We start from the raw sequence: 57,671 nt of genomic DNA on the forward strand, positions 1-57,671 counted from the left end.
TGGGTCGCCGAGAAGCTCGCCGAGGTCGGGCTGGAGCCGAAGATCTACGAGTCGCACCCCGGCCGCGCCTCCACGGTGGCCCGCATCGAGGGCGAGGACCCGTCCCGGCCCGCGCTGCTCATCCACGGCCACCTGGACGTCGTACCGGCCAACGCGGTCGACTGGACCCACGACCCCTTCTCCGGGGAGATCGCCGACGGCTGCGTGTGGGGACGCGGGGCCGTCGACATGAAGGACATGGACGCCATGACGCTGGCGGTCGTCCGGGACCGGCTGCGCAGCGGACGCCGGCCCCCGCGGGACATCGTGCTCGCCTTCCTCGCCGACGAGGAGGCCGGCGGCACCTACGGCGCCCGCTACCTGGTCGACCACCACCCCGAGCTGTTCGAGGGCGTCACCGAGGCGATCAGCGAGGTCGGCGGCTTCTCCTTCACCGTGAACGACCAGCGGCGGCTCTACCTGATCCAGACGGCCGAGAAGGGCATGCACTGGATGAAGCTGACCGTGGCCGGCACCGCCGGGCACGGCTCGATGATCCACCGCGACAACGCCATCACCGAGCTGTCCGAGGCCGTCGCCCGGGTCGGCCGCCACAGGTTCCCGGTACGGGTCACCAAGACCACCCGCGCCTTCCTCGACGAGCTGGGCGACGCGCTCGGCACCGAGCTGGACCCGGAGGACATGGAGGCCACCATCGCCAAGCTCGGCGGTATCGCCAAGCTGATCGGCGCGACCCTGAGCAACACCGCCAACCCCACCCAGCTCACCGCCGGCTACAAGGTCAACGTCATCCCGGGCGAGGCCACCGCCCACATCGACGGCCGCTTCCTGCCCGGTCACGAGGAGGAGTTCCTCGCCGACCTCGACCGGCTGCTCGGTCCGAACGTCCGCCGCGAGGACGTGCACACCGACAAGGCGCTGGAGACCGGCTTCGACGGCGCCCTGGTCGAGGCCATGCAGTCCGCGCTGCTCGCCGAGGACCCGACCGCCAAGGCGATCCCCTACATGCTCTCCGGGGGCACCGACGCCAAGTCCTTCGACGACCTCGGCATCCGCGGCTTCGGCTTCGCCCCGCTGAAGCTGCCGCCGGAGCTGGACTTCGCCGGCATGTTCCACGGCGTGGACGAGCGGGTCCCGGTGGACGGGCTGCAGTTCGGCGTGCGGGTGCTCGACCGGTTCATCGACGCGTCGTGACGCTCTGCCCTCAGGCATTCGGGCAGTCGTACGACACCGACTGAGAAGGGTGAATGCGACGATCGGTTCGTAGCTTCATCAGTCCCTCCTCGTTACAGCTGATGTGATCCCGCGCCTTGGGGTCGCATTGCCAACAAGGAGGAAGAATGATCAAGAAGGTCGTCGCTGCTGCGGCTGCCACCGGTGGGCTGGTTCTCGCGGGTGCGGGCCTCGCCGTCGCCGACTCCGGTGCCCAGGGTGCCGCCGTGGGCTCCCCGGGCGTGGTGTCCGGCAACGTCATCCAGGCGCCCGTACACGTCCCGGTGAACGTGTGCGGCAACACGATCAACGTGATCGGGCTCCTGAACCCCGCCTTCGGCAACGCCTGCGTCAACAGGTGACGCCGGCTCCCTGAGGGGCGTCTTCTTACGACCCGTCGGCCTCGGAGCGCGCGCCATGCGCTCCGAGGCCGACCGGTCTTTCACGAGCGAAGAGATGGAAGGCAGGGGGGAATTCAGCATGCGACAGGGCACGCGCAAGGGCCTGATGACCATGGCGGCGGCGACCGGTGTGATCGCCGCCGCGAGCGGCTACGCCCACGCCGACGCGGGCGCTGCGGGCAGCGCCGGGGGTTCGCCCGGCGTACTGTCCGGCAACACGGTGCAGGCGCCGGTGCACGCACCGGTGAACATCTGCGGCAACACCGTGAACGTGGTCGGGCTGCTCAACCCGTCGGTGGGCACCACATGCGCCAACCACGGCGGCACTTCGGGAGCCTCCACGGGGGGCGGGCACAGCGGCTCCGGCGGCGCCCACGCGGGCGGCCACACCGGCGGCTCGCCGGGCGTCGGCTCCGGCAACACCGTCCAGGCGCCGATCGACGTCCCGGTGAACGTGTGCGGCAACAGCGTCGACGTCGTCGGCGCGGGCAACGCCACGACGGGGAACGGCTGCGCCAATGAGGGCGACGAGGGCGGGTACGGCAACCCGCCCGGAAATCCGGGACATCCGGGACACCCCGGGCAGCCGGGTCAGCCGGGCGAGCCCGGGCACCCGGGTCAGCCGGGCGAGCCCGGGCACCCGGGTCAGCCGGGCCACCCCGGTCAGCCGGGCACCCCTGGCACTCCGGGCCACCCCGGCAAGCCGGGCCACCCCGGTCACCCGGGCGACTCCGGCAAGCCCGGCCACCCCGGCACCGGCACCCAGCCCGGCACGGGCGGCGGCTCCGCCGGCCACGCCACGTCCCACGTCACGGCGCAGGCGGGCCGCTCCGCCCAGCCCCTGGCCAACGCGCAGCTCGCCCACACGGGCAGTGAGCTGCCGCTCGGCCTCGCGCTGCCGGCCGGCGCGGGCGCGCTGCTCGCGGGCGCGGTGATCTACCGCAAGGCCCGGGCCGCGGCCTGACCGGAAAACGGAGCGGGCCCTGCCATGCCGGCGGGGCCCGCTCCGTCACGTCCGGTCACAGGACCGGACTCACCACGTGGCACGCACCTGGCGGATGATCCGCCGGCGCAACCGCACCTTGCGGCTGCCGTCGCGCAAGAGGCTCAGTCGGTCCAACTCCCAGTGTCCGTACTCGGCATGGTCCGTCAGCAGACGTGTGGCGTCCTTGCGGGAGACCCCGCGAGGTACGTACACGTCGACAAATTCGTATTCCGGCATCGCATCTATTGTGCGGGCTGGTGCCCGGTACGGATAGCGTCTGCACTATGTCTGATGCTGCGCAGCCCACCGCTGCCGAGGTACGCGCCGCCGCCGAGGCCGTCAAGACCGCGCTCGACCGTCATCTGGCCGCGGTCGAACGCAGGTCGGGGGAGGACGACCCGGCCGTCTCCGAGGCGTTCAACCAGCTGGCCGCTGCGGCCGAGGCGTACGACGAGCTGCTCTACGACCGCTACGACGAGGTCACCCCCTTCGAGATCCCCGGTGCGGAGGACGCACTGCCGCCGTACGCGGGACCGGAGGAACCCCACGCGATCAGTGTGCTGATCCGCCGCGACTACACCGTCACCGAACCCCAGCGGCTGCTGGCGCAGGCCCAGCGCGTCGAGGCGGCGGAGTACGACGACGGCCCGGACGAGGACGCCGCCGCCGGGACCGTCCCCGGGGCGCTGGGCGTCCTCTTCGGCGAGTTCGAACCGGACGAGATCGCCTCCCGGCACAAGGAGTTCGGCCTGGAGGAGGGCGACTCCACGCTCTGGGTCACCGCGGCGGAGGAACCGCCCGAGGCCGGGGAGTGGCTGGAGGCACCGTTCGAGCACGTCGATCCGCAGCAGGTGGTGTGCCGGTTCGACGTCAGTGCGGTCTTCGACGACGACGTCTCCGACGGTGAGGACGGGGACGACGACCTCGAGTTCGTCGAGGACGAGGACGAGGACGGCGAGGACGGGGAAGCGGAGCCCGAAGAGGACGGGGACGGCGAGCTGGAGCCGCTCGACGCCGAGAAGTGAGGGTGCCGGCGGTGCCGTAGGGGCCCTGGGGCCGGTACGGCACCGCCGACGCCGACGCCGACGCGGAGGCGGGCGCGGGAAGGGTCAGGCGCCCTGCGTGCGCAGAAGCGTCTGCAGGCGGGTCGTGCGGGGCTTGGCCGGGATCTCCGCGACCGCCTTCGGCAGGGCCTGTTCCACGCCGTGCACCACGGACAGGTGCCGCTCCGCCCGGCCGAACGCCGTGTACACCCAGGGGCGGCTGAGCGCCTGCACCGCGTCGCCGGGCAGGACCACGACCGCCGCGGGCCAGCGGGCGCCCACCGCCTGGTGCGCGGTCAGTGCCCAGCCGTGCCGGACGCTGGCCTCCACCCGTTCCCGGGGCACGACGACGGGGGCGCCGGCGCACGACAGGTGCAGCCCGTCGGCGTCGGCCTTCACCACCACACCCGGGACCGTGCGCCCCGGCGCGGGGGAGTAGGCGATCCGGTCGCCGGGGTCGAAGCCGCCGAACCGGCCGGGGCCGGGGTTGAGGCGCTCCTTCAGGGCGGAGTTGAGGGCGCGGGTGCCCGCGGCTCCGCCGTGGCCCGGGGTGATCACCACGGTCTGGTCGGCCGGGACGCCGAGCGCCCGCGGCACCGAGTCCGCGACCAGCTGCACCGTGCGGTGCACGGCCTCGGCCGCGTCCCGCACCGGCACGATGACGACCTCCTTGCCGGGTGCCTCGACCTGGTTCAGCTCGCCGACGCCGATGCCGGAGACCAACTCGCCGAGCGGACCGGGGTCCGGGACGCGGGAGGCGGCCTGCGGGCAGACCCGGGCCGCGAGCAGGTCGGCGAAGACCCGGCCCGGACCGGCCGACCACAGCACCCCGGGGTCGCCGCTGAGCACCAGCCGGGCCCCGTCGGGCAGCGACTCCACCAGCATCGCGGCGCCCTCCACGTCCAGCTGGGGCGCGTCCAGCACGATCAGCAGGTCGAGTTCCAGGGCGCCGTCCGCGTCCCGGCCCGGGCCCTCCGCGCCGGACAGCAGCCCGGTGACCGTGCCCACGCCCTGCTCCGCCGGCTCCCCGCCCAGCCGCTCGGCCAGGCGCCGGCACCCGTCCGGCGTGTGGCAGGCGACGAAGGCCCGCAGGCCCGCCGCGCGGGCGGCACCGAGCAGCGCGGCCGGTTCGGCGCGGGCCGCCTCCCCGCCGGTGTGCAGCACCAGACCGTGTCCGGCGACCGCGCGCGCCAGCTCGGCCGCACCGCCGGACAGCCCGGCGGCGAGCGTCTCCCAGGCCTGTCCGGCCTCCTTGGCCAGGGAGTTGACCAGGCGGGCCAGACCGTCGGCGAGGCTCTCCTCGGCCAGCGCGTACCGCTCCAGACCGACGAGGACCCGGACCGGCCGCTCCTGCTCCTCCTCGTCCGCGTCCGGTGCCGCGGGGGCGCCGGGCTCCTCCAGGGCGTCCTGGAAGACCAGCGCCTCGCCCTCGGCGAGTGCGCCCTGCACGGCCGCGTCCGGGTCCGGCACGCCCTGCCGGCCCAGCGCCGCGGTGAGGGCGGGCAGGTCCAGGGCGGTGTGCCCGGCCACGGCCGCCTGCTCCAGCAGCCAGACGGTCATCGCGCGGCCCCGCCGCTCGTCGTCCGGGCCACAGGCCGCGCCGAGCAGCGCCCGGGCGAAGCCGTCGGCCTGTTCCGGCCGTACGCCGCCGACCCGGAGCAGCTGCCAGGGGTCCTCCCGCAGCGCGCTGTCGGCGCCCTCACCGAGGGCCGCGGCGACCTGGGAGGCCAGGGCCTCGGGCGCGCCGCCCTCGGCCAGCACACGGCGTACGGCGTCGAGGGTCTGCGGTGCGGGGCCGCTGGGCACGGCGGGCGCGGGGGTGGGCCGGGGCTTGCGCACCGGTTCCGGGGCGGGGCGGCGCGGGGGCGGCGCGGGCTCCGCGAACACCGTGGCCACCGGCTTCTCACCGCTCTCCACGGCCCGGACGGCCGCGAGCAGGTCGGCGGCCGTGCCGCTCAGCTTGCCGCCGCTGTCGATCGGGCCCCTCTTCTCGGCCTTGCGCCGCTCGATCCGCTCCCGCTCGAGCCGCTGCGCGGCCAGCTCGGCCTCCGCCTCGGACAACTCCCCGGACCCGGCCCCGGCGTCGGAGCCACCACCCCCGGCCCCATCAGCGCCCCCCTCGACGCCCGCCACGTCTTCGGCGGCGTCCGGAGCGCCGGGGTTCTCCGTGCTTCCGGAAGCCTCCGCACCGTCCGGGCCCTCCGCCCCCTCGGCCGTGCCCGGACCGCCGTCGGCCCGTGAGCCCCCAGCGGCCCCCGCACCCTCGGCGGCTCCCTCGCCCTCAGGGATCTCGGTGCCTCCGGCGCTCCCCGTGGCCTCGGTATTCTCGGCGCCTCCGGCGCCCCCACTGCCCTCGACGGTCTCCGCGCCCTCGGCAGTCTCCATGCCCTCGACGGTCTCCGCGCCCTCGGCCGCGGCGCCCCCCTCGGACCCCCCGCTCGGGGTCCCGTGGGGCTCACGGGTGTCCGGTGTCCCCGGCCCGGCTTTCTCCGTGGTCTCCGGCTCCGTGCTCACAGCGTGCTCCAGTCGTGATCGGGATAGCGGTGCACGGGCGCCGACACATCGTCCAGCGCCCTGCAGATCTCGTCAGGAAGACTAAGGGCCTCCACTGACAACGCCGCCGTGAGCTGCTGCGCGTTGCGCGCGCCGACGATCGGCGCGGCCACTCCGGGCCGGTCCCGGACCCAGGCGAGGGCCACCTGGAGCGGGGTCACGGCGAGCCCGTCGGCGGCCGTCGTCACCGCGTCCACGATCCGGGTCGCCGTGTCGTCCAGGTACGGCTCCACGAACGGCGCCAGGTGCTCGGAGGCGCCGCGCGAGTCCGGGGGAGTGGTGTGCCGGTACTTTCCGGTCAGCACCCCCCGGCCGAGCGGGGAGGAGGGCAGCAGGCCCACGCCGAGGTCGAGCGCGGCCGGCAGCACCTCCCGCTCCACGCCCCGCTGCAGCAGCGAGTACTCCATCTGCGTGCTGGCCAGCCGGGTGCGGACGCCCGGCGCGGCGAGCTGCCAGGTGGCCGCCTTGGCCAGCTGCCAGCCGCAGAAGTTGGAGACGCCCGCGTACCGGGCCCGGCCGCTGCTCACCGCGAGGTCGAGGGCGTGGAGCGTCTCCTCCAGCGGGGTGCCGGGGTCGTAGGCGTGGATGTGCCACACGTCGACGTAGTCCGTGCCCAGGCGGGCCAGGGAGGCGTCGAGCGCGGCGAGCAGATGGCCGCGGGAGCCGTCGAAGCGGCGGTCCGGGTCGGGGATGCTGCCCGCCTTGGTGGAGACGACCAGGTCGCGGCGCGGCACCAGGCCGTCCATGAGCCGTCCGAGCAGATACTCCGCCTCCCCGTGGCCGTACACGTCCGCGGTGTCGACCAGGGTGCCGCCGGCTTCCCAGAACGCCTTCAGCATGTCCGCGGCGTCGTGCTCGTCGGTGTCCCGCCCCCAGGTGAGGGTGCCGAGTCCGATCCGGGACACGCGCAGGCCGGTCCGGCCGAGATGCCTCTGCTCCATGCCCGCGAGATTACTGGCCAGAACCGGTGCGGTGGGTGGCCTGTGGACAACCGGACCGGCCGGTGCGGGGGCGGGGTGACGCGGCCGTGCGGGGTGGGTGCCCCCGCGCCCGCCCTCGCGCTAAGGTCTGCCCCACAAGCACGTTACTCACGGGTAAGGGGATGCGGCCATGCAGCTCGGGATCAACCTCGGCTACTGGGGTGCCGGAATGGACGGCGACAACCTGGCCGTGGCGCAGGAGGCCGACCGGCTGGGCTACGCGGTGTGCTGGGCCGCCGAGGCCTACGGCTCCGACGCGGCCACGGTGCTCAGCTGGGTCGCCGCCCAGACCGAGCGCATCGACGTCGGCTCGGCCATCTTCCAGATCCCGGCCCGGCAGCCCGCGATGACCGCGATGACCGCGGCCACGCTCGACTCGCTCTCCGGAGGTCGCTTCCGGCTCGGCCTCGGCGTCTCCGGCCCGCAGGTCTCCGAGGGCTGGTACGGCGTCACGTTCGACAAGCCGCTGGCCCGCACCCGCGAGTACGTGGAGATCGTCCGCCGGGCGATGACCCGGGAGCGGCTGACGTACGAGGGCGAGCACTGGACGCTGCCGCTGCCCGGCGGCCCGGGCAAGCCGATCAAGCTGACCGTGCACCCGCAGCGCGAGCACATCCCGCTCTACATCGCCGCGATCGGCCCGAAGAACCTGGAGCAGACCGGCGAGATCGCCGACGGCGCCCTGCTCATCTTCCCCTCCGCCGAGCACCTGGAGGAGACCACCATGAAGTACCTGCGCGCGGGCCGGGAGAAGGCGGGTCTGACGCTCGACGGCTTCGACGTGTGCCCGACCCTGCCGCTCGCCCTCGGCGACGACAAGGACGTCTCCCGGCTCGCCGACACCTTCCGCCCGTACACCGCGCTGTACGTCGGCGGCATGGGCAGCGCCAAGCAGAACTTCTACAACCAGCTGGCGCAGCGCATGGGCTACGAGAAGGAGGCCGCCGAGATCCAGCAGAAGTACCTGTCCGGGGACAAGCAGGGAGCCGCCGCCGCGATCCCGCAGGACCTCATCGACCGGACCACCCTGCTGGGCTCCGTCGACCGGATCGCCGACCGGATGAAGGCCTACGCCGCCGCCGGCGTCACCACCCTCAGCCTGGCCCCGGCCGGCTTCACGCTGGAGGAGCGGCTCGCCTCCCTGCGCGCCGGCAGCGAGGCACTGGAGCGCGCCGGGCTCGCGTGAGGGGGAGTTCCCGCGGCCGTGGTGGGGGCTCGGGGGTCTTCCCCGCCACGGCCGTCACCGGGAACAACGCGCCCGGAGCCGCCCGGTTACGACCCCCGCCGTCCTTCCTTCGGCCGAGTGGCTCCACACCCCTGTTGCAGCTCCGGTCTGTCCGCATTTGACTCGTTCTTTGCGGAAACCCGCGGAACTGCTGCGGAGAGGTGGCGCCCATGCTGTCGGCCAAGAGCCTGTTCCAGGAGATCCTCACCCACGACGAGTCCTTCCGGCTCTTCTGCTCCATCGCCGCCGGCGGAGAGGCCCAGGGCGGCTGGGAGAACGGACGGATCGCCGCCCTGGTCCCGCCGAGCCAGCGCGCCCTGGCCCCGAAGATCGCCCGCCACGGCGCCGACGAGGACAAGCACGGCCGCATCTTCACCGCCCTGCTGAGAAAACGCGGGCTCACCCCCGTACCCGTACCGCCCGAGACCGACTACACCATGCTGCTGGAGCGCGACGGCATCGGTCTCGCCCACGACAGGCTCCGCCGCGACGAGCCGCTCACCGAGCGGGACATCGTCGTCTACCTCGCGCACAGCCGGGTCACCGAACAGCGCGCCTCCGAGCAGATGGAACTGCTGCTCAGGCACTTCGCCGACCACCCCGACATCGGCAGGGCCGTCCGCGTGATCTCCCACGACGAGGACAACCACCTCGCCTACACCCACGAGGAACTGCTGCGCCTCGCCGCCGCCGGGCACGGCCGGCTGATCCAGCGCACCCTGCGCGCGTGCGCGCTCGCCGAGATCCGCGTCCACCGGGATGTCAGCCTCGCCGTCACGGCCCGCATGGGCCGCATCCTCGGCTGGTCCAGGACCCGGTCGGCGCTGCTCGCGGCCGGCATCCACGCCGTCTACGTCTACGAACGCCTCGCCGGCTGGCACCGCATGACCGGCCTGCGCATGCCCGAGCACCGCGACGCCCTCGGCGGACCGGCGGCCCCGGCCCCCGAGCTCGCGTAGGGCCGGGCGCGCACCAGGCACCTCACAGCCAGCCGCGCCGCTTGAACAGCCGGTACAGCAGCACCTCCAGCACCGCCATCAGCACGATCACCGCCGGATACGACACCACCCAGTGCAGCTCCGGCATGTGGTCGAAGTTCATGCCGTAGATCCCCGCGATCATCGTGGGCACCGCCGCCATCGCCGCCCACGCCGAGATCTTCCGCATGTCGTCGTTCTGCCGCACGCTCATCTGCGCCAGGTGGGCCGACAGGATGTCCGACACGAGCCGGTCCAGGCCCTCCACGGACTCGTTCACGCGCGTGAGGTGGTCGCCCACGTCCCGGAAGAACGGCCGCGCCTCGTCGTGCACGAACGGCACCGCGCCACCGAGCGGGCCGTTGCCGGCCAGCCGGGACATCGGCACCGTCAACGGCCCGGTGGCCCGGCGGAACTCCAGGACCTGCCGCTTGAACGTGTAGATACGGGACGCGGTGTTGCGGGAGGTGCCGGTCTCCGGCTGGAACACCTGCGCCTCCAGCTCGTCCAGGTCGGTCTGCAGCTCCGTCGCCACCTCCAGGTAGTGGTCCACGGTGGCGTCGGCGATCGCGTACAGCACGGCCGTGGGCCCCTTGTCGAGCATCTCCGGCTCCTCCTCCAGCCGGCGCCGCACGGCCGCCAGCGGCGAACCCTCCCCGTGCCGGACGGTCACCACGAAGGAGTCACCGACGAAGACCATCACCTCGCCGGCCGAGACGGTGTCGCTGTCGGGTTCGTACACGACCGGCTTCAGCACCATGAACAGAGAGTCGTCGTACACCTCCAGCTTCGGCCGCTGATGGGCCTTGAGGGCGTCCTCCACGGCCAGCGGATGCAGGCCGAACTCGTCGGTGACCAGGTCGAATTCCCGCTCCGACGGCTCGTACAGCCCGATCCACACGAATCCTCCCGCCGCCCGTGCCTCGGCAAGCGCGTCCGACAGGTCCTCCGGCCCCTCGGTGCGGTGCCCGTGCCGGTAGACGGCGCAGTCCATGATCACGCTGCGCATTCTCCCTTCGCCCGACCGCCGGCGCACCACATGATGCGCCTACCCTGGTCCGCATGCCCACGCTGATCCTCGTCAGGCACGGACGGTCCACCGCCAACACCTCGGGCGTGCTCGCCGGGCGGACGCCCGGCGTCGCCCTGGACGAGCAAGGCGCCCGGCAGGCCGCCGCCCTGCCCGCACGGCTCGCCGCCCTGCCGATCTCCGAGGTCGTCACCAGCCCCCTCCAGCGCTGCCAGGAGACCGTACGGCCGCTGCTCCAGGCCCGCCCCGGCCTGCGCTCCCACACCGACGAGCGGATCGGGGAGTGCGACTACGGCGACTGGTCCGGCCGCAAGCTCGCCGAGCTGAGGGACGAGCCGCTGATGGAGGTCGTCCAGGCCCACCCGTCCGCCGCCGCCTTCCCCGGCGGGGAGTCCATGCGGGCCATGCAGACCCGCGCCGCCGAGGCCGTACGCGAGTGGAACGCGCGCGTGGAGCAGGAGCACGGCGCCGACGCCGTCTACCTCATGTGCTCCCACGGCGACATCATCAAGGCGCTCGTCGCCGACGCCCTCGGCCTCCACCTCGACCTCTTCCAGCGGATCTCCGTGGAGCCCTGCTCCGTCACCGTCATCCGCTACACCCGCCTGCGGCCGTTCCTCGTACGCCTCGGCGACACCGGGGACTTCGCTTCGCTCGCCCCGCGCGAGGAACCCGGTGACGGCGACGCACCGGTCGGGGGTGGTGCGGGCGCACCGTGATCGTCGGCCGCAGTAGGGTGAAGCGACCCGCACCGTCGCACATCCGCACGGCCGGCACCGCCGAACCGCTCGAAACCACGAATCAATGGAGACAGGACGTGTCCCGTCAGGTGTTCCTCTACGACCAGCCGGACCGCTTCGTGGCCGGCACGGTCGGACTGCCCGGGCGCCGTACGTTCTTCCTCCAGGCCACCGCAGGCCCCCGGGTGACCAGTGTGGTCCTGGAGAAGACCCAGGTCGCCGCGCTCGCCGAGCGCATGGACGAACTGCTGGACGAGGTCGTACGCCGTAGTGGCGGCAGCGCCGCCGTCCCCGCCGTGGCCCCGTCGGAGATCGCCGACACCGCGCCGCTGGAGACCCCCATCGAGGAGGAGTTCCGCGTCGGCACCATGGCCCTGGCCTGGGACGGCGAGGAACAGCGCATGATCGTCGAGGCGCAGGCCCTGGTGGAGCTGGACGCCGACACCGAGGAGGACCTCGCGGAGGCCGAGGAGCGGCTGCTCCAGGACGAGGAGAACGGACCCCCGATGCTGCGGGTCCGGCTGACCGGCGCGCAGGCCCGGGCCTTCGCCAAGCGCGCCCTCGACATCGTCAACGCCGGGCGGCCACCGTGCCCGCTGTGCAGCCTCCCGCTCGATCCGGAAGGACACGTATGTCCGCGCCAGAACGGATACCGCCGCGGGGCGTGACCGCCGTCCCCGCGGCGGCCGGCCCGCACCCCGCCGAGCTGCTCGCGCGGGGTGAGCTGACCGTGCGCGGCCGGATCCGCGAGGCGTCCAACGCGGCCCTGTTCTGCACGGTCGCCCTGGACGGCCGGGAAGCCTCCTGCATCTACAAGCCCGTGGCCGGCGAGCGCCCCCTGTGGGACTTCCCCGACGGCACCCTCGCCGGCCGCGAGGTGGCCGCCTACGAGGTCTCCGAGGCCACCGGCTGGGGGCTCGTGCCGCCCACCGTGCTGCGCGACGGACCGTACGGCGAGGGCATGTGCCAGCTGTGGGTCGACGTCCACGCCGAGGCCGAGCTGCTCGCCCTGGTCGACGGGGAGGAACCGGAGCCCGGCTGGAAGGCCATCGGGTTCGCCGAGGTCGGCGAGGGCCGCACCGCGCTCCTCGTGCACGCCGACGACGAGCGGCTGCGCCGCCTCGCCGTCCTGGACGCCGTGATCAACAACGCCGACCGCAAGGGCGGCCACCTGCTGCCCACCGCCGACGGCCGGCTCTACGGCATCGACCACGGCGTCACGTTCAACATCGAGAACAAACTGCGCACGCTGCTGTGGGGCTGGGCCGGGGAACCCCTCACCCCGGACGCGGTCGAGGTCCTCAAGGAGCTGCGGGACGGCCTGCACGGCACGCTGGGCGAGCGGCTGGCCGCGCTGATCACGGCGGCCGAGATCGACGCCACGCGCGCGCGTGTCGACGCGCTGCTCACCTCCGGCCTGCATCCGGAGCCGAGCGGGGAGTGGCCCGCCATCCCCTGGCCGCCCGTGTAAGCACATCCGGCGCCGAGGTACAAGAACGCGAAACCGGCCATCCGGCCCGATCCCGTTCGTATCCGCAGCTCGGCGCCGGTTAGGCTCATGTACATGCATGCCTGGCCCGCTTCCGAGGTCCCCGCCCTGCCTGGTCAGGGCCGCGACCTGAGGATCCACGACACCGCGACCGGCGGCCTGGTCACCCTCGACCCCGGTCCCGTCGCCCGCATCTACGTCTGCGGCATCACGCCGTACGACGCGACCCACATGGGTCACGCGGCGACCTACAACGCGTTCGACCTCGTCCAGCGCGTGTGGCTCGACACCAAGCGGCAGGTCCACTACGTCCAGAACGTCACCGACGTCGACGATCCCCTGCTGCAGCGGGCGGACCGGGACGGCGTCGACTGGGTCGCCCTCGCCGAGAAGGAGACGGCCCTCTTCCGCGAGGACATGACCGCCCTGCGGATGCTCCCGCCGCGGCACTACATCGGCGCCGTGGAGGCGATACCCGGCATCGTCCCGCTCGTGGAGCGGCTGCGTGAACTCGGCGCGGCCTACGAGCTGGAGGGCGACATCTACTTCTCCGTGGAGTCCGACCCGAACTTCGGCAAGGTCTCCCGGCTGGACGCCGCCGCGATGCGGCTGCTGTCCGCCGAGCGGGGCGGCGACCCGGACCGCCCGGGCAAGAAGAACCCGCTCGACCCGATGCTGTGGATGGCGGCCCGGCCCGGCGAGCCCAGCTGGGACGGCGGCACCCTCGGCCGGGGCCGGCCCGGCTGGCACATCGAGTGCGTGGCCATCGCCCTCGACCACTTCGGCATGGGCTTCGACGTCCAGGGCGGCGGCTCCGACCTCGCCTTCCCGCACCACGAGATGGGCGCCTCGCACGCCCAGGTGCTCACCGGCGAGTTCCCCATGGCCAAGGCGTACGTGCACGCCGGCATGGTCGCCCTGCACGGCGAGAAGATGTCCAAGTCCAAGGGCAACCTCGTCTTCGTCTCCGCGCTGCGCCGTGACGGCGTCGACCCCGCCGCCATCCGCCTGGCCCTGCTGGCCCACCACTACCGCGCCGACTGGGAGTGGACCGACCAGGTCCTCCAGGACGCCGAAGCCCGCCTGGCCCGCTGGCGCGCGGCGGTCTCCCGTCCCGACGGCCCGTCGGCGGACGCCCTGGTCGAGGAGGTCCGCGAGGCCCTGTCCGACGACCTCGACGCCCCCGCCGCGCTCGCGGCGGTGGACCGCTGGGCGGCCCGCCAGGAACAGGAGGGCGGCACGGACACCGGTGCCCCCGGCGTGGTGACACGAGCGGTGGACGCGCTCCTGGGAGTGGCCCTGTAAAGCACCCCGGATCGCGCCGGCACCACGGACAAGGGGCGGTTCCCCCATGCGGGAACCGCCCCTTCTCCGTACCCCCAGGCCCCGGGCCTGCGCGGCCTCAGTCCTCCGGGCCGTCCTCGTCGTCCTCCCGGGAACCGCCGCCACCGGCCGGAGGCCTCTGCTTCCCGCCCGGAGGGCCCACGTCCCGGCGCCGCAGATACCGCTCGAACTCCCGCGCGATCGCCTCACCGGACGCCTCCGGAAGCTCCGCGGTGTCCCGGGCCTCCTCCAGCGTCTGGACGTACTCGGCGACCTCGCTGTCCTCCGCGGCCAGCTGGTCCACGCCCACCTGCCAGGCCCGCGCGTCCTCGGGCAGCTCACCCTGCGGGATCCGCAGGTCCAGCAGGTCCTCCAGCCGGTTGAGCAGCGCCAGCGTCGCCTTCGGGTTGGGCGGCTGGGAGACGTAGTGCGGTACGGCCGCCCACAGGGACACCGCCGGGACGCCCGCGTGCGTGCACGCCTCCTGCAGGACGCCGACGATGCCCGTCGGCCCCTCGTACTTGGTCTCCTCCAGGTCCATCCGGCGGGCCAGGTCCGGGTCGGACGTGACCCCGCTGACCGGCACCGGACGCGTGTGCGGGGTGTCTCCGAGCAGGGCGCCCAGGACGACCACCAGCTCCACGCCCAGCTCGTGGGCGAAGCCGAGCAGCTCGTTGCAGAATGAACGCCAGCGCATGGACGGCTCGATACCGCGGACCAGCACCAGATCACGGGGCTTGTCCCCGCCGACGCGGACCACGGACAACCGTGTCGTCGGCCACGTGATCTTGCGCACACCGCCGTCCATGAACACCGTGGGACGGTTCACCTGGAAGTCGTAGTAGTCCTCGGCGTCCAGCGCCGCGAACACCTCGCCCTTCCACTCGCGTTCCAGATGCGCGACCGCCGTGGAGGCGGCGTCGCCGGCATCGTTCCAGCCCTCGAACGCGGCCACCATGACTGGGTCGATCAGCTCGGGAACCCCCTCCAGCTCGATCACCCAGTGCCTCCTTCCGACGTGCCCTCGCTTGACTCACCAACCTTACGGCGTCCGGCGGGGGCGCCCGCAGCCCCCTTGCACGGGGGAGTGAACGGATCACTGCCCCGTTCCCGGCCCCCGAACACCCCGGTCAGCGGCGAGGCCCCGCGCCCCCGGCCGGGCTCACAGCGTGCTGCGCAGCCACTGCTCCACGCTCGCGATGTGCACCGTCGCCCAGGAACGCGCCGCCTCCGCGTCCCGGTCGCGCAGCGCGCCGAGGATCGCCCGGTGCTCGCGCAGGGTGCGGCCGACCGCGTCCTCCTGGGTGAGGCCCCGCCAGATCCGCGCCCGCGTGGTGGGCCCGGACAGCCCGTCCAGCAGCGAGCACAGCACCGAGTTCCCGGAGCTGTGCACGATGCTCCGGTGGAACTCCAGGTCGGCGGCGACCAGTTGCTCCACCGAGGGCTGCGCGCCCAGCGCGTCCACCTGCGCGGCGAGCGCGTCCAGCCGGTCCTCGCCGATCCGGGAGGCCGCCAGCGCGGTCGCGGCCGGCTCCAGGATCCGGCGCACCGCGAGGAACTCCAGCACCGTGTCGTCGCGGTGGAAGTCCACGACGAAGCTCATGGCCTCCAGCAGCAACTGCGGGTCGAGGCTGGTGACATACGTGCCGTCACCCTGCCGGACGTCGAGGATCCGGATCAGCGACAGCGCCCGTACGGCCTCCCGCAGGGAGTTGCGGGACAGGCCCAGCTCGGCGGCGAGTTCGCTCTCCCTGGGCAGCCGGTCGCCCGGCCGCAGCGCACCGGAGACGATCATGCCCTTGATCTTCTCGATCGCCTCGTCGGTGACTGCCACGGCCGGTCTCCTGTCGCCCAGACGTCGGATGTCTCAGCACATTATGCGGGGGCGGTCCGGGCTCACCTCCCCGTCAGCTCCAGCTCCAGCAGCCACTCCACCACCTCCGTGTGGTGCCGGGCCTGCCGCGGGTCCGCGCCCCACACGTACAGGCCGTGCCCGGCGACGACCACCGCCGGCATCCGGGGGTTGCGCGCGGCCTCCAGCCGGTCGCCCAGCTCCGTCATGTCCTGGCTGTTGGCGATGACCGGCAGCAGCACGTCGACGTCGTGGGCGGGCTGGCCGACCCCCTTGAGGATCTCCAGGTCCCTGAGGACGATCCCGCCGGGCGCCCGGCGCCCCATCGCCACCGACGCCACGGTATGCACGTGCACCACCGCGCCCGCACCCGTCAGCGCGGCCACGCGCGCGTGCAGCGCGGCCTCCGCCGACGGCCTGCCGCCCCGCACGGCCGCGCCCCGCCCGTCCACCAGCACCACGTCGGCGGCCGTCAGCTCGCCCTTGTCACGGCCGCTCGCGGTGACCGCCAGCCGCAGCGGATCGCGGGACAGCACCACCGACAGGTTGCCGGAGGTGCCCCGCATCCAGCCGAACGAGGCGAACCGGGCGGCCTCGGCGGCCAGGACCGCCCCCGCCTCCTCCAGGTCGAGCGCGCCGATGTCGGCGGTCATGTGCTCCTCCTCGCGACGGTGATCTCGTCGAACGTGCCCGCCTGCGCGTGGCCGCCGACCCCCTGCTCGTAGTACGGCTCCCCGGGCCGCCGGATCCCGACGGTCCGCCAGCCCGCCTCCCGGGCCGCGTCCAGCTCACCCGGCCGGTCGGACAGGAACAGCAGCCGGTCCGCCGCCACGCCGGCCGCCGCGGCGATCCGGCGGTACGACTCCGGCTCCTGCTTCGGCCCCGCGTTCTCGGTGTCGTACAGCCCCGAGACCAGGGGCAGCAGGTCTCCCACGGGGGTCGAGGAGAACCAGGCCCGCTGTGCCGCCACCGACCCGGACGAGTACACGTACAGCCGTACGCCCGCCGCGTGCCAGGTGCGCAGCGCGGGCACGACGTCGTCGTAGAAGTGGGAGACGAGGTCGCCGCGGGCGAAGCCCTCGGACCAGACGATGCCCTGCAGGGTCTTCAGCGGGGTGGCCTTGCGGTCCTCGTCCAGCCAGGCGTTCAGCGTCTCCTCGATCCGTACGGCGTCCGCGTCCGGCTCGCCCGTCAGCTCCCGCACCCGCGCCATCGCGCGGGCCACCGCCGGTTCCCCGGCCCGCTCGGTGAGCAGCTCGGCGAAGCGGGCGCGGGAGTACGGGTACAGCACGTCCACCACGAACCCCGTGGCGCTCGTGGTGCCCTCGATGTCGAGGACCACGGCGTCCGCCTCGATCCGCGGCCTCACGCGGCGCCCTTGTCCCGTTCGTGGGCGGCGGCGATGGTGTCGTGGTCCGGGAAGCGGGAGGCGATGGCGGAGCCGGTGAAGGTGGCGACCCAGCCGTCCTCCTCGTGGAAGAAGCGGATCGCGGTGAACGAGGGCCGGGCGCCCATGTCGAACCAGTGCCGGGTGCCGCGCGGCACGCCCAGCAGGTCGCCCTTCTCGCAGCGGACCGCGTGGACCTCGCCGTCCACGTGCAGGTAGAAGACGCCGGAGCCGGAGACGAAGAAGCGGACCTCGTCATCGTCGTCGTGGGTGTGCTCCTGCAGGAACTTCTCCCGCGCGGCCTTCGCCCGCACCGGGTACTCGGGGTCGTCGCCCGGGTGCAGGCCCAGGACGTCGACGGTGGTGAAGCCCTCCTCGGCGGTGAGCCGGTCGATCTCCGGGCCGTACGCGGCGAACACCGTCTCGCTGCCGGCGTCGTCCGGCACGTCCGCACGGACCGGCCACTGCTCGTAGCGCACCCCGAGGGGCGCCAGCACCGCGGCGATCTCGCCGGGATCGGCGGTACGGCGGATCACCGACCCGGGTCCGGACTCGGGCCAGCTCGTCAGCAGGGTCATGGCGTCAACTCCTGGGGAGGGGCGGGAAAGGAGAGGGAACCGCGGACACCGACACAAGCACTGGACGGGCGGGGGAGGGAAGAGGGCATCGCGGCGAAAGCGAGCCGGGCAGGCGGAAGGGGCGGCTCCCTCGGTGGGGGCCGCCCCTTCGTGATTCCGGACCCGGTGCGGCGGGGGCCGGAGTGCCGGCGGCGGTCGGGCTCGGGTCGGGGGAGGACCGGCCGCCGCGCGGGTCTACTTCTTGTCCAGCAGGTCCTGGACCTTGGCCCTGACCTCGTCCGTGGCCAGGCCGCGGATCGTCAGGGTGGTACGGCGGCGCAGCACGTCGTCCGTGGTCTCGGCCCACTCGTGGTCACGGGCCCACACGACCTGCGCCCAGATCTCCGGGGCGTCGGGGTGGACGCGCTCGGCCAGCTCCGGGTTGTCGTTCGCCAGGCGGGCGATGTCGAAGGCGAGCGAGCCGTAGTGGGTGGCCAGGTGCTTCGCGGTGTCGGCGCCCATGCGCGGGCCCGGGGCCGGACCGTCGACCAGCAGCCGGTGGGCGACCGCGCGCGGGTTGGCGACACCCGGCAGCGGCAGCTTCTTCGGCAGCGAGGAGATCGGCTCGAAGTCGTCGCCGAGCGGGTGACCCGGCAGCGCCTCCAGCTTCTTCATGATGGTCCGGCCGATGTGGCGGAACGTCGTCCACTTGCCGCCCGCCACGGACAGCATGCCGCCCCTGCCCTCGGTCACCACGGTCTCGCGCTTGGCCTTGGCGGTGTCGCCGGGACCGCCCGGCAGCACCCGCAGACCGGCGAACGCGTAGGTGATGAGGTCCCGCTTCAGCTGCTGGTCCCGGACGGAGAACGCGGCCTCGTCCAGGATCTGGGCTATGTCCTTGTCGTTGACGGACACGTCCGCCGGGTCGCCCTCGTACTCCTCGTCGGTGGTGCCGAGCAGCAGCATGTCCTCCCAGGGGAGGGCGAAGGTGATGCGGTACTTGTCGATCGGGGTCGCGAGGGCGGCCTTCCACGGGGAGGTCCGCTTCAGGACCAGGTGCGCGCCCTTGGACAGGCGGATGGACGGCGCCGCGTTCGGGTCCTCCATCCGGCGCAGGTGGTCGACCCAGGGGCCGGTCGCGTTCAGCACCAGGCGGGCGTTGACACCGAACTCGTCACCGGTGGTCCGGTCCTTGAGGTCGGCGCCGGTGACCCGGCCCCGGGTGAAGCGCAGGCCCGTCACCTCGGCGTGGTTGAGGACGACCGCGCCCGCCTCGACGGCCGCGCGGACCGTCATCAGCGCCATGCGCGCGTCGTTCATCTGGTCGTCGCCGTACACGGCCACGGCCTTGAGGTTCTCGGTGCGCAGCTCGGGCACGTCCTGCGCCGCCTTGGCCGGCGACAGCAGGTGGCCCACGCCGTCGCCGAACGCGGAGAGCGCGGAGTAGGCGAAGACGCCCGCGCCGAGCTTCGCCGCGCCGTGCGGCCCGCCCTTGTACACGGGGAGGTAGAAGGTGAGCGGGTTCGCCAGGTGGGGGGCCACCTGGCGGGAGACCGCACGGCGCTCGAAGTGGTTCTCCGCCACCAGCTTCACCGCGCCGGTCTGCAGGTAGCGCAGGCCGCCGTGGAGCAGCTTGGAGGAGGCGGAGGAGGTGGCGCCGGCGAAGTCGCCGGCGTCGACCAGCGCCACCCTGAGCCCGGACTGCGCGGCGTGCCAGGCGGTGGAGATGCCCAGGATGCCGCCGCCGATCACAAGAAGGTCGTACGACGCCTTGGCGAGCTGCTCCCTGGTCTCGGCGCGGCTCGGGTTGGAGCCGGAGGCCGGGTGCGTCCCCAGGGCAGGTACGGACTGCAGGGTGGACTGACTGGTCATGTCGGGTACTTACTCCTCGTCAGACTGTCTGAGCCGGCTACGGCCGCTCAGCTCTCGTCCTCGATCCAGCCCATGGTCCGGTCGACGGCCTTGAGCCAGTTCTTGTACTCACGGTCGCGGGTCTCCGCGTCCATGCGGGGGGTCCACTCGGCGGCCCGGCGCCAGTTGGCGCGCAGATCGTCGGTGCTGGACCAGAAGCCGACGGCGAGACCGGCGGCGTAGGCGGCGCCGAGGCAGGTGGTCTCGGCGACCATCGGGCGCACCACGGGTGCGTCCAGGACGTCGGCGAGGGTCTGCATCAGCAGGTTGTTGGCGGTCATGCCGCCGTCGACCTTGAGGGTCACCAGCTCGTCGCCGGAGTCCTTGACCATGGCGTCGGCGATCTCCCGCGTCTGCCAGGCGGTGGCCTCGAGGACGGCGCGCGCGAGGTGCGCCTTGGTGACGTACCGGGTCAGACCGGCGATCACACCGCGGGCGTCGGAGCGCCAGTGCGGGGCGAACAGACCGGAGAAGGCCGGCACGAAGTAGGCTCCGCCGTTGTCCTCGACCGAGAGCGCGAGCGTCTCGATCTCGGCGGCGGTGGAGATCAGGCCCATCTGGTCGCGCATCCACTGCACCAGCGAGCCGGTGACGGCGATGGAGCCCTCCAGGGCGTACACGGTCGGCTGGTCGCCGATCTTGTAGCCGACGGTGGTGAGCAGACCGGCGTAGGAGTTGATGATCTTCGAGCCGGTGTTCATCACCATGAAGGTGCCGGTGCCGTAGGTCGACTTGGTCTCGCCCTCGGAGAAGCAGGTCTGGCCGAACAGGGCCGCCTGCTGGTCGCCGAGCGCGGAGGCGACCGGGATGCCGCCGAGCAGGTCGCCCAGCTTGCCGCCGGTGACCTCGCCGTAGACCTCGGCGGAGGACCGGATCTCGGGGAGGATCTGCAGCGGCACGCCGATGGATTCGGCGATCTTCTCGTCCCACTGCGTCGTGTGCAGGTTCATGAGAAGGGTACGGGAGGCGTTGGTCACGTCGGTGACGTGCTTGCCGCCGTTGACACCGCCGGTCAGGTTCCAGATGACCCAGGTGTCCATGGTGCCGAAGAGGATGTCGCCGGCCTCGGCGCGCTCCTTCAGCCCCTCGACGTTGTCGAGCAGCCAGCGGGCCTTGGGCCCGGCGAAGTAGGACGCGAGCGGCAGGCCGGTCTCCCGGCGGAAGCGGTCCTGGCCGACGTTGCGGCCCAGCTCCCGGCAGAGCGCGTCGGTGCGGGTGTCCTGCCAGACGATGGCGTTGTGGACGGGCTCACCGGTGTTCTTGTCCCACAGCACGGTGGTCTCGCGCTGGTTGGTGATGCCGATGGCCTTGATGTCGTCACGGGTGATGCCGGCCTTCTCGATGGCTCCGGCGACGACTTCCTGGACGTTGGTCCAGATCTCGTTGGCGTTGTGCTCGACCCAGCCCGGCTTCGGGAAGATCTGCTCGTGCTCCTTCTGGTCGACGGAGACGATCCGGCCGTCCCGGTCGAAGACGATGCAGCGCGAGGAGGTCGTGCCCTGGTCGATCGCCGCGATGAAGGGGCCTGCGGTGTGGGCGTCGGTCACTGTGTGCTCCTGAAAGGTCCGTGGTGAGGGGGCTGTACGTACGGCGCGTGCTCGAAGACTCGGTGCTGTCCGCAGGCTTCTCAGGCGAAGGCGACGTTGTAGAGGCCTGCGGCGATCGCGGCGCCGATCAGCGGACCGACCACCGGGATCCAGGCGTAAGCCCAGTCGGAGCCACCCTTGTTGGGCAGCGGCAGCAGGGCGTGCACGATGCGCGGGCCCAGGTCACGGGCCGGGTTGATCGCGTAGCCCGTCGGGCCGCCGAGCGAGAGACCGATCGACACCACCACGAACGCGGTGATCAGACCCCCGAGGATGCCGAGGCCGTTGCCCTTGTCGTTCAGGCCCTGCGTGAGGACCGCGAGGATCAGCACCACGGTGCCGATGATCTCGGTGGCGAGGTTCTGCACCACGTTCCGGATCTCCGGGCCGGTGGAGAAGACGCCGAGGACGGGGCCGGCCCCCTTCTCCTGGGCCTCGACCGCCTTGGCGGAGGTGGCCTGCGCACCGGGGCCGCCCACGATCTCGTGGTCGGTCAGGTGCGCCTGGAACTGGCCGTAGTAGGCGACCCAGACCAGGGCCGCGCCGATCATCGCGCCGAGCAGCTGGCCGGCGAAGTAGATCGGAACGTTGCTCCAGTCGCTGTCCTTGATGGCCAGGGCGACGGTGACGGCCGGGTTGAGATGGGCACCGGACAGCGGTCCGGAGATGTACACGGCCGTCATGACGGCGAAGCCCCACCCGAAGGCGATGGCGAGCCAACCGGCGTTACGGGCCTTGGAGGCCTTCAGCGTGACAGCGGCACAGACGCCGCCGCCGAGCAGGATGAGTATGGCGGTACCGATGGTCTCGCCGATGAAGATGTCGGAGCTGGACACCCGCGACTCCTTTGTCCTTCGTCCAGGGGTAGCCGAACCCCGGGTCCCACCGGGGGTTCTGGCGCCCTCGGGGGTGAGAGCGATGCCGGCCCTTGGCGTTGTCACACTCTAGCGCGTATTGCCGGTAGGTGTTCGACAATGCCGACCGATGGACGGGAGTCTTGTTCGGCGTTACGCGTGCGTCAAGAGTTCTGTTATCGAAAACAGGATCGTTACTGATCGATAGGGGTTATCGATCATCACCGCAGGTCATCGGCCTTCGCGTCCGGACGAACGATCTAGCCCTGTTTGTCGCTTTCAGGGTAGGGCGAGGGCCGGAACGCCGCCTGGCGTCCCGGCCGTTCCGTGTCCTCGCTCCCCGGTCGTCGCCCGTTCCGGCCGCAGCCCGTCCCCGACTCCGGGCCGGGGCTGTCCCCCGCTTCGGGCCGGGGCTGTCCCCCGCTTCGGGCCGTGGGTCGTCCCTTGTGTCGGGCCGTGGGTCGTCCCTTGTGTCGGGTCGCGGTCGTCCCCTGCTCCGGGTCGCGGGTCGTCCCCCGCTTCGGGCCGTGGGTCGTTCCCTGCTCCGGGTCGCGGGTCGTCCCTCGTGGCGGGCCGTGGGTTGTCCCCCGCTTCGGGCCGTGGGTCGTTCCCTGCTCCGGGTCGCGGGTCGTCCCTCGTGGCGGGCCGTGGGTTGTCCCCCGCTTCGGGTCGCGGTCGTCCCCTGCTTCGGGTCGCGGGTCGCCCCTCATGTCGGGCCGTGGGTTGTCCCCCGCTTCGGGCCGCCGGTTCAGAACCGCCCGGCGCCCAGGTCCCGGGAGACCGCGCGGGCGCAGTCCCGCACCGCCGCGATCAGCTCCGGGCGCAGCTCGCCGTCCCGGCACAGCCGCTCCACCGCCCCCGTGATGCCGACGGCACCCACGGGCATCCGGCGCCGGTCGTGGATGGGCGCCGCTATCGACGCCACGCCCTCCCAGGTCTCCTCCACGTCCGCCGCGTACCCACGCGCGCGTGTGATGTCCAGGAGGTGCTCGAAGGCGTCGGGATCGCACACCGTGCGGTCCGTGAAGGCCTTCCGGTCCGTCTCCAGCGCCTCGCTGTGCGCCACCGGGTCGTACGCCGAGAGCACCTTGCCCAGGGCCGTCGAGTGCAGCGGCTGCATGGCCCCGATCTCCAGCACCTGCCGGCTGTCGTCCGGCCGGAAGACGTGGTGCACGATCAGCACGCCCTGCTGGTGCAGGACGCCCAGGTACACGCTCTCCCCGCTGGACCGGGCCAGGTCGTCGGCCCACACCAGGGCCCGCGCGCGCAGTTCGTGCACGTCGAGATAGGTGGTGCCGAGCCGCAGCAGCTCCGCGCCCAGCTGGTAGCGGCCGGAGGCGTCGTCCTGCTCCACGAAGCCCTCCTGCTGGAGGGTGCGCAGGATCCCGTGGGCGGTGCCCTTGGCGAGACCCAGCGACGAGGCGATGTCCGAGAGGCCGAGCCGTCGCTCGCCGCCCCCGAGCAGCCGCAGCATCGCCGCCGCCCGTTCGAGCGACTGGATGTTCCGTGCCATCGCCGTTCTGCCTCCGTCCCTCGACCTGCCCCGGTACGCAAACCACCGTTCGGCAATGTCGAACACTACCGGTCCATGCCGACGTCCCGCTAATGGTCGGACGGCACCTGTTACATCACGGGCGACCCGAGCGTCGTATCAGGGTCACCCGCGTCCGTCTCGTGGACGGATGTGCCCATCCAAGCCGACTCCCGGTTACTCTGGCGCCGTGCGGCAACTCCGGCCTGCCCGGGAAGCCGCATAGCCGACAGCCGTCGCACCACAGGGAGCCCCTACATGGCCTCGTCGCCTACGTCCCCTTCCGCCGACAGCCGGACCCGTGTGTCCGCGCTCCGAGAGGCGCTCGCCACCCGCGTGGTGGTCGCCGACGGAGCCATGGGCACGATGCTCCAGGCACAGGAGCCCACCCTCGAGGACTTCCAGAACCTCGAAGGGTGCAACGAGATCCTCAACCTCACCCGCCCCGACATCGTCCGCTCCGTCCACGAGGCGTACTTCTCCGTGGGCGTCGACTGCGTCGAGACCAACACCTTCGGGGCCAACCACGCGGCCATGGCGGAGTACGACATCGCCGACCGCGTGTACGAGCTGTCCGAGGCCGGCGCCCGCATCGCCCGCGAGACGGCCGACGCCTACTCCGCCCGGGACGGCCGCACCCGCTGGGTCCTCGGCTCCATCGGCCCCGGCACCAAGCTGCCCACCCTCGGCCACATCGGGTTCACCACCCTCCGTGACGGCTTCCAGGCCAACGCCGAGGGCCTGCTCACCGGCGGCGCCGACGCCCTGATCGTCGAGACGACCCAGGACCTGCTGCAGACCAAGGCATCCGTCCTCGGCGCCCGGCGCGCCATGGAACGCCTCGGCAGCGACGTCCCCCTGCTGGTCTCGATGGCCTTCGAGACCACCGGCACCATGCTGCTCGGCTCCGAGATCGGCGCCGCGCTCACCGCGCTGGAACCGCTCGGCATCGACATGATCGGCCTGAACTGCTCCACCGGCCCCGCCGAGATGAGCGAGCACCTGCGCTACCTCACCCGGCACTCCCGCATCCCGCTGCTGTGCATGCCCAACGCCGGCCTGCCCGTCCTCACCAAGGACGGCGCCCACTTCCCCCTCGGCCCCGAGGGCCTGGCCGACGCCCAGGAGAACTTCGTCCGGGACTACGGCCTCTCCCTCGTCGGCGGCTGCTGCGGCACCACCCCCGAACACCTGCGCCAGGTCGTGGAACGCGTCCACGACCTCGCCCCCACCGAGCGCGCCCCCCGCCCCGAGCCGGGCGCCGCCTCCCTCTACCAGTCGGTCCCGTTCCGGCAGGACACCTCCTACCTGGCCATCGGCGAGCGCACCAACGCCAACGGCTCCAAGAAGTTCCGCGAGGCCATGCTGGAGGGCCGCTGGGACGACTGCGTGGAGATGGCCCGCGAGCAGATCCGCGAGGGCGCGCACATGCTCGACCTGTGCGTGGACTACGTCGGCCGGGACGGCGTGGCCGACATGGAGGAACTGGCCGGCCGCTTCGCCACCGCCTCCACCCTGCCGATCGTGCTGGACTCCACCGAGGTCGACGTCATCCAGGCGGGCCTGGAGAAGCTCGGCGGCCGCGCGGTGATCAACTCCGTGAACTACGAGGACGGCGACGGCCCCGACTCCCGGTTCGCGAAGGTCACCCGGCTGGCGCGCGAGCACGGCGCCGCCCTGATCGCGCTGACCATCGACGAGGAGGGCCAGGCCCGCACCCCGGAGAAGAAGGTCGAGATCGCCGAACGGCTGATCGCCGACCTCACCGGGAACTGGGGCATCCACGAGGAGGACATCCTCATCGACACCCTGACCTTCACCATCTGCACCGGTCAGGAGGAGTCCCGCAAGGACGGCATCGCCACCATCGAGGCCATCCGCGAGCTGAAGAAGCGGCACCCGGCCGTGCAGACCACGCTGGGCCTGTCGAACATCTCCTTCGGCCTCAACCCGGCCGCCCGCATCCTGCTGAACTCGGTCTTCCTGGACGAGTGCGTCAAGGCCGGCCTGGACTCCGCGATCGTCCACGCCTCCAAGATCCTGCCGATCGCCCGGTTCAGCGAGGAAGAGGTGCAGACCGCCCTCGACCTGGTCTACGACCGCCGCAGCGAGGGCTACGACCCCCTCCAGAAGCTCATGCAGCTCTTCGAGGGCGCCACGGCCAAGTCCCTCAAGGCCGGCAAGGCCGAGGAGCTGGCCGCGCTGCCCCTGGAGGAGCGGCTCAAGCGCCGGATCATCGACGGCGAGCGCAACGGCCTGGAAGCCGACCTGGACCTCGCGCTGGCCGAGCGGTCCGCCCTGGACATCGTCAACGAGACCCTGCTCGACGGCATGAAGGTCGTCGGCGAGCTGTTCGGCTCCGGCCAGATGCAGCTGCCGTTCGTCCTGCAGTCCGCCGAGGTCATGAAGGCCGCCGTCGCCTACCTCGAGCCGCACATGGAGAAGTCGGACGCCGAGGGCAAGGGCACGATCGTGCTCGCCACCGTGCGCGGCGACGTCCACGACATCGGCAAGAACCTCGTCGACATCATCCTGTCCAACAACGGCTACAACGTCGTCAACCTGGGCATCAAGCAGCCGGTCTCCGCCATCCTGGAGGCCGCCGAGGAGCACCGGGCCGACGTGATCGGCATGTCCGGACTGCTGGTGAAGTCCACGGTGATCATGAAGGAGAACCTGGAGGAGCTGAACCAGCGCGGCCTCGCCGCCCGCTTCCCGGTCATCCTCGGCGGCGCCGCCCTCACCCGCGCCTACGTCGAACAGGACCTGCACGAGATCTACCAGGGCGAGGTCCGCTACGCCCGCGACGCCTTCGAGGGCCTGCACCTCATGGACGCCCTGATCGGCGTCAAGCGGGGCGTGCCCGGGGCGAAGCTGCCCGAGCTGCGCCAGCGCCGGGTCCGCGCGACCACCGCCGTCCAGGTCGAGGAGCGGCCCGAGGAGGGCCACGTCCGCTCCGACGTCGCCACCGACAACCCCGTGCCCACCCCACCCTTCTGGGACACCCGCGTCGTCAAGGGCATCCAGCTCAAGGAGTACGCGAGCTGGCTGGACGAGGGCGCCCTGTTCAAGGGCCAGTGGGGACTGAAGCAGGCCCGCACCGGCGAGGGTCCGACCTACGAGGAGCTCGTCGAGACCGAGGGCCGGCCCCGGCTGCGCGGCCTGCTCGACCGGCTCCAGACCGACAACCTCCTCGAAGCGGCCGTCGTCTACGGCTACTTCCCCTGCGTCTCCAAGGACGACGACCTGATCATCCTGGACGAGCAGGGCAACGAGCGCACCCGCTTCACCTTCCCGCGCCAGCGCCGCGGCCGGCGCCTGTGCCTGGCCGACTTCTTCCGCCCGGAGGAGTCCGGCGAGACCGACGTCGTCGGCCTCCAGGTCGTCACCGTCGGCTCCCGCATCGGCGAGGAGACCGCCAAGCTCTTCGAGGCCAACGCCTACCGCGACTACCTCGAACTGCACGGCCTGTCCGTCCAGTTGGCCGAGGCCCTGGCCGAGTACTGGCACGCGCGCGTCCGCGCCGAACTCGGCTTCGCCGGCGAGGACCCCGCCGACATCGAGGACATGTTCGACCTGAAGTACCGCGGCGCCCGCTTCTCCCTCGGCTACGGCGCCTGCCCCGACCTGGAGGACCGCGCCAAGATCGCCGGGCTGCTGAAGCCCGAGCGGATCGGCGTCCACCTGTCCGAGGAGTTCCAGCTGCACCCCGAGCAGTCCACGGACGCCATCGTGATCCACCACCCCGAGGCCAAGTACTTCAACGCACGGTGAGGCGTGTCTCACCCGGCATCCTGATCGGGTGAGTCGTATACTGGTCGGTCCACTGCAGGCCGGTTCCCCGCCGGGGAGCCGGCCTGGCCGTCCCTCAAGGAGGTGCGCCCGGATGACCAGTACGGTCCCCGCGCTCGGAACCAGAACGGCCGAAGGCTCCGCCCTGCAGGCGGTGCTCCTCGACATGGACGGCACCCTCGTCGACACCGAGGGGTTCTGGTGGGACGTCGAGGTGGAGGTCTTCGCCTCCCTCGGGCACACCCTGGACGAGACCTGGCGGCACGTCGTGGTCGGCGGCCCCATGACCCGCAGCGCCGGCTTCCTCATCGAGGCGACCGGCGCCGACATCACCCTCGCCGAACTCACCGTGCTCCTCAACGAGGGCTTCGAGGACCGCATCGGCCGGGCCCTGCCGCTGATGCCGGGCGCCGCCCGGCTCCTCGCCGAGCTGCACGAGTCCGAGACCCCGACCGCCCTGGTCTCCGCCTCCCACCGGCGCATCATCGACCGGGTGCTGTCCGTGCTCGGCCCGCACCACTTCGCCCTCTCCATCGCCGGCGACGAGGTCTCCCGCACCAAGCCCTTCCCCGACCCGTACCTGCTCGCGGCCGCGGGCCTAGGTGCGGATCCGGCCAGATGCGCCGTCGTCGAGGACACCGCGACCGGCGTCGCCGCCGCCGAGGCAGCCGGCTGCCGGGTCGTCGCCGTACCCTCCGTCGCCCCCATCACCCCCGCCGCCGGGCGCACCGTCGTCACCTCGCTGGAAGAGGTCGACCTGCCATTTCTCCGGAGCCTGATGACGGAAATGCGCTGACTGTTCACCCAGCGTGCAAAGTCGAATCACCGTGCCGGACATATTTCCGGGGAAGTACCCCCGAGTGGAATTGCCGGGGGACCGCGCGGCCGAATTCTGCTGACCGGCCGCACAGTTGGAAGTGTGACGTTCCCCACGCCGGAGCGGCTCGACAACGGTGGCCAAGTGTGCTGACCCGTGCCGAACAGGCGGAAACGGCGGCACGTTGTGTCCCGATTGGTGGGACGCTGCACTAATCATGCCGCTGTCGGGTTTTCGGTGCGTCCGCAGCCGGTTCCACTGCGTGATGGGGGGTCAGCTCACGCGGCTGCGAGGCGGGCTGCGGGCGCGGACTAATCTCATCGCGAGAACATCGCCGAGAACCCCTGTGATCCGCCGCACCACCCCTGCATGCCGGATACACGGACCCGAACAGCTCTGGAGAAACTCCCGCATGAACCGCAAGACTTTGGTGCTGCCGGCGGTGGCCGGCCTGCTCACCCCGGTTCTCGCCGCGTGCGGCGGATCCGGCAGCGGGAGCAAGAGCGGTGACGCCATCGTCGTCGGTACCACGGACCAGTTCACGGCCACCAAGGACGCCCCCGCGCCCCTCGACCCGGCCTACGCCTACGACGTCGGCACCTGGAACATCCTGCGCCAGTCCGTGCAGACCCTGATGGCCCAGCCCAAGGGTGAGGGCGACCCCGTCCCCGAGGCCGCCGAGAGCTGCTCCTTCACCGACAGCGGCAGCGAGCGCTACGCCTGCAAGCTGCGTGAGGGCCTGAAGTTCGCCAGCGGCGACGCGGTGACCGCCCAGGACGTCAAGTACTCCATCGAGCGTGCGCTGCGCATCAACTCCGACAGCGGTGTCTCCGCCCTGCTGAACACCATCGACACCATCGAGACGCAGGGCGACCGCGAGGTCGTCTTCCACCTGAAGACCGCCGACGCCACCTTCCCGTACAAGCTGTCCACTCCGGTCGCGGGCATCGTCAACCCGAAGGACTACCAGAAGGACAAGCTCCGCGACGGCTTCGAGATCGACGGCTCCGGCCCGTACACCTTCAAGGCCGACGTCAAGAACGACGCGATCGTCAGCGCCACCTTCACCAAGAACCCCTCCTACGAGGGCAGCATGAAGGTGAACAACGACAAGGTCGAGCTGCGCTCCTTCAACGACGCCGACGCCATGAGCGCCGCCATCGACAAGGGCGACATCGACGTCATGACCCGCACCATGTCGCCCGCGCAGATCCAGAAGCTGGACGCCGGCAGCGACAAGAACGCCGACCTGGTCGACATGCCGGGCCTGGAGATCCGCTACCTGGCCTTCAACACCGACGCCACCAGCGTCAAGTCCAAGGCCGTACGCCAGGCGATGGCCCAGCTCATCAACCGCGGCGAACTGGTCTCCAAGGTCTACGGCACCCAGGCCGAGCCGCTGTACTCGATGGTCCCGGCCACCGTCACCGGCCACTCCAACGCGTTCTTCAACAAGTACGGCAACCCCAGCGTCGACAAGGCCAAGAGCCTGCTCGGCAAGGCCGGCATCACCACCCCGGTGAAGCTCACCCTGCACTACACCACCGACCACTACGGCTCGGCCACCAAGCAGGAGTTCCAGATCCTGCAGAAGCAGCTTAACGACAGCGGCCTGTTCGACGTCTCCATCGAGGGCCACCCCTGGGCCACCTTCCGGCCCGCCGAGCGCAAGGGCGAGTACGACGTCTACGGCATGGGCTGGTTCCCCGACTTCCCGGACGCCGACAACTTCCTCGCGCCGTTCCTCGACAAGAACAACTTCCTCGGATCGCCGTACAACAACGGCACCATCCAGCGCACCCTGATCCCGCAGTCCCGCCGCGAGGCCGACCGGCTCGGCGCCTCCAAGAGCCTGACGGAGATCCAGGACATCGTCGCCGAGGACGTCCCGATCCTGCCGCTGTGGCAGGGCAAGCAGTACGTCGCCGCACGGGACGACATCACGGGCGTGGCCTACGCCCTGAACTCCTCCTCGACGCTTCAGCTGTGGGAGCTGGGCCGCGGTGTGAGCGGCTGACGGCTCTCCGCCGCCGGGGCCGGGCACGAAGCGGCCCCGGTGCCCGGGGCCAGGGACGGCGGCCCCGGGCTGACGAACCGACGACAAGGCACACATTCAAGTGAACATGCGCAACCAGTGGCCAGTTCTGCCCATCGTGGCGGGACTGGCCTCCGGCCTGTTGACCGGCTGCGGCTCCGAGACCGGTGACTCCGGGGGCACCGGCTCCTCCGTGGTGATGGGGATGTCCGACGACGTCCTCGCCACGGACCCGGCATCCGGCTATGACCCCGGCTCCTGGCTGTTGTTCAACAACGTCTTCCAGTCGCTGCTCAGCTTCCCCAAGGGCGCGACCGAACCCCGGCCCGACCTCGCCAGACAGTGCCTCTTCACCGACACCCGGGCCATGGTCTACAAGTGCGAACTGAAGGACGGCCTGAAGTTCAGCAACGGTGACGCCCTCACCTCCGCGGACGTGAAGTTCTCCTTCGACCGCATGCTGAGGATCAACGACCCGGCCGGCCCCGCGATCATGTTCCCGATGCTCGACAAGGTCGAGACACCGGACGCCAAGACCGCGATCTTCCACCTGAAGGTGCCCGACGCCACCTTCCCCAGCAAGATCGCCTCCGGCGCCGGCTCCATCGTGGACCACCGCCAGTACGACGCGAACGGCCTGCGCACCGACCACCAGGCCGTCGGCTCCGGCCCCTACAAGCTGGACTCCTTCGACAAGGACCAGGCCGTCTTCTCGGTCAACGACAACTACCGGGGCGAGGCCAAGCCCAAGAACTCCGGAGTCACCCTCAAGTTCTTCCACGGCGACCGGACCGCCCTGCGCAAGGCCCTCCTCGACGGCGGCATCGACATCGCCTACCGAGGCCTGTCCGCCGCCGACATCGCCGCCCTCGACCAGCAGGCCGACAACAACGGTGTCGACGTCATCGACGGCAGCAGCGCAGAGGTCCAGCACCTGGTCTTCAACATGAAGGACCCGGTGGCCGGCAAGTCCGGCGTCCGCAAGGCCATGGCCTACCTCATCGACCGCGACGCCCTCATCCACGACGTCTACCGGGGCACCGCCACCCCGCTGTACTCGATCATCCCCGCGGGCGTCACGGGCCACAACACCGCGTTCTTCGACACCTACGGCGCCCGCCCCTCCCGGGACAAGGCCGCCGCCGCACTCCGCGCCGACGGCATCACGGGCAAGGTCAAGCTCACCCTGTGGTCCACGCCGTCCCGCTACGGCCCCGCCACCGACCAGGAGCTGAAGGCCATCGCCGGCCAGCTCAACGCCAGCGGCCTGTTCGAGGCCGACGTCCAGTCCGTCGCCTACGACCAGTACGAGAAGGACATCGCCGCCGGCAAGTACGGCGTCTACGTGAAGGGCTGGGTGCCGGACTACCCGGACGCCGACAACTTCACCGCGCCCTTCTTCGGCAAGGGCAACGTCCTGAACAACAACTACAACAACAACACCATCACCAAGTCCCTCATCCCCGACACCGCCGCACAGAGCGACCGCACGGCGACCGACAAGGACTTCGGCAGGCTCCAGGACATCGTGGCCGACGAGCTGCCCGTCCTGCCGGTCTGGCAGGCCAAGCAGTACGCCGTCGTCCGCGACGGCGTCTACGGCCTGGAGTACTGCCTGGACGCCTCCACCGTGTTCCGCTTCTGGGAGATCAGCAAGAGCTGACCCCAGGTACACAACAGAGGGCGCCCTTCCCGCGGGGGAGGGGCGCCCTTCGCCATCGCGACGAACCGCCCGGCCGTACCGCCCAGCCGCACTGCCCGGCCGTACCGCCTACTGCGCGCCGGGACGCACCAGACCGCTCTCGTACGCGTACACCGCGGCCTGCACCCGGTCCCTGAGTCCCAGCTTGGTGAGCACATGCCCCACATGCGTCTTCACCGTCGTCTCGCTGACGAACAGATCCGCCGCGATCTCCGCGTTGGACAGCCCGCGTGCCACCAGCTTCAGCACCTCCACCTCACGGTCGGTGAGGGTGTGCAGGGTGTCCGGCACCGGCTCCTCACCCGACGGCAGATGCGTGGCGTACTTGTCCAGGAGCCGCCGCGTGATGCTCGGCGCCAGCATGGCCTCGCCCGCCGCCACCACCCGGATCGCCTGCACCAGCTCATTGGCCGGCGCGTCCTTCAGCAGGAAACCACTGGCCCCGGCACGCAGCGCCTCCACCACGTACTCGTCCAGGTCGAACGTCGTCAGCACCAGCACCTTGGCCGGACCGTCCCGGCCGGGCCCGGTGATCTGCCGGGTGGCCTCCACACCGTCCATCCGCGGCATCCGGATGTCCATCAGCACGACATCCGGCTGCAGCGCTCGCACCTGGTCCAGGGCCTGGAGGCCGTCACCGGCCTCGCCGACGACCGCGAGGTCCTGCTCGGCCTCCAGGATCATCCGGAAACCCGTACGCAGCAGCGGCTGGTCGTCGACCAGTAGGACGCGGATGGCCACGTGACACTCCTTCGCTAGTCCCGCCCCATTCTGCCCTGCCCCGGATCTCCGGTTCACCCGGTCCCGGGCTCCACCGCCGTCACCGGCAGCGGGTAGGGCGGGGGAGTACCGCCGAACTCCGGGCAGTGCGCCCGGTGGTCGCACCAGCCGCACAACTTCGTCGGCCGGGGCCGCCAGTTCCCCGTCTGAGTGGCCTGCCTGATGGCCTCCCACAGCGCGTGCAGCTTCCGCTCCACCCGCTCCAGATCGGCCGGCACCGGGTCGTACGTCAGGACGTCCCCGCTGCCCAGATAGACCAGCTGCAGCCGGCGCGGAACCACCCGCTTCAGCCGCCACACCACCAGGGCGTAGAACTTCATCTGGAACAGCGCGCCCTCGGCGTACTCCGGGCGGGGCGCCTTGCCCGTCTTGTAGTCGACGATCCGCACCTCGCCCGTCGGCGCCACGTCCACCCGGTCGATGATCCCGCGCAGCCGCAGCCCCGACTCCAGCTCCGCCTCCACGAACAGCTCACGCTCGGCCGGCTCCAGCCGCGTCGGATCCTCCAGCGTGAACCAGCGCTCCACGAGCCGCTCCGCCTCCGCGAGCCACCCGGCCAGCCGCTCCCCGTCCGGATCGTCCGCGAACAGCTCGGTCACCTCCGGCCTGCTCTCCCTGAGCCGGTCCCACTGCCCGGGGATCAGCGCCTTCGCCCGCGGAGCGGTCCGCTCCCCGGCCGGCGCGTCGAACAGCCGCTCCAGCACGGCGTGCACCAGCGTGCCCCGCGTCGCCGCCGGGCTCGGCTTCTCCGGCAGCCGGTCGATCACCCGGAACCGGTACAGCAACGGGCACTGCATGAAGTCACTGGCTCGCGAGGGTGACAGCGAGGTCGGCGCACTGACACCCCGCCCGGCGGGAACGGCCACCGCGGACTCCTCGGCCAGGGGCGGCTCGCCGCTCCCTCCGGCCGGTCCGGCCGGTCCGGCGACGTCCGGGACCGGTTCCGCGGGCCGCGCCGGGGGCACGGGCGGCTCCGCCTCGCCGGCCTGCTCCAGGGGCGCGGGCATCGTGGGGCCCGGCGGCCGGGGTGCGGCGGCCGGGGGCGGCTGGTCGGCGCCGCCCGGCAGGGCCGCTGCCTCGTCGATGCTGCTGTCCATGTCCACAGACCTTACGGCCCGCCACCGACAGTGACCCAGCCCGCCGCCCGCGTCGACCACCCGACCACGGGGCAAACACAAGGGGTGCCGGGGCGAAACGTGCCACCAAGGCCGCATACCATCGACCAGAGACCCTTCCGCCCGGCAGGTGCGGAAGACGCTTCGAACGAGGGGACACCGTGGACGTGAGCGGCGGGAGCGGGCAGCCGCGGTCCGGCAACGACGAGCCGGCCGAGCACTCCGCCGACCCAACGGTCCCGGCGACCGGACCCACCGACCACCCCGGCCCCGAGCCCGACCGAGGACCCCGCGAAGAAGCCGGCCCCCCGCCGGCGAAACCGTCCCCCGACACCACCGGCACCCCCACCGGGAACGGCACCACCGGGAACGGCACCGGAACCGACACCACCGCGAACGGCACCGGAACCGACACCACCGCGAACGGCACCGGAACCGACACCACCGAAACCGGCACCGGCGGCACCCCCACCGGAACCCGCCCCACCGGCACCGGCACGGACGGCGCCCCCGACCACCGCAGCCTCGCCCACTCCGGCATCGCCAAGGGCGAACCGCCCGAGCCGCGCCCCAAGGAACCCGGCGGCGGCATCCTCATGGGCCGCCCCTTCGGCGTACCCGTCTACGTCGCACCCAGCTGGTTCCTCGTCGCCGCCCTGATCACCTGGGTCTTCGGCGGCCAGCTCGACCGCGTCCTGCCCGAACTGGGCGCCGCCCGCTACCTGGTCTCCCTCTTCTTCGCGGTCGCCTTCTACGCCTCCGTCCTGGTCCACGAGCTGGCCCACACCCTCGCCGCGATCCGCTTCGCACTCCCGGTCCGCCGCATCCAGCTCCAGTTCTTCGGCGGCGTCTCCGAGATCGAGAAGGAGGCCGAGACCCCCGGCCGGGAGTTCGTGCTGGCCTTCGTCGGCCCCCTGCTCTCCCTCGTCCTCGCCGGCCTGTTCTACCTCGCCATGAAACCCGTGGAGCCCGGCACCGTACCCGGCGTCCTGCTGGCCGGCCTGATGGTCTCCAACCTCATCGTGGCGATCTTCAACCTCCTCCCCGGCCTCCCCCTCGACGGCGGCCGCATGCTCCGCGCCGTCGTCTGGAAGATCAGCGGCAAGCCGATGACCGGCACCATCGCCGCCGCCTGGGTCGGCCGCGCCCTCGCCGTCGCCGTCCTGGTCGGCCTGCCCCTGCTCAACCAGTCCGGCGCCCTCGGCGGCAGCGGCGAGGACACCGGCGGCATGGACACCGTCACCGACGCCCTGCTCGCCGCCATCCTCGCCGCGATCATCTGGACCGGCGCCGGCAACAGCCTGCGCATGGCACGACTGCGCGAACACCTCCCCGAACTGCGCGCCCGCACCCTCACCCGGCGCGCCGTACCGGTCGAGAACGACACCCCCCTCTCCGAGGCCCTGCGCCGCGCCAACGCCGCCGGGGCCCGCGCCCTCGTCGTCGTCGACGCCGACGGCAACCCGCTCTCCCTCGTCCGCGAGGCCGCCATCGTCGGCGTACCCGAGCACCGCCGCCCCTGGGTGGCCGTCAGCGGCCTCGCCCAGGAGCTGACCGACGGCATGCGCGTCTCCGCCGAGCTGGCCGGAGAGGAACTGCTGGACGTCCTGCGCGCCACCCCGGCCACCGAATACCTCGTGGTCGAGCAGACCGGCGAGATCTACGGCGTCCTGTCCGCCGCGGACGTCGAGCGGGCCTTCGTCAAGGCGATGGCACGGCCGGCCTGACCCCGCGCCTGCCGTCGGTCAAGGCCCCGGCAGGGAACCGGTAGGCTGGTCACATGTCCGAACCGACCGGTGCCGCCCGCCGTCGCGGGCCCTTCAAGGTCGGGGACCAGGTACAGCTGACCGACCCCAAGGGCCGCCACTACACGTTCACGCTCGAAGCAGGGAAGAACTTCCACACCCACAAGGGTTCCTTCCCGCACGACGAACTGATCGGCGCTCCCGAGGGCAGCGTTGTCCGCACCACCGGCAACGTCGCCTACCTCGCGCTGCGCCCCCTGCTCCCCGACTACGTCCTGTCCATGCCCCGCGGGGCAGCCGTCGTCTACCCGAAGGACGCGGGGCAGATCCTCGCCTTCGCCGACATCTTCCCCGGCGCCCGCGTCGTGGAGGCCGGCGTCGGCTCCGGCTCGCTCAGCAGCTTCCTGCTGCGGGCCATCGGCGACCAGGGCATGCTGCACAGCTACGAGCGCCGCGAGGACTTCGCGGAGATCGCCAAGCAGAACGTCGAGCGCTACTTCGGCGGCCCGCACCCCGCCTGGCAGCTCACCGTCGGCGACCTCCAGGACAACCTGTCCGACACCGACGTCGACCGCGTCATCCTCGACATGCTCGCCCCCTGGGAATGCCTGGAGGCCGTCTCCAAGGCACTCGTCCCCGGCGGCATCCTGTGCTGCTACGTCGCCACCACCACCCAGCTCGCCCGGACCGTGGAGTCCATCCGGGAGATCGGCTGCTTCAACGAGCCGACCGCCTGGGAGACCATGATCCGCAACTGGCACATCGAGGGCCTGGCCGTCCGCCCGGACCACCGGATGATCGGCCACACCGGCTTCCTGCTCACCGCCCGCCGCCTCGCGGACGGCGTCGAGCCGCCCATGCGCCGCCGCCGCCCCGCCAAGGGCGCCTACGGCGAGGACTACGCCGGCCCCAACGCCGACGGCGGCGCCGGCCGCTGACCGGCCCCCCGCACGGACAACGCAAGGGCGCCGTGGCAGAGTTCCCACCGATCCACGGGAACCCGGCCACGGCGCCCCTCCGTTGACACAGCACCAGCACCAGCACCAGCACCAGCACCGGCACCGGTCCGAGCACCGGCCTCGACGCGTCGGCGCTGCCCGCTGCCCGCCGACCGGACCCCGGCCCCGGCCCCCATCGGCGTGGGCCCCTCGCCTGCGACAATCCCGGACCCCGCCGTTCCCCCGCACTGTGACGTGTGGCACCATGCAGCCCATCCCACCGGCACAGCCCTCACAGGAGACACTCCTCGTGCAGCAATCCGCCGTTCCGGAACTGGCCCACACCCGGACCCGGCCCATCCACTGGGTCGCCACCGCCACAGCCGTCGCAGGCGTCGTCGCCCTCTCCTCCGTCGTCCAGCCGGGATCGGCCACCGCCGCCCAGTCCGGCCCCGGCACCACCGGCAGGACCGCCCCCGCGGCCGCCGCCCCGCCCAGCACGACCGGCGTGAAATTCCCCCTCGCCTGCGGACCCGTCAAGGCCGTCGTCGCGAAGAAGGCCACCGGAGACCTGGACGGCGACGGCAGGCCGGAAACCGTCGCGGTCGTCCACTGCGACGCCCCCATGGGCACCCCGCCCGATGGCGTCTACGTCCTCACCCGCGCCGCGGACAGCGACACCCCCCGCGTCGTCGCCACCCTCGTCGAGCCCCGGGAACGGCTCACGGTCACCGACTTCGCCCTCCGCGCACAGGCCGTCTCCGCCACCCTGCTCGGTTACTCCTCGGACACCGTGCCCAGTTGCTGCCCCGACGTGAAAACCCCGGCCAAGTGGCGATGGAACGGCAACGCCTTCCTCCGCTCCACCCCGGCCGGGGCCCACAGCGTCTGAACCGGACTCACTCCGCGTCGGGCCCGTACACCTCTACCCTGTCCGAAACCCGGCGCACATGGATGCACTCGCCGGGACACTCCCTCGCCGAGTCCACCACGTCCGCCAGCAGCGGCAACGGCACCGGCACCGACGCCCCCGGAGCCTGCAGCAGCTCCTCGTCCGCACCCTTCACATAGGCCAGCCCGTCGATGTCCAGCTCGAACACCTCCGGGGCGTACTGGGCGCAGATCCCGTCGCCGGTACACAGATCCTGGTCGATCCAGACCTCCAGCGCCTCGCCGCCCGCGGCCTCCTGCTGCACGGTCATCTCTCCTGCCCTCGGTTCGCCGGACCGTCCCGGCACCCCGAGGGCCAGCCGGGTCCGCTCCAGCGGCTGTTGAACACCCCCGACCCTACCTCCGCCCGCCCAACGGCCCCGCCGCACCGGCCCAGGGTTTCCGGCCCCGCCCGCTCGGGTACCAGCGCCGGACCGGGACACAGGCCCCCCGGCGGCCGGACCGAACACTTCAGGCCACCCCGACGGTGACCCCGCCCGCCGATACCGTCGCTCTGCGTGATGATCGTACGAGCGTCCCGAGTGCTGCCCGCAGAGCGGCCCAACGGCCACCAGCGGACAACTCCGGTCAGCCACGAAGGGATTCGACCCCGCCATGCATGGAACAACCTGCTTTCCCCTCACGTTGAGTGGGTATCCCCTCCGTGCGAGGGAGTGTGCACCGGGTGACCGACGACACACCTTGACAGTCTTTGTGATCTAGGGGTTTCAATCGACACCCACCCAGGTAGGGTCTGGAAGCGTCCAGCTCCCCTTGGAGGAGGTGAGGACCGTGGCAGCCCACGACGACGACATGAACCGCGGCATCCGCCCGGGACGAGGGTCCGACGACCCGGCCGGGCAGATCGCCTACCTTGAGCAGGAGATCGCCGTCCTGCGCCGCAAGCTCGCCGACTCTCCGCGCCACACGAGGATTCTCGAAGAGCGGATCGTCGAGCTGCAGACCAACCTGGCCGGCGTGTCCGCCCAGAACGAACGACTGGCCAACACCCTCCGCGAGGCCCGCGACCAGATCGTGGCCCTCAAGGAGGAGGTCGACCGACTCGCTCAGCCGCCGGCCGGCTTCGGTGTCTTCCTGCAGGCCAACGAGGACGGCACCGCCGACATCTTCACCGGAGGCCGCAAACTCCGCGTGAACGTCAGCCCCAGCGTCGACCTCGACGACCTGCGGCGCGGCCAGGAAGTCATGCTCAACGAAGCGCTCAACGTGGTCGAAGCCATGGAGTTCGAGAGCGTCGGCGACATCGTCACCCTCAAGGAGATCCTCGAGGACGGCGAGCGCGCCCTGGTACTGGGCCACACCGACGAGGAACGGGTCGTCCGCCTCGCCGAGCCCCTGCTCGGCACCACCATCCGCGCCGGCGACGCCCTCCTCCTCGAACCCCGCTCCGGCTACGTCTACGAGGTCGTGCCCAAGAGCGAGGTCGAGGAACTGGTCCTCGAAGAAGTCCCCGACATCGGCTACGAGCAGATCGGCGGCCTGGGCAACCAGATCGAAGCCATCCGCGACGCCGTCGAGCTGCCCTACCTCTACCCCGACCTCTTCAAGGAGCACGAGCTCCGCCCGCCCAAGGGCGTCCTGCTCTACGGCCCCCCCGGCTGCGGCAAGACCCTCATCGCCAAGGCCGTCGCGAACTCACTCGCCAAGAAGGTCGCCGAGGTCACCGGCCAGGCCGCCGGCAAGAGCTTCTTCCTCAACATCAAGGGCCCCGAGCTGCTCAACAAGTACGTCGGCGAGACCGAGCGGCAGATCCGCCTCGTCTTCCAGCGTGCCCGCGAGAAGGCCAGCGAGGGCACCCCCGTCATCGTCTTCTTCGACGAGATGGAATCGCTCTTCCGCACCCGCGGCTCCGGCGTCAGCTCCGACGTCGAGAACACCATCGTCCCGCAGCTCCTCGCCGAGATCGACGGCGTCGAAGGCCTGCAGAACGTGGTCGTCATCGGCGCCTCCAACCGCGAGGACATGATCGACCCGGCCATCCTGCGCCCCGGCCGCCTCGACGTGAAGATCAAGATCGAGCGCCCCGACGCCGAAGCCGCCAAGGACATCTTCGGCAAGTACCTCACCGAGCGCCTCCCGCTCCACGCGGACGACCTCGGCGAACACGGCGGCGACAAGGCCACCACCGTCCAGAGCATGATCCAGACGGCGGTCGAGCACATGTACGCCGAATCCGAGGAGAACCGCTTCCTGGAAGTCACCTACGCCAACGGAGACAAGGAAGTCCTCTACTTCAAGGACTTCAACTCCGGCGCCATGATCGAGAACATCGTCGGCCGCGCCAAGAAAATGGCGATCAAGGACTTCCTCGAAAAGAGCCAGAAGGGCCTCCGCGTCTCCCACCTCCTCCAGGCCTGCGTGGACGAGTTCAAGGAGAACGAGGACCTCCCCAACACCACCAACCCGGACGACTGGGCCCGGATCTCCGGAAAGAAGGGCGAGCGGATCGTCTACATCCGCACCCTCATCACCGGAAAGCAGGGCGCGGACACCGGACGCTCCATCGACACGGTGGCGAACACCGGTCAGTACCTGTAAAAGCGGGGCGGCTGCGGGTGCCCACCACGGGTACCCGCAGCCGACTGCTTTCCAGGCCACGACCGGAGCAGCCAATGACGCAAATGATCTCCCCACCAGCGCAAAGGCGTTCTAGGCTCGTTCCTACCGCCGAGTCGCGCAGTGCGGGGACGGGCACCGCACACCCACCGGAGCGCCAGCGGGACGCGAGCGGCGCCCACGACCGAGGGTGCCGCCGGGCAAGGAGGGCCGCATGACCGTACGGCGAGTAATGGGCATCGAGACGGAGTACGGGATCTCCGTCCCCGGCCACCCCAACGCCAATGCCATGCTCACCTCATCCCAGATCGTCAACGCCTACGCGGCGGCGATGCACCGGGCCCGCCGGGCTCGCTGGGACTTCGAGGAAGAAAACCCCCTGAGGGACGCACGAGGCTTCGACCTCGCCCGGGAAGCCGCCGACTCCAGCCAGCTCACCGACGAGGACATCGGCCTCGCCAACGTGATCCTCACCAACGGCGCACGCCTCTACGTCGACCACGCCCACCCCGAATACAGCGCCCCCGAGGTCACCAACCCCCGCGACGCCGTCCTCTGGGACAAGGCCGGCGAACGCATCATGGCCGAAGCCGCGGAACGAGCCGCACAGCTCCCCGGCGCCCAGCCCATCCACCTCTACAAGAACAACACCGACAACAAGGGCGCCAGCTACGGCACGCACGAGAACTACCTCATGAAGCGGGAAACCCCCTTCTCCGACATCGTGCGTCACCTGACCCCGTTCTTCGTCTCCCGCCAGGTCTTCGCCGGAGCCGGCCGCGTCGGCATCGGCCAGGACGGACACGAACACGGCTTCCAGATCAGCCAGCGCGCCGACTACTTCGAAGTCGAGGTAGGCCTCGAAACCACCCTCAAGCGCCCCATCATCAACACCCGCGACGAACCCCACGCCGACGCGGAGAAGTACCGCCGCCTCCACGTGATCATCGGCGACGCCAACCTCTCCGAGATCTCCACGTACCTCAAGCTCGGCACGACCGCCCTCGTCCTCTCCATGATCGAGGACGGCTTCATCGCCGTGGACCTCGCCGTCGACCAGCCCGTACGCACCCTCCACCAGGTCTCCCACGACCCCTCGCTGAAACGCCTGGTCACCCTGCGCAGCGGCCGGACCCTCACAGCCGTCCAGCTCCAGATGGAGTACTACGAGCTGTCCCGCAAATACGTCGAAGAACGCTTCGGCGCCGACGCCGACGACCAGACCAAGGACGTCCTCAGCCGCTGGGAGGACACCCTCACCCGGCTGGAGAACGACCCCATGAGCCTCGCCGGCGAACTCGACTGGGTCGCCAAACGGGAACTCATGGAGGGCTACCGCCGCCGCGACGACCTCGACTGGGACGCCGCCCGGCTCCACCTGGTCGACCTCCAGTACGCCGACGTACGCGCCGAGAAGGGCCTCTACAACCGCCTGGCGGCCCGCGGACGCATGAAGCGCCTGCTGGACGAGTCCGAGGTCGACGAGGCCCGTACGAAGCCGCCGGAGGACACACGCGCCTACTTCCGCGGCCGCTGCCTGGAGCAGTACGCCGACGACGTCGCGGCCGCGAGCTGGGACTCGGTCATCTTCGACCTCCCGGGCCGGGACTCGTTGCAGCGCGTTCCAACCCTGGAACCGCTACGCGGAACGCGAAATCACGTCAAGGAGCTGCTGGACCGCTGCCGCACCGCGGAAGACCTGGTCAGGGTGCTGTCCGGCGGCTGAGCACGATCAGCGGGTACTCGTACCGCCCCGGGCGGACAGGGTGGAAACCCCACCGCCCGGGAATCATCGAGGTGGCCCCCGCACGTTGTGGAAACTGCGGGGCCGATGTCGGACCCGGCCTATAGGGTCTGATCATCACCGATCGGCAGGCGAACTGAGCGGGGTGAGGGTTATGGCAACCAAGGACACCGGCGGCGGCCAGCAGAAGGCCACCCGGTCCACCGAAGAGGTCGAGGAGCAGGCGCAGGACGCGCAGGCCTCGGAGGACCTCAAGGAACGGCACGAGAAGCTGAGCGACGACGTGGACTCGGTGCTGGACGAGATCGACGACGTACTCGAGGAAAACGCCGAGGATTTCGTGCGGTCCTTCGTGCAAAAAGGCGGACAGTAAAGGCGACATGGTCGCCTTGCCTTCGAAATGAAGGACGCGGGGGAGTCGGGTGGTTGAGGAGCCGAACGCGAAGGAATGCAGGAAGTGCGGGCGTGAGCTGCCTCTCGCCTCCTTCGCCAAGGACAGGAACCGGCGTGACGGCCTCCAGGTGCACTGCCGGGAGTGCGTGGCGGAGTACAGCGCCGCGCACTACCGGCGCCGCCGGGAGGCCATGGGGAAGCCGGTCCGGGAGAAGGCGGACGTCCCGGCCGGGTACAAGCTCTGCCGCACGTGCGGCGAGGTCAAACCGCACGGCGAATGGCATCGCAACGCGTCGGCTTCCGACGGGCTGTCGACGCGCTGCAAGGCGTGCCGGGCGGCGCTCGGGCGGGAGGACCACCTGAGGCGCACGTACGGCCTCACCCGAGCCGGGTGTGACGCGTTGATCGCCTCTCAAGGGGGCGTCTGTTGTATCTGTCTGAGCGCTGTGCCGGCACATGTGGATCACTGCCATGAGACGGGTAGGGTCCGTGGCGTACTGTGCTTCAGCTGCAACGCCGCACTGGGGCAGTTCAAGGATCAGCCCGAGGTCATCAGGCGGGCTGCTGCTTACGTGGAAGGAAACTTGTGGAAGCCAACTCTCGTGGCACCGGGCGTCTACCAGCTGCCTTCCTGACGCCAGGGTCCTCCTCCTTCATGGACTTCCTCGCCGAGCACCAGCCGGAGCTGCTGCCCGGCAACCGGCAGCTGCCGCCCACGCAGGGTGTGATCGAGGCACCCCACGGGACGACGATCGTCGCCGTGACGTTCCCGGGTGGCGTGGTGCTCGCCGGTGACCGCAGGGCGACGATGGGGAACGTCATCGCCCAGCGGGACATCGAGAAGGTCTTCCCGGCGGACGAGTACTCGGCGGTGGGTATCGCCGGTACCGCCGGTCTCGCCGTGGAGATGGTGAAGCTCTTCCAGCTGGAGCTGGAGCACTTCGAGAAGGTCGAGGGTGCGCAGCTGTCGCTGGAGGGCAAGGCGAACCGGCTGTCGACGATGATCCGTTCCAACCTCGGCATGGCCATGCAGGGCCTGGCCGTGGTGCCTCTGTTCGCGGGGTACGACGTGGACCGTGAGCGGGGGCGGATCTTCTCGTACGACGTCACGGGCGGGCGTTCGGAGGAGCACAACTACGCGGCGACGGGTTCCGGCTCGATCTTCGCGCGGGGTGCGATGAAGAAGCTGTTCCGTGACGACCTGACCGAGGAGCAGGCGGCCACGCTGGTGGTGCAGGCTCTGTATGACGCGGCTGACGACGACTCGGCGACCGGTGGTCCCGATGTCGCCCGCCGGATCTACCCGATCATCACGGTGATCACCGAGGACGGTTTCCGCCGGCTCACGGAGGACGAGGCGTCGGAGTTGTCCCGTGCGGTGCTCCAGAAGCGTCTGGAGGAGCCGGACGGTCCGAAGGCCGCGCTGCTCTGAGTGCGGGCCCGGTTCTTTTCAAGGTGATCCAGTGACCATGACAGAAAGGGACGGATAACCGGTGTCGACGCCGTTCTATGTCTCACCTCAGCAGGCGATGGCGGACCGGGCGGAGTATGCCCGGAAGGGCATCGCCCGTGGCCGCAGCCTGGTCGTGCTGCAGTATGCCGACGGCATTGTGTTCGTCGGCGAGAACCCGTCCCGTGCGCTGCACAAGTTCAGCGAGATCTATGACCGGATCGGCTTCGCGGCGGCCGGCAAGTACAACGAGTACGAGAATCTGCGGATCGGTGGTGTGCGCTACGCCGACCTGCGGGGTTACACCTATGACCGGGACGATGTGACGGCCCGGGGTCTGGCGAACGTGTACGCGCAGACGCTGGGCACGATCTTCTCCTCGGCGGCCGAGAAGCCGTACGAGGTGGAGCTGGTGGTCGCCGAGGTGGGGGAGACCCCGGAGGGTGACCAGATCTACCGGCTGCCGCATGACGGGTCGATCGTGGATGAGCACGGTTCGGTCGCGGTGGGTGGTAACGCCGAGCAGATCAGCAGCTTCCTGGATCAGCGTCATCGTGACGGGATGTCGTTGGCGGAGGCGTTGAAGCTGGCGGTGCAGGCGCTGTCGCGGGACACCAACGGCAGTGAGCGGGAGATTCCGGCGGAGCGCCTGGAGGTGGCGGTGCTGGATCGTACGCGGCCGCAGAAGCGCAAGTTCAAGCGGATCGTGGGGCGTCAGCTGGCGCGTCTGCTGGCGGCGGACGGTGCGGGCACGGAGGCGGAGACCTCGGAGGAGGGCGGTTCCGAGGAGGAGTGATCCTTCTCGCTCAGGTGTGCGAGTGCCCCGGCCGGTGATCCGGTCGGGGCACTCGGCTTATCCGGCGGTGCGCGGGGGTGCTGTGGAGCCTCGTACGACGAGGTGGACGGGGATGTCGCCGCCCTCCGGTTCGCGGCCGTCCAGGACGGCGAGGAGGGCTTGCATGCCGCGTTCTCCGAAGGTCTCGGCGTCGAGTCGCACGGTCGTCAGTTCGGGGTCGATGGCGGTGGCGAGGGCGAGGTCGTCGAGGCCGGTGACGGAGATGTCGTCGGGGATGCGCAGGCCGAGGCGGCGGAGGGCCTTGTAGGCGCCGGCGGCGAGTTTGTCGTCGTCGCAGACGATGGCCGTGGGGCGGGGGCCGGGGGCGGTGAGGGCGGTTTCGGTGGCGGTGCGGGCGCCGTCGATGGAGATGGGGGCGCGGGCGGTGCGGATCTCGGTGCCGGGGACGGTGGCCATGCGTGCGGCGAGTTCTCTGGCGCGGATGTCGAAGGTCCAGGAGGGTACGTCGGCGGCGAGGTGGAGGATGCGGCGGTGGCCGAGGCCGAGGAGGTGGTCGGTGACCTGGCGTATGCCGTCGGTGATGTCGAGGTTGACGGTGGCGGCGCCGAGGCTGCCGGCGGGGTCGCTGTCGAGCATGACGAGGGGGAGCTGGTCGCCGCGGATGGCGGTGAGGGCGTCGGCGGCCATGGAGGAGGCGATGACGCCGTCGAGGGCGGCCTGGGCGGAGGCGAAGGGGTTGCGGGCGGGGCCGATGCCTTCGGGGGAGGGGTAGAGGACGACGCCGAAGCCGTGTCGGGCGGCGATGCGTGCGGCGCCGGTGTAGACGCCGGCGAAGAACTCGGTGGTGAGGGCGGGGACGACGAGGAGGACGGTGCGGGTGTGGCCGAGGCGGAGGTTGCGGGCGGCGAGGTTGGGCCGGTAGCCGAGTTCGCGGGCGGCTTCGCGGACGCGTTCGGCGGTGGTCTCGGAGACCCGGCCGCGCCATTTGTCGCCGAGGACGAGGGAGACGGCGGCTTGGGAGACGCCTGCTGCGTGGGCGACGTCCCGGCTGGTCGGGCGGGTGTTGCTGCGGGCCACGACTCTCTCCCGGTCGTCTGGACGTGTGACAGCGCACATGGTACGTATGAAGAGGGACGTTATACGTAACACTTCGGGCCGTCGCGGCGTCCCGGGCGAGGCACGGGAGGCTGGACATGGCGGCGGGGTACCTGGAGATCCTGCGGGCGAGGCACGCCCTGCGGCTGCTGACGGGGACCCTGGTGGGCCGGTTGCCCAACGCGACGGCCGCGATCGCCCTGGTGCTGTTCGTGCGGGCCGAGGGCGGAACGTACAGCCTGGCGGGCGCTCTCGCGGCCGTGTACGGCGTGGCGAACGCGGTGGGCCAGCCGGTGCTGGGCCGGCTGGTGGACCTGTACGGCCAGCCGCGGGTCCAGCTGCCCGCCGCCGTGGTCGCGGCGCTGGCGATGACGCTGTTCGCGTTCTGCGGCACGGATCCGCTGCCGCTGGCCTATGCCGCGGTGGGGGTGGCCGGGCTGTTCACGCCGCCGCTGGAGGGCGGTCTGCGGGCGCTGTGGCCGTCGGTGCTGGCCCGGGAGGAGCAGGTGCACACGGCGTACGCCATGGACGCGATCGCGCAGGAGGTGATGTTCACCGTCGGCCCGCTGCTGGTGACGCTGTGCGTGTCGGTGTGGGACGAGCGCGCGGCCCTGCTGGTGCTGAACCTGCTGGGTGTGCTGGGGGCGCTGTCGGTGGTGGTGTCGCCGCCGTCGCGTGCGTGGCGGTCGGCGCCGCGGGAGGCGCACTGGCTGGGGGCGCTGCGTTCGCCGGGGCTGCTGGCGCTGCTGGCGGCGTTCCTGTTCGTGGGGATCGCGCTGGGTTCCATCACGGTGGCGTCGGTGTCGTACGCCGACGGGCACGGCGGTGACGCGGTGTACGGGTGGCTGATGGCGGGGCTGGGGCTCGGGGCGCTGGCCGGTGGCACGGTCTACGGTGCGCGGCAGTGGGCCGGTGCTCCGGAGCGGCGACTGAGGGTGCTGACGGCTCTTCTGGCGGTGTGTTACCTGCCGCTGATGCTGATGCCGGGTGCTGTGGCCATGGTGCTGCTGAGTGTGGTCTCGGGGGTGTTCCTGGCGCCGTGCATCGCCTGTGCGTTCATCATCGTGGACCGGCACGCGCCGAGCGGGACGGTCACGGAGGCGTTCTCCTGGCTGGTGACGACGTTCACGGTGGGTGCGTCGGTGGGAACGGGCCTGGCGGGGCCGGTGGTCCAGGCCGGTGGCGCGCTGTGGGGTTTCGCGCTGCCGGGTGCGGCGGGGGCGGTGTCGCTGCTGGTCCTGCTGGCCACCGGACGGGTCCTCGCAGCTCCCGCGCGGGGCGGGGTTGTTGCGGCTTCATCGGAAAATGATCCAAATCGTGCCGTCGAACCCCGTTTCAGCTCGGGGGATCGGGCGTAATGTTCCCTCATGGACCGCCGCATTTTCGGGCTGGAGAACGAGTACGGCGTCACGTGCACGTTCAGGGGACAGCGCCGCCTGTCTCCTGACGAGGTGGCGCGGTACCTCTTCCGCCGTGTCGTGTCATGGGGCCGCAGCAGCAATGTCTTTCTGCGGAACGGCGCCCGGCTGTATCTCGACGTGGGCTCACATCCGGAATACGCGACACCCGAGTGTGACAACGTGACCGAACTGGTCACCCACGACAAGGCCGGCGAGCGCATTCTCGAAGGACTCCTGGTGGACGCGGAACGACGCCTGCACGAGGAGGGAATCGCAGGCGACGTCTACCTCTTCAAGAACAACACCGACTCGGCGGGCAACTCCTACGGCTGCCACGAGAACTACCTGGTGGCGCGGCACGGGGAGTTCTCCCGGCTCGCGGACATCCTCATCCCCTTCCTGGTCACCCGGCAGCTGTTGTGCGGTGCCGGCAAGGTGCTGCAGACTCCGCGCGGTGCCGTGTACTGCGTGAGCCAGCGCGCGGAGCACATCTGGGAGGGCGTCTCCTCGGCGACGACGCGTTCCCGGCCGATCATCAACACCCGTGACGAGCCGCACGCGGACGCGGAGCGGTACCGCCGGCTGCACGTGATCGTCGGTGACTCGAACATGTCGGAGACGACGATGCTGCTCAAGGTCGGTGCCACCGACCTGGTGCTGCGCATGATCGAGGCGGGGACGGTGATGCGTGACCTGACGCTGGAGAACCCGATCCGGGCGATCCGCGAGGTCAGCCACGACATCACGGGCCGGCGCAAGGTGCGGCTGGCCAGTGGCCGGGAGGCCTCGGCGCTGGAGGTGCAGCGCGAGTACTTCGACAAGGCGCTGGACTTCTGCGACCGGCGGGGTATCCGCACCGGCACGGTCGCGCAGGTGCTGGAGCTGTGGGGCCGCACGCTGGAGGCGATCGAGAGCGAGGAACTGGACCGCATCGAGACCGAGATCGACTGGGTCATGAAGTACAAGCTCATCGAGCGGTACCGGGCCAAGCACAACATGACGATGTCGCATCCGCGGGTCGCTCAGATAGACCTCGCCTATCACGACATCCACCGTCGTCGTGGCCTGTACTACCTGCTGGAGAAGAAGGGGCAGGCGGCCCGGATCTGCAACGACTTGAAGATCTTCGAGGGCAAGTCGGTTCCGCCGCAGACCACTCGGGCCCGGTTGCGCGGCGACTTCATCCGGCGGGCGCAGGAGCAGCGCAGGGACTTCACGGTCGACTGGGTGCACCTGAAGCTCAACGACCAGGCGCAGCGCACCGTGTTGTGCAAGGACCCGTTCCGTTCGGTGGACGACCGGGTGGAGAAGCTGATCGCCGGTATGTAGGGCCGGTCGGGGAGTCGGGCGTCGGTGCCGCGCAGGTGCCGGAACGCCACACGGGCGCCGTACGTTTCCCGTACGGCGCCCTTCTCAGGTCGTAGAGTTGCGCGCACTCCATCCGAAAGACCGACCGATTACGAGGCTCTTCCGTGCGCCGACGCTCACTCCTCCTGGCCGCCGTACCCGCAGGGCTGGTCACACTCGCCGGATGCGGTGAGGACAAGTCCGACTCCAGCAGGACCGGCGCCTCGCCGTCGGCCTCGGCGTCCTCCGCGCCGCCGCCGAAGATCGTGGACGGGCCGCTGCCGGCGGTCACGGCGGGGACGAGGTTCGGCGAGAAGCCGACCGTGGCCAAGGGGTCGGGGGAGCCGTCGAAGGATCTGGCGGTGAAGACGCTGATCGCGGGCGGTGGCCGTGTGGTCGCGGAGAACGACTTCGTGAAGGCGGACTATCTCGGCGCGATCTGGAGCACGGGGAAGGTCTTCGACAACTCCTACGACCGCAAGCGCCCGCTGGTGATCCAGCTGGCGCAGGGCAGCGTCATCGACGGCTGGCGGTACGGGCTCGCGGGCAAGAAGACCGGCAGCCGTGTCGAGATCGCCGTCCCGCCCGAGCTGGGCTACGGCAAGGGGGGCAACGCGCAGGCGGGCATCAAGGGCACCGACACGCTGGTCTTCGTCATCGACCTGATCGATTCGTTCAACTCCAGGAGTTCCGCCAAGGGCAAGGCGGTCGCTCAGGACGACGCCGCGCTGCCGAAGGTGGGCACCAACACCGACGGGCTGGTGCCGAAGGTCACCGTGCCGAAGACGGACCCGCCGAAGAAGCTCGTGTCGGCGTACGTGCTGGAGGGGGACGGGCCGGAGCTGAAGGGCGACCAGGCGGTGCTGTGCCAGTTCCAGGGGCTGGTCTGGGACGGCGGCAAGACGTTCCAGCGGACGTACGGCTCGGGCCGGCTGAGCCAGTTCGGGCTGGAGCAGATGCAGCAGGCGGTCAAGGGGCTCGCGCAGGGGCTGACCGGCAAGAAGGTGGGCAGCCGGGTGCTGATCGTGGTCCCGCCGGAGCTGGGGTACGGGGACAATCCGCCGAGCGGCGGGGTGATCAAGAAGGGTTCCACCCTGGTGTTCACGGTGGACATCCTCGCGGCGATGTAGCGCCGGTGCCGCCCGGGCGGGCGGGAGGGCGGCGGGGATGAAAGACTGTCGCTGTTTCGTGTCGTACACAAGGAGCTTTTGACGTGAGCATCGAGAAGCCCGAGATCGACTTCCCGGGCGGCGAGCCTCCGGCGGACCTTGAGATCAAGGACATCTGGGAGGGCGACGGCCCGGTCGCGCAGGCCGGTCAGACCGTCACCGTCCACTACGTGGGTGTCGCCTTCAGCACCGGTGAGGAGTTCGACGCCAGCTGGAACCGCAACGCGCCGTTCCGCTTCCCGCTGGGCGCGGGCCGGGTCATCCAGGGCTGGGACCGTGGCGTGCAGGGCATGAAGGTCGGCGGCCGGCGCCAGCTGACCATCCCCGCCCACCTCGCCTACGGCGACCAGAGCCCGACCCCGGCGATCAAGCCGGGCGAGACGCTCATCTTCGTGGTGGACCTGCTCGGCGTCTGATCCACGCCCGATCGCCCGGCCGGATGCGACCGGTTCCGATCACCTGGGGCCCATGCCTGCTCGGGCATGGGCCCTCGGCTTTTGTCACGGCCCCGCGGAGCGGTACGGTCATCGGTCAGAAGCACCATAGGGAAGGCGAAGGGCGTCGATGGCCATTGCCAAGGCCGAGCGGCTGATGAACCTCGCGCTGTGTCTGCTCGGCACCCGCCGGCCGCTCAGCAAGCGCGAGCTGCGGGAGTCGATCGAGGCCTATCTGGAAGCGGGCAGCGACGACTCCTTCAACCGCATGTTCGAGCGGGACAAGGACGACCTGCGCGAGCTGGGCCTGGTCATCGCCACCGTCGAGAACATCGAGGGCGAGGTGGGCTACCTCGCCCGCCGCGACAGCAACCGGCTGCCCCCCATCACCCTGGACGCCGAGGAGGCCGCCGCCCTGGGCCTGGCCGCCAAGGTCTGGCAGCAGGCCCGGCTGGCCGGGGCCGCCAGCGGTGCCCTGCAGAAGCTGCGCGCCGCGGGCCTGCCCGAGGACGTCGACCCGTACGGGGCGCACGGCGCGCTGGAGCCGCGCATCCCGGTGCACGAGGCCGCCTTCGAGCCGCTGATGCTGGCCTGCCGCGACCGCCGGCCCGTCGTCTTCGAGTACCGCAAGGCCTCCGCCGCCCGCCCCGAGCCCCGGCACGTCGAGCCGTGGGCGCTGGAGTGCTGGCGCGGCCACTGGTACCTGGCCGGCTTCGACCGCGACCGGGGCGCCGAGCGCGTCTTCCGGCTCTCCCGGATCACCGGCAAGGTGCGTTCCCGTGGTACGGGCTTCACCGCGCCCGTGCCGGACGTCGTCACCGTGCGCGAGACCGTCGCGGGCTGGGCCGGTGAGATCGCCGACCGCTCGGCGCTGATCCGGCTGCGTTCCGGCGCCGGCTACCCCCTTCGGGCGAAGGCCACCGAGGTCCGGGAACTCGGGAACGGCTGGGACGAGTTGGAGATTCCGTACGGGCACGGCCTGGACGCCTGGCTGGTGGAGTTCGGGCCGGACGTGGTGGTGCTGGAGCCGGCCGAGCTGCGGGCCGACGTGGTGGACCGGCTGCGTGCCGTGGCCAAGGGCTGAAGGGGGAGCGGGACTGTGGCAGTCAAACCGGCCAGGACGGTCAACGCCATCGACCAGACGCGGCGGATGCTCTCCCTGGTGACCTATCTCAGAGAGCGCCCGGGCGCCCGGATCGCCGATGTCGCGCGTGCCTTCGGCATCACCGAGGACGAGCTGGTCGCCGACCTCGACCTGCTGCCCATGTGCGGCACCAGCTTCCGCGGCGGCGACCTGCTCGACATCGACACCGACGGCGAGCGCATCTGGTGGCACAACCCGGCCGCGCTCGGCGAGGAGGCGGCCGAACCGCTCCGGCTCGCCGCCGACGAGGCCACCGCGCTGCTGGTCGCCGCCCGCGCGGTCTCGACCCTGCCCGGCCTCCGGGAGGGCGACCGGCAGGCGCTGCTGCGGGCCACCGCGAAGGTGGAGGCCGCGGCCGGCGAGGCCGCGGGGGCCAGCTCCCGCCTGTCGGTGACCTTCGAGTCCGAGGGCGGTGTCTTCGCCGACGTCGACCGGGCGATCTCCGAGCGCCGCCGGCTGTGGATCCGCTACTACTCCCCGGCCCGCGACGAGGTCACCGAGCGTGAGATCGACCCCATCCGGCTGGTCAGCGTCGGCCACACCTATGTGGAGGCCTGGTGCCGCCGCTCCGAGGCCCGGCGTACCTTCCGGCTCGACCGGGTCGCCGAGATCCGCATCCTCGACGAGCCCTCGGCCCCGCCCGAGATAGAGCTGCGTGACCTCTCCGAGGCCCTGGTGCAGCCGGCCGCCGAGGACCCGGAGGTCGTGATCGAGGTCGGCCCCGGCGGCCGCTGGGTCGCCGAGTACTACCCGCACGACAGCGCCGATGAGCTTCCCGACGGCGGACTGCGTATCACTCTGCGCACCCCCGACCCGGCCTCCCTGCGCCGGCTCGCCCTGCGGCTCGGCCGCGACGGCCGGATCGTCTCGCCGCCGGAGCTGGCCGACAGCGCCCGCGGAGCGGCGGCAAAGGCACTGGCGGCGTACGACACGGCGGAGCCGGCGCACTCCGGGCGGTGAGAGCGCCCGAAAGGGCGCGGGGCCGTGCCGCATGTGCGGCTCCGCCGCGTGGGCGCGGCCGGCCACCACGGCACCGCGGACGCGCGACGGCACCACGCGGCACTCCCGGCCGCGCGCCCGGCGGACCAGAGAAGAGGAGCGAGGCCTGTGAGCGAGCGTCCGCAGGAGATGACGGTGGCGACCGCCTTCGCCGGGATGCGCAGAGCGGTCCCGGTGGTGTTCCGGGCCGGCTGCCCCGACTGCCGGGGCCGCTTCGAGCTGGCCGCGAGCGCCCTGCGCCTCGCCATCGGCGCCAGCAGCCGGACCACGTTCTACTCCTTCACCTGCCCCGACTGCGGCGCCGCGGTCCGCAAACCCGCCGGGGAGCGGATCGTCGAGCTGCTCACCGGCGGCGGCGTGCGGACCCTCAGGCTGCACTCCACGGTGTAGCCGGCTGCGCCCAGCGGCGGCGGACGGTCTAGTCTCGACGTCATGTTCTGGCCGATGTTCGCGGTAGCCGTGGGTTTCCTGGGTCTCGCCGTCCTCGGCGTGCTCGCCGTCCGGGTGTTCCTGGAGGCGCGGCGCCTGGGGCGGCAGGTGGCGGACTCCGCGCGCCGCATCAACCGGGCCGCCGAGGACCTGGAGCGGGCGGCCGTGGGCGCGGCCCGCGCCGTGGACGCCCTGTGAGCCGCGTCGAGGGGGGCCTGCGGGTCCGGCGGGGCAAGCGCTTTGCGTCACTTCGCCCTGTCATGCTGCCCTCCGGGACAGGTACGCTGCTGGTCGCGGTGCGGAGAACGAGGCCCGTACCGCGGACCGGGAGTACGCACGGGGATTGCCTCACGTTTACCCCTGAGCGTTACGATCGCTGACAGCACGACCATCGGACACATGTCCGACTGGTCGGACAGCATCCCACCCCAGCCGCCTCGGTGAGAAGGTAAAGACTTATGTTCGGAAGGCTCGGAGCTCCCGAGATCATTCTCATCCTCGTCGTCATCATCCTGCTGTTCGGCGCGAAGAAGCTTCCGGACATGGCCCGCTCGCTCGGCAAGTCCGCGCGCATCCTCAAGAGCGAGGCCAAGGCGATGAAGGAAGACGGGAACGCCTCCGCCCAGGCGCCCGCCCCCAACGAGCAGCCCCCGGCCCAGCGCACCATCCAGGCGGCCCCCGGCGACGTGACCAGCTCGCGGCCGGTCAACGAGCCGACGGACACCACCCAGCGCTGACGCAGGGCCGGAAACCCCCGGCCTGCCGCACGAGATGAGGACGTGGGTTGCTCAAGTCTGCCCGCAACAAGGAGAAGGATCCCGAGGGGCGGATGCCCCTTGCGGATCACCTTCGTGAGCTCCGCAACCGGCTCGCGAAGGCCATGCTGGCCATCGTCGTCGTGACGGTGGTCGCCGCCTTCTTCTACAACGACATCATCAACTTCCTGACCCAGCCGATCCTCGACTCGGTCGGTTGCGGGAAGAGCTTCGCGGAACTGGCCCACTCGACTGCCAAGACGCAGCCGTGTGCGCAGATCACGATCAACGGCCTGCTCGCCCCCTTCACGCTGGCGCTGCAGGTCTCGCTGATGGCCGGCGTCGTGTTCGCGTCGCCGATCTGGCTCTACCAGCTCTGGGCGTTCGTGGCCCCGGGACTGCACCGGCACGAGAAGAAGTACGCGTACGCCTTCGTCTTCACCGGCGCCCCCCTGTTCTTCGCCGGTGCCTTCTTCGCGTACAAGGTGCTGCCGACCACCGCGAAGGTGCTGCTCGGCTTCACCCCGGACGGCCGGATCGCCAACCTGCTGCCGCTCGACGACCTGCTCCAGCTGGTCACGCGCATGGTGATCGTCTTCGGTCTGTCCTTCGAGCTGCCGCTGCTGCTGATCATGCTCAACCTCACCGGGGTGCTGACCGGCAAGCGGATGATCGGCTGGTGGCGGGCCATGATCCTGGGCATCACGGTCTTCGCCGCCGTGGCCACGCCGAGCACCGACCCGCTGTCCATGCTGGCCCTGGCCGGGCCGATCTGGGTGCTGTACTTCGGCGCGTGCTGCTTCTCGCTGCTCAACGACCGTCGCAGGCGCCGCCGCGACGCAGCGGGCCCCGCCGACGACGAGGCCTCCGAGCTGGACCTCACCCCCGAGGACATCGGCGACGTCGAACCCGTCCCCGCCACCCGTGCCCTGCCCGAGCAGGCGAGCACCGACCGGGTCAACGGCTACGACGACGTGACCTGACGTGACCTGACCTGACCTGACCTGGCCTTCACCGAGCCGCCACGCGCGATGCCCCCGCACCTCACAGGTGCGGGGGCATCCGTCCTTCCGGCCCCTCGGCGCCGCCCCGCGCAGGGCCAACGATCCGGATAATGATCGTCCTGTTGTCAGTGGAGCCCGGTACGCTCGAAAGCACGATGACAGAGGACCTCTCACCGGCCGAGCGGTACGCGGCAGCCCGCAGGCGGGCAGCCGAGCAGGCCACCGCACTCGCCTCCTTCCGCGAGATGTACGACTTCGGCCTCGACCCCTTCCAGATCGAGGCCTGCAAGGCACTCGAAGCGGGGAAGGGCGTGCTGGTGGCCGCCCCCACCGGCTCGGGCAAGACGATCGTGGGCGAGTTCGCCGTCCACCTCGCCCTGCGGCAGGGCAAGAAGTGCTTCTACACGACACCCATCAAGGCGCTGTCGAACCAGAAGTACGCCGACCTGTGCCGGCGCTACGGCGCGGCGAAGGTCGGCCTGCTCACCGGCGACAACAGCGTGAACTCCGACGCCCCGGTGGTCGTGATGACCACCGAGGTGCTGCGGAACATGCTCTACGCCGGCTCGCAGACCCTCCTCGGCCTCGGCTACGTGGTCATGGACGAGGTGCACTACCTCTCCGACCGCTTCCGCGGCGCCGTCTGGGAGGAGGTGATCATCCACCTGCCCGAGTCGGTGACCCTGGTCTCGCTCTCCGCCACCGTCTCCAACGCGGAGGAGTTCGGTGACTGGCTGGACACCGTCCGCGGCGACACCGAAGTGATCGTCTCCGAGCACCGGCCCGTCCCCCTGTTCCAGCACGTGCTCGCCGGACGCCGGATGTACGACCTGTTCGAGGAGGGCGAGGGCCACAAGAAGGCCGTCAACCCCGACCTGGTCCGCCTGGCCCGCATGGAGGCGACGAGGCCGTCGTACCAGGACCGCAGGCGGGGCCGGGCGATGCGCGAGGCCGACCGGGAGCGCGAGCGCAGACAGCGCTCGCGGGTGTGGACCCCGGGCCGCCCGGAGGTCATCGAGCGCCTCGACGCCGAGGGGCTGCTCCCGGCCATCACCTTCATCTTCAGCCGGGCCGCCTGCGAGGCCGCCGTCCAGCAGTGCCTGTACGCGGGCCTCAGGCTCAACGACGAGGAGGCGCGGGACCGGGTCCGCGCCCTGGTCGAGGAGCGCACCGCCCACATCGCCACCGAGGACCTGCACGTCCTCGGGTACTACGAATGGCTGGAGGGCCTGGAGCGCGGCATCGCCGCCCACCACGCGGGCATGCTGCCGACCTTCAAGGAGGTCGTGGAGGAGCTGTTCGTGCGCGGCCTGGTCAAGGCCGTGTTCGCCACCGAGACCCTCGCGCTCGGCATCAACATGCCCGCCCGCTCGGTGGTGCTGGAGAAGCTCGTCAAGTGGAACGGCGAGCAGCACGCCGACATCACGCCCGGCGAGTACACCCAGCTGACCGGCCGCGCCGGCCGCCGCGGCATCGACGTCGAGGGCCACGCGGTGGTGCTCTGGCAGCGCGCCATGAGCCCGGAGCACCTCGCCGGCCTGGCGGGCACCCGCACCTACCCGCTGCGCTCCAGCTTCAAGCCGTCGTACAACATGGCGGTCAACCTGGTCGAGCAGTTCGGCCGGCACCGCTCGCGCGAGCTGCTGGAGACCTCCTTCGCGCAGTTCCAGGCCGACAAGTCGGTCGTCGGCATCTCCCGCCAGGTGCAGCGCAACGAGGAGGGGCTGGCCGGCTACAAGGCCTCCATGACCTGCCACCTCGGCGACTTCGAGGAGTACGCGCGGCTGCGCCGGGAGCTGAAGGACCGGGAGACCGAGCTGGCCCGGCAGGGCGCCAACCAGCGCCGCGCCGAGGCCGCCGGCGCCCTGGAGAAGCTCAAGCCCGGCGACGTCATCCACGTCCCCACCGGCAAGTACGCGGGCCTCGCCCTGGTGCTGGACCCGGGCCTGCCCGCCGGCCGGTCCAACGGCCACCGCGGCTTCGACCACCAGGACGGGCCGCGCCCGCTGGTGCTGACCGCCGAACGGCAGGTCAAGCGGCTGGCGTCGATGGACTTCCCCGTGCCGGTCGAGCCGCTGGACCGGATGCGGATCCCGAAGTCCTTCAACCCGCGCTCGCCGCAGTCCCGCCGGGACCTCGCCTCGGCGCTGCGCACCAAGGCCGGGCACATCCCGCCGGAGCGGGCACGCAAGAAGCGGTCCCAGGCCGCCGACGACCGCGAGATCGCCCGGCTGCGCACCGCGATCCGGGCCCACCCGTGCCACGGCTGCAACGACCGTGAGGACCACGCCCGCTGGGCCGAGCGCTACCACCGGCTGCTGCGCGACACCTCGCAGCTGGAGCGGCGCATCGAGGGCCGTACCAACACCATCGCGCGGACCTTCGACCGGATCGTGGCCCTGCTGACCGAGCTGGACTACCTGCGCGGGGACGAGGTCACCGAGCACGGCAAGCGGCTCGCGCGGCTGTACGGCGAACTGGACCTGCTGGCCAGCGAGTGCCTGCGCGAGCGGGTCTGGGAGGGGCTCTCCCCGGCCGAACTGGCGGCGTGCGTCTCGGCCCTGGTGTACGAGGCACGGGTCGGCGACGACGCGCTGGCGCCCAAGCTGCCCTCCGGCAAGGCCAAGGCCGCGCTCGGCGAGATGGTCCGCATCTGGGGCCGGCTCGACGGGCTGGAGGAGGAGTTCCGGATCAACCAGACCGAGGGTGTCGGGCAGCGGGAGCCGGATCTCGGGTTCGCCTGGGCCGCGTACATGTGGGCGTCCGGCACGGGACTCGACGAGGTGCTGCGCGAGGCGGAGATGCCGGCCGGTGACTTCGTGCGCTGGTGCAAGCAGGTCATCGACGTGCTGGGGCAGATCTCGGCGGCGGCCCCCGCGGAGGGCTCGACCGTGGCCAAGGCCGCACGCAAGGCGGTCGACCAGTTGCTGCGGGGCGTCGTCGCCTACTCGTCGGTGGGGTGACCTGACGTTCGGCACGTGACCGCGGATGGCGGTCACGGCGAAGGGAACGGCGACCGAGGGCGCAGGGATGCGGCCTCGGTCGCTTTTTCACTCTTCACGGTGAGTGGCTTTCGTACGCCCGTTCGCCGTTACGCATGGTGTGCGAGTGGGAGCGCACCGTGCAAAAGGAGTTGAGGCTACTCCTCCTTCGGGGGCGATTTCAGGTGCTTGCCGAATATGACACGGCGATGATCCGGTCGGACTAAGCTCGCCCGCGGCGCACCGAGTTGAGGCAATTCGCGCGCCTGTTCCCAAACATGCAGAAGATCCCGACAGTTACCTGAACCTTCCCCCCGAAAGCCCCCCCGACACCCAGCCGATTCGTCCCAGAAGGCATCCATGGTGAGTGTTCAGAAGCCTCCCGGTCGCCGTGAACGGCCCTATGCGCGTGTGCTGTTGCCGCCGGCCATAGTGATGGCCGCGGCGGCCGGAACCGCCGTCGC

The 57,671-nt window shown here is 71.2% G+C and carries 52 protein-coding genes (2 of these 52 only partly in view); 35 read left to right on the forward strand and 17 right to left on the reverse strand.

Annotated elements, in window-relative coordinates:
- From IEZ20_RS18865 to IEZ20_RS40610, 3 genes are all read left to right on the forward strand, one after another.
- A protein-coding gene (locus IEZ20_RS18865) for a M20/M25/M40 family metallo-hydrolase (protein WP_189300121.1) crosses the window boundary here: on the forward strand, window positions 1-1,194 show its 3' portion. The gene continues 132 nt to the left of window position 1, outside the view; only the last 1,194 of its 1,326 coding nucleotides appear in the window; its start codon lies off the left edge, out of view; the stop codon is at window positions 1,192-1,194.
- Between the two features lie 146 nt (window positions 1,195-1,340).
- Window positions 1,341-1,574, forward strand: a complete 234-nt coding sequence (chpH, locus tag IEZ20_RS18870; protein ID WP_189300123.1) for a chaplin ChpH — start codon at window positions 1,341-1,343, stop codon at window positions 1,572-1,574.
- A gap of 118 nt (window positions 1,575-1,692) precedes the next feature.
- Window positions 1,693-2,577 carry a chaplin family protein gene (locus IEZ20_RS40610; RefSeq protein WP_189300125.1) on the forward strand — a complete coding sequence of 295 codons (885 nt, stop codon included), beginning with the start codon at window positions 1,693-1,695 and terminating at the stop codon, window positions 2,575-2,577.
- Window positions 2,578-2,646: 69 nt separating this feature from the next.
- Here the strand turns inward: IEZ20_RS40610 and IEZ20_RS18880 are convergent, their stop codons facing one another.
- A complete protein-coding gene (locus tag IEZ20_RS18880) occupies window positions 2,647-2,835 on the reverse strand; it encodes a DUF5703 family protein (RefSeq protein ID WP_030053310.1) in 189 nt (62 codons plus the stop codon).
- A 47-nt stretch (window positions 2,836-2,882) separates the two neighbouring features.
- Here IEZ20_RS18880 and IEZ20_RS18885 point away from each other — a divergent pair, with 47 nt between their 5' ends.
- Window positions 2,883-3,623 (forward strand): hypothetical protein, encoded by a 741-nt coding sequence (locus tag IEZ20_RS18885; RefSeq protein ID WP_189300127.1) that lies wholly within the window; start codon window positions 2,883-2,885, stop codon window positions 3,621-3,623.
- Between the two features lie 84 nt (window positions 3,624-3,707).
- On the opposite strand, the gene IEZ20_RS18890 is transcribed toward IEZ20_RS18885, so the two are convergent.
- Together IEZ20_RS18890 and IEZ20_RS18895 are read right to left on the reverse strand one after the other, a co-directional pair.
- Entirely contained in the window at window positions 3,708-6,026 is a 2,319-nt protein-coding gene (locus tag IEZ20_RS18890) for a helix-hairpin-helix domain-containing protein (RefSeq protein ID WP_373303944.1), read from the reverse strand.
- A 125-nt stretch (window positions 6,027-6,151) separates the two neighbouring features.
- Entirely contained in the window at window positions 6,152-7,135 is a 984-nt protein-coding gene (locus tag IEZ20_RS18895) for an aldo/keto reductase (protein WP_189300131.1), read from the reverse strand.
- A 169-nt stretch (window positions 7,136-7,304) separates the two neighbouring features.
- Here IEZ20_RS18895 and IEZ20_RS18900 point away from each other — a divergent pair, with 169 nt between their 5' ends.
- Window positions 7,305-8,360 (forward strand): LLM class F420-dependent oxidoreductase, encoded by a 1,056-nt coding sequence (locus tag IEZ20_RS18900; RefSeq protein ID WP_189300134.1) that lies wholly within the window; start codon window positions 7,305-7,307, stop codon window positions 8,358-8,360.
- Window positions 8,361-8,569: 209 nt separating this feature from the next.
- A complete protein-coding gene (locus IEZ20_RS18905) occupies window positions 8,570-9,358 on the forward strand; it encodes a ferritin-like domain-containing protein (RefSeq protein WP_189300136.1) in 789 nt (262 codons plus the stop codon).
- 22 nt (window positions 9,359-9,380) lie between these two features.
- On the opposite strand, the gene corA is transcribed toward IEZ20_RS18905, so the two are convergent.
- The gene (gene corA / locus IEZ20_RS18910) at window positions 9,381-10,376 is read right to left on the reverse strand and encodes a magnesium/cobalt transporter CorA (RefSeq protein WP_189300557.1); all 996 of its coding nucleotides are present in this window, start codon (window positions 10,374-10,376) and stop codon (window positions 9,381-9,383) included.
- Window positions 10,377-10,438: 62 nt separating this feature from the next.
- On the opposite strand from corA, the gene IEZ20_RS18915 reads away from it, so the two are divergent.
- The 4 genes from IEZ20_RS18915 to mshC all read left to right on the forward strand — a co-directional run bounded on the left by IEZ20_RS18915 (window position 10,439) and on the right by mshC (window position 13,940).
- Window positions 10,439-11,125, forward strand: coding sequence for a histidine phosphatase family protein (locus tag IEZ20_RS18915; RefSeq protein WP_189300138.1), 687 nt, complete (start codon window positions 10,439-10,441; stop codon window positions 11,123-11,125).
- Window positions 11,126-11,223: 98 nt separating this feature from the next.
- The gene (locus IEZ20_RS18920; RefSeq protein ID WP_189300140.1) at window positions 11,224-11,814 is read left to right on the forward strand and encodes a DUF3090 domain-containing protein; all 591 of its coding nucleotides are present in this window, start codon (window positions 11,224-11,226) and stop codon (window positions 11,812-11,814) included.
- Window positions 11,778-12,617 carry an SCO1664 family protein gene (locus IEZ20_RS18925; RefSeq protein WP_189300142.1) on the forward strand — a complete coding sequence of 280 codons (840 nt, stop codon included), beginning with the start codon at window positions 11,778-11,780 and terminating at the stop codon, window positions 12,615-12,617. The genes IEZ20_RS18920 and IEZ20_RS18925 overlap by 37 nt, the downstream gene beginning before the upstream one ends.
- 93 nt (window positions 12,618-12,710) lie before the next feature.
- Window positions 12,711-13,940: a cysteine--1-D-myo-inosityl 2-amino-2-deoxy-alpha-D-glucopyranoside ligase gene (gene mshC / locus IEZ20_RS18930; RefSeq protein WP_189300144.1), complete on the forward strand. Its 1,230-nt coding sequence runs from the start codon at window positions 12,711-12,713 to the stop codon at window positions 13,938-13,940.
- 97 nt (window positions 13,941-14,037) lie between these two features.
- Here mshC and IEZ20_RS18935 read toward each other — a convergent pair whose 3' ends face one another.
- The 9 genes from IEZ20_RS18935 to IEZ20_RS18975 form a co-directional block, all read right to left on the reverse strand.
- Window positions 14,038-14,958: a PAC2 family protein gene (locus IEZ20_RS18935; protein WP_189300146.1), complete on the reverse strand. Its 921-nt coding sequence runs from the start codon at window positions 14,956-14,958 to the stop codon at window positions 14,038-14,040.
- A gap of 162 nt (window positions 14,959-15,120) precedes the next feature.
- Window positions 15,121-15,792 (reverse strand): FadR/GntR family transcriptional regulator, encoded by a 672-nt coding sequence (locus IEZ20_RS18940; RefSeq protein WP_189300148.1) that lies wholly within the window; start codon window positions 15,790-15,792, stop codon window positions 15,121-15,123.
- 62 nt (window positions 15,793-15,854) lie between these two features.
- On the reverse strand, window positions 15,855-16,463 hold the full coding sequence (gene mtnB, locus IEZ20_RS18945; protein ID WP_189300150.1) for a methylthioribulose 1-phosphate dehydratase: 609 nt from the start codon (window positions 16,461-16,463) through the stop codon (window positions 15,855-15,857).
- On the reverse strand, window positions 16,460-17,179 hold the full coding sequence (mtnC, locus tag IEZ20_RS18950; RefSeq protein ID WP_189300153.1) for an acireductone synthase: 720 nt from the start codon (window positions 17,177-17,179) through the stop codon (window positions 16,460-16,462). Before mtnC ends, mtnB begins: the two co-directional genes overlap by 4 nt.
- Entirely contained in the window at window positions 17,176-17,775 is a 600-nt protein-coding gene (locus tag IEZ20_RS18955; protein WP_189300155.1) for a 1,2-dihydroxy-3-keto-5-methylthiopentene dioxygenase, read from the reverse strand. Before IEZ20_RS18955 ends, mtnC begins: the two co-directional genes overlap by 4 nt.
- A gap of 234 nt (window positions 17,776-18,009) precedes the next feature.
- Window positions 18,010-19,626 (reverse strand): glycerol-3-phosphate dehydrogenase/oxidase, encoded by a 1,617-nt coding sequence (locus IEZ20_RS18960; RefSeq protein WP_189300157.1) that lies wholly within the window; start codon window positions 19,624-19,626, stop codon window positions 18,010-18,012.
- Window positions 19,627-19,673: 47 nt separating this feature from the next.
- Complete coding sequence (gene glpK / locus IEZ20_RS18965) at window positions 19,674-21,212, reverse strand: glycerol kinase GlpK (RefSeq protein WP_189300159.1); 1,539 nt, start codon at window positions 21,210-21,212, stop codon at window positions 19,674-19,676.
- An 80-nt stretch (window positions 21,213-21,292) separates the two neighbouring features.
- The gene (locus IEZ20_RS18970; protein ID WP_189300161.1) at window positions 21,293-22,087 is read right to left on the reverse strand and encodes an MIP/aquaporin family protein; all 795 of its coding nucleotides are present in this window, start codon (window positions 22,085-22,087) and stop codon (window positions 21,293-21,295) included.
- A 766-nt stretch (window positions 22,088-22,853) separates the two neighbouring features.
- Complete coding sequence (locus tag IEZ20_RS18975; RefSeq protein ID WP_189300165.1) at window positions 22,854-23,618, reverse strand: IclR family transcriptional regulator; 765 nt, start codon at window positions 23,616-23,618, stop codon at window positions 22,854-22,856.
- Between the two features lie 276 nt (window positions 23,619-23,894).
- On the opposite strand from IEZ20_RS18975, the gene metH reads away from it, so the two are divergent.
- The 4 genes from metH (at window position 23,895) to IEZ20_RS18995 (ending at window position 31,943) form a co-directional block, all read left to right on the forward strand.
- Window positions 23,895-27,410, forward strand: coding sequence for a methionine synthase (metH, locus tag IEZ20_RS18980; RefSeq protein WP_189300167.1), 3,516 nt, complete (start codon window positions 23,895-23,897; stop codon window positions 27,408-27,410).
- A 112-nt stretch (window positions 27,411-27,522) separates the two neighbouring features.
- Window positions 27,523-28,224 (forward strand): HAD family hydrolase, encoded by a 702-nt coding sequence (locus IEZ20_RS18985; RefSeq protein ID WP_189300169.1) that lies wholly within the window; start codon window positions 27,523-27,525, stop codon window positions 28,222-28,224.
- Between the two features lie 433 nt (window positions 28,225-28,657).
- Window positions 28,658-30,262, forward strand: a complete 1,605-nt coding sequence (locus IEZ20_RS18990) for an ABC transporter substrate-binding protein (protein WP_189300171.1) — start codon at window positions 28,658-28,660, stop codon at window positions 30,260-30,262.
- Window positions 30,263-30,362: 100 nt separating this feature from the next.
- Window positions 30,363-31,943 carry an ABC transporter substrate-binding protein gene (locus IEZ20_RS18995; RefSeq protein ID WP_189300174.1) on the forward strand — a complete coding sequence of 527 codons (1,581 nt, stop codon included), beginning with the start codon at window positions 30,363-30,365 and terminating at the stop codon, window positions 31,941-31,943.
- Window positions 31,944-32,051: 108 nt separating this feature from the next.
- Here the strand turns inward: IEZ20_RS18995 and IEZ20_RS19000 are convergent, their stop codons facing one another.
- Window positions 32,052-32,723 (reverse strand): response regulator, encoded by a 672-nt coding sequence (locus IEZ20_RS19000; RefSeq protein ID WP_010045368.1) that lies wholly within the window; start codon window positions 32,721-32,723, stop codon window positions 32,052-32,054.
- Window positions 32,724-32,776: 53 nt separating this feature from the next.
- The gene (locus IEZ20_RS19005) at window positions 32,777-33,769 is read right to left on the reverse strand and encodes a RecB family exonuclease (protein ID WP_373303949.1); all 993 of its coding nucleotides are present in this window, start codon (window positions 33,767-33,769) and stop codon (window positions 32,777-32,779) included.
- A 269-nt stretch (window positions 33,770-34,038) separates the two neighbouring features.
- Here IEZ20_RS19005 and IEZ20_RS19010 point away from each other — a divergent pair, with 269 nt between their 5' ends.
- From IEZ20_RS19010 to IEZ20_RS19020, 3 genes are all read left to right on the forward strand, one after another.
- Window positions 34,039-35,604 carry a site-2 protease family protein gene (locus IEZ20_RS19010; protein ID WP_189300178.1) on the forward strand — a complete coding sequence of 522 codons (1,566 nt, stop codon included), beginning with the start codon at window positions 34,039-34,041 and terminating at the stop codon, window positions 35,602-35,604.
- Window positions 35,605-35,657: 53 nt separating this feature from the next.
- Window positions 35,658-36,560 (forward strand): tRNA (adenine-N1)-methyltransferase, encoded by a 903-nt coding sequence (locus tag IEZ20_RS19015; RefSeq protein WP_030608343.1) that lies wholly within the window; start codon window positions 35,658-35,660, stop codon window positions 36,558-36,560.
- A 310-nt stretch (window positions 36,561-36,870) separates the two neighbouring features.
- Entirely contained in the window at window positions 36,871-37,452 is a 582-nt protein-coding gene (locus tag IEZ20_RS19020) for a hypothetical protein (RefSeq protein WP_189300180.1), read from the forward strand.
- A 7-nt stretch (window positions 37,453-37,459) separates the two neighbouring features.
- Here the strand turns inward: IEZ20_RS19020 and IEZ20_RS19025 are convergent, their stop codons facing one another.
- Window positions 37,460-37,762, reverse strand: coding sequence for a ferredoxin (locus IEZ20_RS19025; RefSeq protein ID WP_189300182.1), 303 nt, complete (start codon window positions 37,760-37,762; stop codon window positions 37,460-37,462).
- 520 nt (window positions 37,763-38,282) lie between these two features.
- On the opposite strand from IEZ20_RS19025, the gene arc reads away from it, so the two are divergent.
- From arc to prcA, 6 genes are all read left to right on the forward strand, one after another.
- Window positions 38,283-40,049, forward strand: coding sequence for a proteasome ATPase (gene arc / locus IEZ20_RS19030; protein WP_189300184.1), 1,767 nt, complete (start codon window positions 38,283-38,285; stop codon window positions 40,047-40,049).
- Window positions 40,050-40,281: 232 nt separating this feature from the next.
- Window positions 40,282-41,793 carry a depupylase/deamidase Dop gene (gene dop, locus IEZ20_RS19035; RefSeq protein WP_373303945.1) on the forward strand — a complete coding sequence of 504 codons (1,512 nt, stop codon included), beginning with the start codon at window positions 40,282-40,284 and terminating at the stop codon, window positions 41,791-41,793.
- A 172-nt stretch (window positions 41,794-41,965) separates the two neighbouring features.
- The gene (locus tag IEZ20_RS19040; protein ID WP_030608326.1) at window positions 41,966-42,184 is read left to right on the forward strand and encodes a ubiquitin-like protein Pup; all 219 of its coding nucleotides are present in this window, start codon (window positions 41,966-41,968) and stop codon (window positions 42,182-42,184) included.
- A gap of 49 nt (window positions 42,185-42,233) precedes the next feature.
- Window positions 42,234-42,839, forward strand: coding sequence for an endonuclease VII domain-containing protein (locus IEZ20_RS19045; RefSeq protein ID WP_189300188.1), 606 nt, complete (start codon window positions 42,234-42,236; stop codon window positions 42,837-42,839).
- On the forward strand, window positions 42,791-43,636 hold the full coding sequence (gene prcB / locus IEZ20_RS19050) for a proteasome subunit beta (protein ID WP_189300190.1): 846 nt from the start codon (window positions 42,791-42,793) through the stop codon (window positions 43,634-43,636). The genes IEZ20_RS19045 and prcB overlap by 49 nt, the downstream gene beginning before the upstream one ends.
- A 61-nt stretch (window positions 43,637-43,697) precedes the next feature.
- Window positions 43,698-44,450: a proteasome subunit alpha gene (gene prcA / locus IEZ20_RS19055; protein WP_189300193.1), complete on the forward strand. Its 753-nt coding sequence runs from the start codon at window positions 43,698-43,700 to the stop codon at window positions 44,448-44,450.
- 57 nt (window positions 44,451-44,507) lie between these two features.
- Here the strand turns inward: prcA and IEZ20_RS19060 are convergent, their stop codons facing one another.
- Window positions 44,508-45,527 (reverse strand): LacI family DNA-binding transcriptional regulator, encoded by a 1,020-nt coding sequence (locus tag IEZ20_RS19060; RefSeq protein WP_189300195.1) that lies wholly within the window; start codon window positions 45,525-45,527, stop codon window positions 44,508-44,510.
- 116 nt (window positions 45,528-45,643) lie between these two features.
- Here IEZ20_RS19060 and IEZ20_RS19065 point away from each other — a divergent pair, with 116 nt between their 5' ends.
- The 12 genes from IEZ20_RS19065 to IEZ20_RS19120 all read left to right on the forward strand — a co-directional run.
- Window positions 45,644-46,903, forward strand: coding sequence for an MFS transporter (locus tag IEZ20_RS19065; protein ID WP_189300197.1), 1,260 nt, complete (start codon window positions 45,644-45,646; stop codon window positions 46,901-46,903).
- Between the two features lie 9 nt (window positions 46,904-46,912).
- Window positions 46,913-48,274, forward strand: a complete 1,362-nt coding sequence (gene pafA, locus IEZ20_RS19070) for a Pup--protein ligase (protein ID WP_189300199.1) — start codon at window positions 46,913-46,915, stop codon at window positions 48,272-48,274.
- A 143-nt stretch (window positions 48,275-48,417) separates the two neighbouring features.
- On the forward strand, window positions 48,418-49,422 hold the full coding sequence (locus tag IEZ20_RS19075) for an FKBP-type peptidyl-prolyl cis-trans isomerase (protein WP_189300201.1): 1,005 nt from the start codon (window positions 48,418-48,420) through the stop codon (window positions 49,420-49,422).
- 83 nt (window positions 49,423-49,505) lie between these two features.
- Window positions 49,506-49,877, forward strand: a complete 372-nt coding sequence (locus IEZ20_RS19080) for an FKBP-type peptidyl-prolyl cis-trans isomerase (RefSeq protein ID WP_189300203.1) — start codon at window positions 49,506-49,508, stop codon at window positions 49,875-49,877.
- 148 nt (window positions 49,878-50,025) lie between these two features.
- Window positions 50,026-50,979, forward strand: coding sequence for a helix-turn-helix transcriptional regulator (locus IEZ20_RS19085; protein WP_189300205.1), 954 nt, complete (start codon window positions 50,026-50,028; stop codon window positions 50,977-50,979).
- Window positions 50,980-50,994: 15 nt separating this feature from the next.
- Complete coding sequence (locus IEZ20_RS19090) at window positions 50,995-51,999, forward strand: helix-turn-helix transcriptional regulator (protein ID WP_189300207.1); 1,005 nt, start codon at window positions 50,995-50,997, stop codon at window positions 51,997-51,999.
- Window positions 52,000-52,167: 168 nt separating this feature from the next.
- Window positions 52,168-52,428 carry a hypothetical protein gene (locus tag IEZ20_RS19095; RefSeq protein ID WP_189300559.1) on the forward strand — a complete coding sequence of 87 codons (261 nt, stop codon included), beginning with the start codon at window positions 52,168-52,170 and terminating at the stop codon, window positions 52,426-52,428.
- A 42-nt stretch (window positions 52,429-52,470) separates the two neighbouring features.
- A complete protein-coding gene (locus tag IEZ20_RS19100; RefSeq protein ID WP_189300209.1) occupies window positions 52,471-52,665 on the forward strand; it encodes a hypothetical protein in 195 nt (64 codons plus the stop codon).
- Window positions 52,666-52,925: 260 nt separating this feature from the next.
- Entirely contained in the window at window positions 52,926-53,204 is a 279-nt protein-coding gene (tatA, locus tag IEZ20_RS19105; RefSeq protein ID WP_189300211.1) for a Sec-independent protein translocase subunit TatA, read from the forward strand.
- A gap of 47 nt (window positions 53,205-53,251) precedes the next feature.
- Window positions 53,252-54,205 (forward strand): twin-arginine translocase subunit TatC, encoded by a 954-nt coding sequence (gene tatC / locus IEZ20_RS19110; RefSeq protein ID WP_189300213.1) that lies wholly within the window; start codon window positions 53,252-53,254, stop codon window positions 54,203-54,205.
- A 131-nt stretch (window positions 54,206-54,336) separates the two neighbouring features.
- Window positions 54,337-57,189 (forward strand): DEAD/DEAH box helicase, encoded by a 2,853-nt coding sequence (locus IEZ20_RS19115; protein ID WP_189300215.1) that lies wholly within the window; start codon window positions 54,337-54,339, stop codon window positions 57,187-57,189.
- Between the two features lie 378 nt (window positions 57,190-57,567).
- Window positions 57,568-57,671: the beginning of a sensor histidine kinase gene (locus tag IEZ20_RS19120; RefSeq protein WP_229896135.1), read on the forward strand. Its footprint extends 1,585 nt past the window's final position; 104 of the gene's 1,689 nt are visible here — the first part of the coding sequence; its start codon is at window positions 57,568-57,570; the stop codon falls past the right edge of the window.

Origin of the sequence: Streptomyces cinerochromogenes (assembly GCF_014648635.1) — a bacterium.
Lineage (GTDB): Bacteria > Actinomycetota > Actinomycetes > Streptomycetales > Streptomycetaceae > Streptomyces > Streptomyces cinerochromogenes.

Bases quoted from the DNA above. Each gene is read 5' to 3' on its own strand.
- IEZ20_RS18880 (WP_030053310.1), bottom strand. From the start codon at position 2,835: ATGCCGGAATACGAATTTGTCGACGTGTACGTACCTCGCGGGGTCTCC.
- IEZ20_RS18990 (WP_189300171.1), top strand. From the start codon at position 28,658: ATGAACCGCAAGACTTTGGTGCTGCCGGCGGTGGCCGGCCTGCTCACC.
- IEZ20_RS19025 (WP_189300182.1), bottom strand. From the start codon at position 37,762: ATGACCGTGCAGCAGGAGGCCGCGGGCGGCGAGGCGCTGGAGGTCTGG.
- IEZ20_RS19100 (WP_189300209.1), top strand. From the start codon at position 52,471: ATGTTCTGGCCGATGTTCGCGGTAGCCGTGGGTTTCCTGGGTCTCGCC.
- IEZ20_RS40610 (WP_189300125.1), top strand. From the start codon at position 1,693: ATGCGACAGGGCACGCGCAAGGGCCTGATGACCATGGCGGCGGCGACC.
- tatA (WP_189300211.1), top strand. From the start codon at position 52,926: ATGTTCGGAAGGCTCGGAGCTCCCGAGATCATTCTCATCCTCGTCGTC.
- IEZ20_RS18895 (WP_189300131.1), bottom strand. From the start codon at position 7,135: ATGGAGCAGAGGCATCTCGGCCGGACCGGCCTGCGCGTGTCCCGGATC.
- IEZ20_RS18985 (WP_189300169.1), top strand. From the start codon at position 27,523: ATGACCAGTACGGTCCCCGCGCTCGGAACCAGAACGGCCGAAGGCTCC.
- IEZ20_RS18925 (WP_189300142.1), top strand. From the start codon at position 11,778: ATGTCCGCGCCAGAACGGATACCGCCGCGGGGCGTGACCGCCGTCCCC.
- IEZ20_RS19015 (WP_030608343.1), top strand. From the start codon at position 35,658: ATGTCCGAACCGACCGGTGCCGCCCGCCGTCGCGGGCCCTTCAAGGTC.
- IEZ20_RS19065 (WP_189300197.1), top strand. From the start codon at position 45,644: ATGGCGGCGGGGTACCTGGAGATCCTGCGGGCGAGGCACGCCCTGCGG.
- IEZ20_RS18900 (WP_189300134.1), top strand. From the start codon at position 7,305: ATGCAGCTCGGGATCAACCTCGGCTACTGGGGTGCCGGAATGGACGGC.
- IEZ20_RS19115 (WP_189300215.1), top strand. From the start codon at position 54,337: ATGATCGTCCTGTTGTCAGTGGAGCCCGGTACGCTCGAAAGCACGATG.
- IEZ20_RS19095 (WP_189300559.1), top strand. From the start codon at position 52,168: ATGACGGTGGCGACCGCCTTCGCCGGGATGCGCAGAGCGGTCCCGGTG.
- metH (WP_189300167.1), top strand. From the start codon at position 23,895: ATGGCCTCGTCGCCTACGTCCCCTTCCGCCGACAGCCGGACCCGTGTG.
- IEZ20_RS18975 (WP_189300165.1), bottom strand. From the start codon at position 23,618: ATGGCACGGAACATCCAGTCGCTCGAACGGGCGGCGGCGATGCTGCGG.
- IEZ20_RS18905 (WP_189300136.1), top strand. From the start codon at position 8,570: ATGCTGTCGGCCAAGAGCCTGTTCCAGGAGATCCTCACCCACGACGAG.
- IEZ20_RS18960 (WP_189300157.1), bottom strand. From the start codon at position 19,626: ATGACCAGTCAGTCCACCCTGCAGTCCGTACCTGCCCTGGGGACGCAC.
- IEZ20_RS18885 (WP_189300127.1), top strand. From the start codon at position 2,883: ATGTCTGATGCTGCGCAGCCCACCGCTGCCGAGGTACGCGCCGCCGCC.
- mshC (WP_189300144.1), top strand. From the start codon at position 12,711: ATGCATGCCTGGCCCGCTTCCGAGGTCCCCGCCCTGCCTGGTCAGGGC.
- mtnB (WP_189300150.1), bottom strand. From the start codon at position 16,463: ATGACCGCCGACATCGGCGCGCTCGACCTGGAGGAGGCGGGGGCGGTC.
- dop (WP_373303945.1), top strand. From the start codon at position 40,282: ATGACCGTACGGCGAGTAATGGGCATCGAGACGGAGTACGGGATCTCC.
- IEZ20_RS19085 (WP_189300205.1), top strand. From the start codon at position 50,026: ATGGCCATTGCCAAGGCCGAGCGGCTGATGAACCTCGCGCTGTGTCTG.
- chpH (WP_189300123.1), top strand. From the start codon at position 1,341: ATGATCAAGAAGGTCGTCGCTGCTGCGGCTGCCACCGGTGGGCTGGTT.
- IEZ20_RS18890 (WP_373303944.1), bottom strand. From the start codon at position 6,026: ATGGAGACTGCCGAGGGCGCGGAGACCGTCGAGGGCAGTGGGGGCGCC.
- IEZ20_RS18915 (WP_189300138.1), top strand. From the start codon at position 10,439: ATGCCCACGCTGATCCTCGTCAGGCACGGACGGTCCACCGCCAACACC.
- IEZ20_RS19005 (WP_373303949.1), bottom strand. From the start codon at position 33,769: ATGCCCGCGCCCCTGGAGCAGGCCGGCGAGGCGGAGCCGCCCGTGCCC.
- IEZ20_RS19040 (WP_030608326.1), top strand. From the start codon at position 41,966: ATGGCAACCAAGGACACCGGCGGCGGCCAGCAGAAGGCCACCCGGTCC.
- pafA (WP_189300199.1), top strand. From the start codon at position 46,913: ATGGACCGCCGCATTTTCGGGCTGGAGAACGAGTACGGCGTCACGTGC.
- IEZ20_RS18955 (WP_189300155.1), bottom strand. From the start codon at position 17,775: ATGACCCTGCTGACGAGCTGGCCCGAGTCCGGACCCGGGTCGGTGATC.